Raw genomic sequence first — 57,671 nt, forward strand, 5'->3', positions numbered from 1 at the left:
CGGTGCCGTCGGCCAGGGTCATCGGCTGCGCGGCGTTGTGGGTGTCGAAGCAGTACTGCGGCTCGCCCCTGCGGCAGGCGCGGCACTGCCCGCACACCGCCCGCCAGTTGAGGACCACGAAGTCGCCGACCGCGACGTTGGTGACGCCCGCGCCGACCGCGGAGACCACGCCGGCGGCCTCGTGGCCGAGCAGGAACGGGAACTCGTCGTTGATGCCGCCCTCGCGGTAGTGCAGGTCGGTGTGGCACACCCCGCAGGCCTGCACGTCGACCACGGCCTCACCCGGGCCCGGGTCGGGGACGACGACCGTCTCGACGGTGACCGGCTGACCCTTCGCGCGGGCGACGACGCCCCGAACCTCGTAGGCCATGGCGGTGGATCTCCTCTCGTCACTTGACCCCGTGGAGGTGCCACCCTACGGTGTTACACGACTGGTATACCAGTCCTCGGCAGGATTCATGACAGAAGGGAACCCGGCATGGTCGTCCAGCTGGAAGAGACGCTGCTGGCCCCTGCTGCGCAGGACCGGGTGCTCGACCGGTCGCTGGCCGACACCGACCCCGACGTCTTCGACGCGATCACCGCCGAGCTGACCCGGCAGCAGACCACGTTGGAGATGATCGCCAGCGAGAACTTCGCGCCGCTCGCGGTCATGCAGGCGCAGGGCTCGGTGCTGACCAACAAGTACGCCGAGGGCTACCCGGGTCGCCGCTACTACGGCGGGTGCGAGCACGTCGACGTCGTCGAGCAGCTGGCCATCGACCGGCTGAAGGGGCTGTTCGGTGCCGAGTACGCCAACGTGCAGCCGCACTCGGGGGCGCAGGCCAACGCCGCGGCGATGTCCGCACTGCTGGCGCCCGGCGACACCATCCTCGGGCTCGACCTGGCGCACGGGGGCCACCTGACCCACGGGATGAAGCTGAACTTCTCCGGCAAGCTCTACGACGTCGCGGCCTACCACGTGCGGGCCGACGACCACCTCGTCGACATGGCCGAGGTCGAGCGGCTGGCGCGCGAGCGGCGGCCGAAGCTCGTCGTCGCGGGCTGGTCGGCCTACCCCCGCCACCTCGACTTCGCCGAGTTCCGGCGGATCGCCGACGAGGTCGGCGCCTACCTCATGGTCGACATGGCGCACTTCGCCGGCCTGGTGGCCGCCGGCCTGCACCCGTCCCCGGTGCCGCACGCGCACGTCGTCACGTCCACCACCCACAAGACGCTCGGTGGCCCGCGCGGCGGCGTCATCCTCGCCACCGGCGACCTGGCCAAGAAGTTCAACTCCTCGGTCTTCCCCGGCCAGCAGGGCGGGCCGCTGGAGCACGTCATCGCCGCCAAGGCCGTGGCCTTCAAGCTGGCCGCCGAACCGGCCTTCCGCGAGCGCCAGCAGCGGACCCTCGTCGGCGCCCGCATCCTGGCCGACCGGCTGCTGGCCGCGGACTCGCGCGCCGCGGGCGTCGACGTCGTCAGCGGGGGCACCGACGTCCACCTCGTCCTGGTGGACCTGCGCGGGTCGGAGCTGGATGGCCGCCAGGCCGAGGACCGCCTCCACTCCATCGGGATCACCGTCAACCGCAACGCGGTGCCCTTCGACCCCCGCCCGCCGATGGTCAGCTCCGGCGTCCGCATCGGCACGCCCGCGCTGGCCGCCCGCGGCTTCGGCCCGGACGACTTCGCCGAGGTCGCGGACGTGATCGCCGCCGCCCTGCGGCCCTCGACCGGCGCGGAGCAGCTCCCGGGGCTCCGCGCGCGGGTCACCCGGCTCGCCGACCGCCACCCGCTCTACCCCGACCTGACGGAGGCCGGCCGATGAGCCCCCGCACCCCCGGCGCCGACCTGCCGGACCACCCGGACTTCCTCTGGCGCGACCCGGAACCGAAGCGCTCCTACGACGTGGTGATCGTCGGTGGTGGTGGCCACGGCCTGGCCACCGCGCACTACCTCGCCAGGAACCACGGCATCACGAACGTCGCCGTCCTGGAGAAGGGGTGGCTGGCCGGCGGCAACATGGCCCGCAACACCACGATCATCCGGTCCAACTACCTGTGGGACGAGAGCTCGGCGATCTACGAGCACAGCCTCGAGCTCTGGGAAGGCCTCGAGGAGGACCTCGGCTACCCGATCCTGTTCAGCCAGCGCGGGGTGCTGAACCTCGCGCACACGCTGCAGGACGTCCGCGACAGCGTGCGCCGGGTCGAGGCGAACAAGCTCAACGGCGTCGACGCCGAGTGGGTCGAGCCGGACGAGGTCCGCAAGATCTGCCCGATCGTCAACACCTCGAGCGACATCCGCTACCCGGTGCTGGGCGCCACCTACCAACCGCGCGCCGGCATCGCCAAGCACGACTACGTCGCCTGGGGCTTCGCCCGCCGGGCCGACGAGGCCGGCATCGACCTGATCCAGAACTGCGAGGTCACCGGGTTCTCCACCGAGGGCGACCGGGTCACCGGGGTGCGGACCACCCGGGGCACGATCGCCGCGGGCACGGTCGCACTCTGCGCCGCCGGCCACACGTCGGTGCTCACCGATCTGCTCGGCATCCGGGTGCCGGTGCAGAGCCACCCGCTGCAGGCGCTGGTCTCCGAGCTGCTCGAACCGGTGCACCCCACGGTGGTCATGTCCAACGCCGTGCACGTCTACGTCTCCCAGGCGCACAAGGGCGAGCTGGTCATGGGCGCCGGCGTCGACTCCTACAACGGCTACGGCCAGCGCGGCGCCTTCCACGTCATCGAGCGCCAGATGGCCGCGGCCGTCGAGCTGTTCCCCGTGTTCGCACGGGCCCACCTGCTGCGCACCTGGGGCGGCATCGTCGACGTCAGCCCCGACGCCTCGCCCATCGTCGGGCGGACCCCGTACGCCAACCTCTACCTCAACTGCGGGTGGGGGACCGGCGGCTTCAAGGCCACCCCCGGCATCGGCTGGGCCCTGGCGCACACCATCGCCCACGACGAGCCCCACGCGACCGTGGCGCCGTTCGGCCTCGACCGCTTCGTCACCGGCGCGCTCGTCGACGAGCACGGCGCGGCCGCCGTGGCCCACTGATCCAGGGAGCCCCTCCGATGCAGCTCATCGAATGCCCGTGGTGCGGCCCCCGCGAGGAGGTCGAGTTCCGCTACGGCGGCCAGGCCCACGTCCCGTACCCGGAGAACCCCGCCGAGCTCTCCGACGAGCAGTGGGCGCACTACGTCTTCTTCCGGGACAACCCCAAGGGCCGCTTCGCGGAGCGCTGGAACCACAGCACCGGCTGCCGGCGCTGGTTCAACGCCGTCCGCGACACCGCCACCTACCGCTTCGAGCGCGTGTACCGCCTCGATGACCCGAAGCCGGTGACCCGATGACGAACCCGTTCCGCACCGCCGAGGGCGGCCGCGTCGACCGCGCCACCACCGTCGAGTTCACCTTCGACGGGCAGGCGTACACCGGTCACCCCGGCGACACGCTGGCCTCCGCGCTGCTCGCCGCGGGCCGGCACCGGATCGCCACGAGCGTCAAGCTCGGCCGCCCGCGGGGCATCGCCGCGGCCTGGGCCGAGGACCCGGGCGGCCTCGTGCAGGTCGAGGAGCCGTTCCCCGAGCCGATGCTGCTGGCCACCACCGTCGAGCTCCACGACGGGCTGGTCGCCCACGGACTGCCGGGCCAGGGCCGCCTCGCGGAGATCCCCGACTCGGCCCGCTACGACGCCGTCCACCACCACGTCGACGTGCTGGTCGTGGGCGCCGGGCCCGCCGGGCTGGCCGCCGCGCTCAGTGCCGCCCGGGCCGGGGCGCGGGTCGCGCTCGTCGACGAGCGGTCCGAGGCGGGCGGGTCGCTGCTGTCGGGCACCGACCGGCTCGACGACGGCCCGGCACCGGACTGGGTCGCCGCGGCGGTCGCCGAGCTCGCCGTGCTCCCGGAGGTGCTGCACCTGCAGCGCACCACGGCCTTCGGCAGCTACGACGACGGCTTCGTCCTCGCGCTCGAGCGGCGCACCGACCACCTCGGGCCGGCCGCCCCCAAGCACGTCTCCCGTCAGCGGGTCTGGCGCTTCCGGGCCCGCTCGGTCGTCGTCGCGACGGGCGCCCACGAGCGGCCGGTCGTGTTCGCCGACAACGACCGCCCGGGCATCATGCTCGCCGGCGCCGCCCGGACGTTCCTGCACCGCTACGGCGTGCTGCCCGGCCGCGAGGCCGTCGTCTTCACCACCAACGACAGCGCCTACGACGCCGCCCTCGACCTGCACCGCGCCGGCGTCCGGGTGCAGGCGGTGGTCGACCCACGGCCGGCCGGCTCGCCGCGACGGCGGGAGGAGTGCGGGCGCGCGGGGATCCCCGTCCTGGACGGATCCGTCGTCACGGGCACGCAGGGGGTGGACCGGCTCACCCACGCGCTGGTCGCGCCGTTCGTGGACGGCGAGGTCGGGGCCGGCCGGGCGATCGCCTGCGACCTGCTGCTGGTCAGCGGCGGCTGGAACCCCGCGGTGCACCTGTTCAGCCAGGCCCGCGGCCGGCTCCGCTTCGACGAGGCGCTCGGCGCGTTCGTCCCGGCAGAGGAGCTCGACGGCCTGTCCGTCACCGGGTCCGCCGCCGGCGTCCTCGACCTGCCCGGGTGCCTGGCCGACGGGCAGCGGGTGGCCCGCGCCGCGCTGGCCGCGCTGGCGATCGAGCCGGCGTCCGAGGACCGGCTGCCGGCCGCCCCGGAGCCCGTCGTCCCGGCCGCACCCCTCGTGCTCTGGCGGGTGCCGGACGTCTCCGGCGCGGGGGGCAGCACCTCGTTCGTCGACCTGCAGCGCGACGCGACGGTCGCCGACATCGCCCGGGCGGTCGGCGCCGGCCTGCGCTCCATCGAGCACGTCAAGCGCTACACGACCATCGGCACCGCGCACGACCAGGGCAAGACCTCCGGCGTCCTCACCTCGGGCATCACCGCCGAGCTGCTCGGGGTCCCCGTGCAGGCCACCGGGACCACCACGTTCCGGCCGCCCTACACCCCGGTGGCCTTCGCGGCGCTCGCCGGCCGCGACCGCGGCCGGCTGTTCGACCCCGAGCGGGTCACCGCGCTGCACGGGTGGCACGTCGCGAACGGGGCCGTCTTCGAGGACGTCGGCCAGTGGAAGCGGCCCCGCTACTACCCGCGGCCCGGTGAGGACATGGAGGCCGCGGTCCTGCGGGAGTGCGCCGCGGCCCGCACGGGCGTCGGGATCCTCGACGGCTCCACCCTCGGCAAGATCGACGTCCAGGGGCCCGACGCCGCCGTCCTGCTCGACCGGCTCTACACGAACCTGATGAGCAGCCTCGAGGTCGGCTCGGTCCGCTACGGCGTCATGTGCGGCGTCGACGGCATGGTCCTCGACGACGGCACGGTGCTGCGCCTGGCCGAGGACCGGTTCCTCGTCCTCACCACCACCGGCGGTGCGGCGAAGGTCCTCGACTGGATGGAGGAGTGGGTCCAGACCGAGTGGCCGGACCTGCGGGTGCACTGCACCTCGGTCACCGAGCAGTGGTGCACCTTCCCGGTCGTCGGGCCCCGCTCCCGCGACGTCGTCGGCGCCGTCTTCCCCGACGTGGACGTGTCCACCGAGGCGTTCCGGTTCATGACCTGGCGGGACACCGCGCTCGACGGGGTGCCGGTGCGACTGGCCCGGATCAGCTTCTCCGGCGAGCTCGCCTTCGAGGTCTACGTCAACCCCTGGTACGCGGTCGCGGTGTGGCAGCGGCTGCTCGAGGCCGGCCGCCCGTACGGCATCACGCCCTACGGCACCGAGACCATGCACGTCCTCCGCGCGGAGAAGGGCTACCCGATCATCGGGCAGGACACCGACGGCACCGTCACCCCGCAGGACCTGGGCATGACGTGGGTGGTGTCCAAGAAGAAGCCCGACTTCATCGGCAAGCGCTCCTTCGCCCGTGCGGCCAACCAGGACCCGCTGCGCAAGCAGCTGGTCGGGCTGCTGCCGGTCGACCGGCGGACGGTGCTGCCGGAGGGCTCGCAGATCGTGGAGTTCCTCCCCGACGGCGAGCTGCCGCCCCCGCCGGTGCCCATGCTCGGCCACGTCACCTCCAGCTACCGCAGCGCCGAACTGGCCCGGCCCTTCGCCCTGGCCCTGGTCAAGGGCGGTCGCGCGCGCGTCGGCGACACCCTGCACGTCCCCGTCAACGGCACCCTCGTCCCGGTCGAGGTCACCGGCTCGGTGCTGGTCGATCCCGAAGGAGCCCGGCGCGATGGCTGAGCTGCTGCGCACCCACCCGCTCGAGGCGTGGAGCACCGCCTTCGCGGGCCTGCCCGCCACCGTCCGGGTCACCGTCGAACCGTTCGTCGCGACGGTCGACGTCCGGTTGGGCACGGTGAGCGCCGAGGCCTCGACCGCGCTGGGCGTCGACCTCCCGACGGTGCCCAACACCTGGGTGCCGACCGGCGCCGGACGGGTCGTCTGGCTCGGTCCGGACGAGTGGCTGCTCAGCAGCACGACGGAGGAGCCGGAGGAGCTGGAGCGCCGCGTCCGCGCCGCCGTCCTCCCGCTCGGCGGATCGGCGACCGACGTCTCGGCCCAGCGGATCGGGCTGCGGCTGACCGGTGCCCGCGCCCGGGACGTCCTGGCCAAGGGCTGCGCGATCGACCTGCACCCGCGGGTGTTCGGCCGGGGCCGCAGCGCGCAGACGGCGCTCGGCCAGGCGGGCGTCGTGCTGCTGGCACTCTCCGACACCGGCGACGACTACGCCCTCCTCGTCCGGTCGTCCTTCGCCGGCTACCTCGCCGACTGGCTGCTCGACGCGGCCCTCGAGTTCACCGCCACCCCCAACAGCTGATCAAGGACCCCGATCCGCCGGCACGTCAGGAGCGAGAGCAATGCCCACCACCCCTCGAGTGGTCATCATCGGAGCGGGGATCGTCGGCGCCAACCTGGCCGACGAGCTGACCGTCCGCGGCTGGGACCGCGTCACCGTGCTCGACCAGGGCCCCCTCCCGCTCACCGGCGGGTCCACCTCGCACGCGCCCGGGCTGGTCTTCCAGACCAACGCGTCGAAGACGATGACGGCGTTCGCGAGCTACACGGTCGAGAAGCTGCTGAGCCTCGACGTGGACGGCGCGTGGTGCTTCAACCAGGTCGGCGGGCTCGAGGTCGCCACCACCCCGGAGCGGCTCGCGGACCTGCGGCGCAAGCAGGGCTGGGCCACGTCCTGGGGGGTCGACGCCGAGGTGATCGGTCCGGAGGAGTGCGTGCGGCTGCACCCGCTCGTGGACCGCGAGCGCGTGCTCGGTGGGCTGCACATCCCCACGGACGGCCTGGCCAAGGCCACCCGGACGGTCGTCGCGCTCGCCCGCCGCGCCCAGGCCCGGGGGGCCCGCTTCCAGGGTTCGACCCGGGTGACCGGCATCGAGCAGGCCGGTGGCCGGGTGACCGGCGTCCGCACGCCGGACGGCCTGATCCCGGCCGACCTCGTGGTGTCCTGCGCCGGCTTCTGGGGGGTGGAGCTCGGCGCGATGGCCGGGATGGACGTGCCGCTGCTGCCCCTGGCCCACCAGTTCGTCTGGACCGGCCAGGTGCCCGAGCTGGTCGGCCGCAACGACGAGCTCGGCGAGGCGAGCCTGCCGATCCTGCGCCACCAGGACCAGGACCTCTACTACCGCGAGCGGGTCGACCGCCTCGGCATCGGCTCCTACGCCCACCGGCCGATGCCGGTCGACCTGCGCGAGCTGCCCCAGGGCGACGGCGTGCAGGAGTCGGGCATGCCCTCGATGCTGCCCTTCACCGAGGAGGACTTCGCCCCGGCCTGGGAGCAGAGCAAGCTGCTGCTGCCCTCGCTGCGCTCGTCGAAGATCGACACCGGCTTCAACGGCGTCTTCTCCTTCACCCCCGACGGCGGCCCGCTGGTGGGGGAGTCCGCCGACGTCCAGGGCTTCTGGATCGCCGAGGCCGTCTGGGTCACCCACTCCGCCGGCGTCGCCCGGGCCGTGGCCCAGCTGCTGGTCGACGGGCACTCCGAGATCGACCTGCACGGCTGCGACGTCCACCGGTTCGAGGACGTCCAGCTCGCCCCCGAGTACGTCAGCGAGACCTCGCAGCAGAACTTCGTCGAGGTCTACGACGTCGTCCACCCGCTGCAGCCCCGGCTCTCGCCGCGCGAGCTGCGGGTCAGCCCCTTCCACGCCCGGCAGCAGGAGCTCGGCGCGGTCTTCCTCGAGGCCGGCGGCTGGGAGCGGCCGCACTGGTACGAGGCCAACGCCGCGCTGGTGGAGCAGCTGCCGGCGGCGTGGGTCCCGCCGGCGCGCGACCCGTGGAGCGCGCAGTTCCACTCGCCGATCGCGGCGGCCGAGGCGTGGAGAACCCGCACGGCGGTGGCGATGTACGACATGACCCCGCTCAAGCGGCTCGAGATCAGCGGCCACGGCGCGCTCGCCCTGCTGCAGCGCCTGACCACCGGCGAGATGGACAAGTCGGTCGGGTCGGTCACCTACACGCTCGCCCTCGACGCCGCCGGCGGCGTCCGCAGCGACCTCACTGTCGCCCGGCTGGGCGAGCAGCTGTTCCAGGTGGGCGCCAACGGCCCGCTCGACCTCGACCACTTCCGGCGTCAGGCACCGGCCGACGGCAGCGTGCAGGTGCGCGACATCACCGGCGGCACGTGCTGCATCGGCCTGTGGGGCCCGAAGGCGCGCGACCTGGTCCAGCGGCTCAGCGCCGACGACTTCTCCAACGACGGGCTGAAGTACTTCCGCGCCAAGCGGGCCCGGATCGGAGGGGTGCCGGTGACGGCGATGCGGTTGTCCTACGTCGGCGAGCTCGGCTGGGAGCTCTACACCAGCGCCGACCACGGCCGGCGGTTGTGGGACGTGCTGTGGGCCGCCGGCCAGGACCTCGGCGTGATCGCCGCGGGTCGCGCCGCCTTCAACAGCCTCCGGCTGGAGAAGGGCTACCGCGCCTGGGGCCACGACATGACCACCGAGCACAACCCCTACGAGGCGGGTCTCGGGTTCGCCGTCCGCCGGCAGAAGAAGGACGACTTCGTGGGGCGGCAGGCCCTCGAGGGGATCAGCGACGACACGGTGGACCGCCGGCTGACCTGCCTGACCGTCGACGACGGCCGCAGCGTCGTCCTCGGCAACGAGCCGGTGTTCCTCGACGGCCGGCCGGCCGGCTACGTGACCAGCGCCGCCTTCGGCCACACCGTCGGCCGCCCGATCGCCTACGCCTGGCTGCCGGCCTCGGCGACCGCCGGCACGGCCGTCGAGATCGAGTACTTCGGCACCCGCATACCGGCGACCGTGGCGGCCGAGCCGCTGGTCGACCCCGGTATGACCCGGATCCGGGCCTGACCGCGCCCGGTGACGGGAGGGAGCGGCCACTCTGCAGGGACCCGCGCCGAGCCCGGGAGGCCCGGGGAAGGGTGGTCCCCTCTCAGATGACGGCGCGGATCGCCTTCTCGAAGCCCAGGACGTGCTCACGGGCCAGGGCGTCGGCCCGATCGGCGTCGCCGGCAGCGATCGCGCGGAGCAGCGCCACGTGCTCCCCGACGTGCTCGTCCACCGTGGGCAGCCGGTCGAGGAACAGGCAGAAGATCCGCGTCGCCAGGTTGTCGTAGCGGATGAGCACATCCTCCAGGTGCGGATTGCCCGCCGCCCGGTAGATGGCCCGGTGCACGGCCAGATCCCACCGCATCAGCTCCGGGGCGTCGACCCGGGTGACGTCGAGCTGCTCGATCCGCTCGGCCAGCTCCTCGAGCTCCGCCTGCGGGTGGCGGGCGCTGCGCTCCGCGGCGCGGCGGGCGGCCAGCGGCTCGAGCTGGGCGCGGATCTCGGAGATGTGCGCCAGGTCGGAGATGTCCATGCCCGTCGCGAACGTGCCCCGCCGCGGGTAGGACACGACGAGCCGGTCGCCCTCGAGACGCTTGAGCGCCTCGCGGACCGGGGTCCGGCCCACGCCGAGGTCCTTGGCGAGGACGTCGTCGTCGATCGGGTCGCCCGGGCGGATGTCGAGCATGATCAGCCGGTCCCGGACCGCCACGTACGCCCTGTCCGCGAGGGACGTGGCGGCGGAGGCGTCGAGATCCAGGAAGGCAGCGGTCACGAGCGCATCGTAGGGGCTGACGGCCAGCGAGGCTTGCCTCGTCGGAGTGAGCGACATACTCTTACTGTACATCTGGTATATCAAAGATGTACCTGGAGAGGCACGCATGACCATCAGCGCCTTCGACCTGTTCAAGGTCGGCATCGGCCCGTCCAGCTCGCACACGGTGGGGCCGATGCGCGCGGCCTGCACCTTCGCCTCCCGGCTCCGCGACGAGGGCCTGCTGGGCGAGGTCGCCGGTGTGCGCTGTGAGCTGTTCGGGTCGCTGGGAGCGACCGGGCACGGGCACGGCAGCGTCAAGGCCGTCGTCCTCGGCCTCGAGGGGGAGCAGCCCGACCAGGTCGACCCGGTCGCGGCGCAGCCGCGGGTCGACGCCGTCCGGCGCGACGGCAAGCTCGCCCTGGCCGGCGAGCACGTCATCGCGTTCTCCGTGGACGACGACGTCGTGCTGCACCGGCGCCGGCGGCTGGAGTTCCACAGCAACGGCATGCTCTTCCGGGCGGTGGACGCGGACGGCGACGAGGTCAGCCGCCGCGAGTACTACTCGGTCGGGGGCGGGTTCGTCCTCGACCAGGACGACGCCGGCAACCCGGCCGTCGTCGAGGACCCGACGCCCGTCCGGTATCCGTTCCGCACCGGCGAGGAGCTGCTCGCCCGGGCGCGGGAGACGGGGCTGCGGATCAGCGACGTGGTGCTGGCCAACGAGCTGGCCTGGCGCAGCGAGGCGGAGGTGCGCGCCGGGCTGCTGCACGTCTGGTCGGTCATGCAGGAGTGCGTCGAACGCGGCACCCGGGCCAGCGGGGTGCTGCCCGGCGGGCTCAGGGTCCGCCGGCGCGCGGCCGCGCTGCGCGCCCAGCTCGAGGAGCACCCCGACGAGGCGGACCCGCTCCGCGCGATGGAGTGGGTGACCCTCTACGCCCTCGCGGTCAACGAGGAGAACGCGGCGGGTGGGCGGGTGGTCACCGCGCCGACCAACGGCGCTGCCGGCATCGTGCCCGCCGTCCTGCACTACTACCGCGACTTCGTGGGCTCGTTCTCCGAGGACGGGGTGGTCCGCTTCCTGCTCACCGCCGCGGCGATCGGGTTGCTGTTCAAGGAGAACGCCTCCATCTCCGGCGCGGAGGTGGGCTGCCAGGGAGAGGTCGGCTCGGCCTGCTCGATGGCCGCCGCCGGCCTCGCCGAGGTGCTCGGGGGGACCCCGGAGCAGGTGGAGAACGCCGCGGAGATCGGCATCGAGCACAACCTCGGGCTCACCTGCGACCCGGTCGGGGGGCTGGTGCAGATCCCCTGCATCGAGCGCAACGCCGTCGGCTCCGTCAAGGCCATCACCGCGGCGCGCATGGCCGTCCGTGGCGACGGCCGGCACCACGTCCCGCTGGACAAGGCCATCAAGACCATGCGCGAGACCGGCGCGGACATGAAGGACAAGTACAAGGAGACCGCCCGCGGCGGGCTGGCGCTCAACATCGTCGAGTGCTGAGGAGGCACCCGTGTCCCACCCGTTCACCCTCACGCTGAGCTGCCAGGAGCGGCCCGGCATCGTGCACGCGGTCAGCTCGTTCCTCTTCCGGCACGGCTGCGACATCGTCGAGCACCAGCAGTTCGACGACGCCCTCCGCGGCCAGCTGTTCCTCCGGACCGCGTTCGTCTCCGCCGAGGACACCGCCGTCGAGCACCTGGCGGCCGAGTTCGGCCCGGTCGCCGCCGAGTTCGGCATGACCTACCAGGTGACCGGGGACCAGCCGCACCGGGTCCTGGTCATGGTGTCCAAGCTCGGACACTGCCTCAACGACCTGATCTTCCGCTGGCGCGCCGGCAGCCTCGGCGCCGAGCTCGTCGCCGTGGTGTCCAACCACGAGGACCTGCGCCCGATGGCGGAGGCGGCCGGGCTGCCGTTCGTCCACGTGCCCGTGACCCCGGCCACCAGGCGCGACGCGGAGCAGCGGCTGCTCGACCTCGTCGACGAGCACCGAGCCGACCTCGTGGTCCTCGCCCGCTACATGCAGGTCCTCTCCGACGAGGCGTGCGCGGCCCTGCACGGCCGGGCGATCAACATCCACCACTCCTTCCTGCCGGGGTTCAAGGGGGCCAAGCCCTACCACCAGGCCTTCGACCGCGGGGTGAAGCTGGTCGGTGCGACGGCGCACTACGTGACCCCGGACCTGGACGAGGGGCCGATCATCGAGCAGGAGGTCATCCGGATCGACCACACCTTCGACCCCCGCGCACTGGCCACCGTCGGCCAGGACGCCGAGGCGCTCGCGCTCTCCCGCGCCGTGCGCTGGCACAGCGAACGGCGCGTGCTGCTCAACGGCCACAGCACCGTCGTCTTCCGCTGACGCAGGACCGGTGCCCGTGAGGTGGGCCTGCTCCGACGCCCCCGGCTCTCCTCGTTCCATCCGTGGCTTTCGCACGTCCGGCCGTCATCGCCGCTCGCGCAGCCTGGGTCCCAGGACGGCCTGCCCGGCGCCACGGGGCGGTGGGACGTCGGCGCTTCTCCGGCGCTCGACCGCCCACACCGCGGTCGCGGTCAGGAGGATGCCGATCCAGATGAGGCTCCACGTGCCGGCGTCCCGGGCCTGGGCTCCCGCCCAGCAGAGCAGCGCCGCCTCGGGGAGCGAGCCGGCCACGGTGGCGGCCGTGGCCCGCCGCCAGCCGAGAGCCGACATGCCGGCGAGGACGGCGACGCTCTCGCTCACGACCGGCACCGGGCGGCTGACGGCCAGGGCCACCGCCCCCCACCGGCGCAGCAGGCGGGCGGCCCGCGCGCTGCCCGGGGGCGGCTCGGAACCCGCGAGCCGACGCCCGATGGCGAAGCCGAGCAGCGTTCCGCCGACCCGCCCGATGAGCGCGAGGACCGTGCCGCCGGCGGTGCCGAAGGCGGCACCGAGGCCGAGCATGACGAGACTGGAGGGCACGGGTAGCACGGCGTCACCCAGGAGCAGCGCGACGCCGATCAGGGCGACACCCGGCTCGGCGGTCGGCACGGGTGACGAGGCGCCGGTCCACGGGACGTGCAGCGCTTGCGCGAGGGCGAAGCCGCCCAGGGAGACGACCGCGACCCCGGCACCGACGACGCCGTACCGGTTCACCTCGCGGCCAGCTGTGCCTCGACGACCGGCCGCGCCGCGGCGTCGATGGAGGCGATCTCGGCGAGCACGTCCCCCGTCTCGCCGGCGGCCGCCAGCGCTGCAGTCAGCTCCGCGGAAGTGTCCAGGAGGGCCAGGTGCAGGCGCCAGCGGCCGCGCTCGTCGTCGGGCAGCGCGAGCGTGTACGGCAGCTCGAACGGTGCGCCGCCGCACGCCGGGTCGCCCTCGACCGGGTGCGCCTTCGCCGGTCGGGTGACCAGCAGCCGCGCGATCCCGCGCAGGCCCGAGGTCGCCTCCCCGCGCATCTGGAGGAACGCCCAGTCCCTGAGGTGTCCCCGTGGCGTGGGCGAACCGTCGTCGCCGACGAGCGCGCCGGGGCGCACCAGGGCATGCGCGAGGTCGACCAGCAGCATGCGGTACCGGACGTCGAACAGCTGCGCCCACAGCCGGGTGACCGGATGCGTGATCCGGTTGCGCTCCACCGTCGGGTCGGGATCCGCCTGCGGGCCGGTCGTGGGATTCGTGGGGACCGATCGGACGGGCATCCAGGCCGGGGCCGCGGTCTCCTCGGTCTCCGGGAACGCCCGGTAGATCTCGAGGAGTTCGTCGAAGTGCGAGGGAGGCTCCCCCGGCGACGGCTGGGCGGCCCCCTCGCCCTGCTCGCCGATGGCCCGCAGGGCGGCGACCGCCTCGTCACGGGTGGCGACCGTGCGGACGATGAGCTGCCCGAACCCGAGCCAGTCCTCGGGGCGTGCCTGCAGATCCGTGGCCGTGTCAGAACGCAGGTCGCCGTCGGCCAGCTTCGCGGGGTCGGCGAAGACGTCGACGAGCGTGTCGAACAGGATGCCGACCCGGTTGGGGCGCATCCCCCCTGTCCCGGCGGTCGCGCGGGCGACGATCTCCTGGATGTCCGCCGCATCCGGAGCGGCGGGCATCTCCGCGCTGACGTACTTGGCCAGCGACGTCCTGGTCAGGGGCTCGAGGCTCAAGGGGAACGGGTACAGCGCCGACCGGAAGGGGAAGTCCTCGCGCTCGAGGTTCAACGGACCCCCGAGGAAGCGCAGCAGGTTCTGCTCGGTGAGCAGGTGCGCCATCTCCTCCCGGGCGATGGAGGTGATCGTGGCTCGCCAGGCCGCGGTCCGCTCGGCTGCATCCGGGGGGACCGCATCCCCGGTGAAGTCGTCGTCGGCGAGGGAGTAGGCCGCGTAGAGGTACTGGGTCATGAGGGCGTGCTCCACCTCCGCCACCGTGTGCAGGAGGAACACCGCCCAGTCCCACCAGGTCAGCTCGGGTGGCTTGGGCACCGTCGGCGCCGCCGTGGCCCCCGCTACCTCCGCGGCCTCGAACGCGCGGTCGAGGTCTGCGACGGGGAGGAACCGGTCGGCGCGGGCCCTCGTCACTGCTCGTCCAACGGGATCCGACGCAGGCCCTGCTGCCCGGTCCCGCGTAGATCCGGCGCCGCGGTCACCGCGACCGGCGCGGGTGCGGCCACGCCGGAGGACGCGGGTGCGTCGAGCGTCCCCGTCACCCGGCCGGTCTGGCAGTCGGTGTCGAACGCCAGGAAGTCGCAGGTGAAGCGGACGGCCGGCAGACCGGCGAGGAAGGCGAGCGCCCCGTGCGGCTGCGCGGCGACCGTGACGTCCCGGTCGATCAGGCCGGTGTAGCGCTCCATGAAGACCAGCGGGGTGGCGATCGCGTCGAGCCCGTGGCCGGGTCGGGTGTCGGTGTGCTCCCGGAGGCGGCGGTCGCGGATGCGGGTGGCGCGTTCGTCGGCCGGTTGCTGGGCGACGAGCCGGGACAGCTTGACGGCGATGGTGTTCCACGCGTTCTCCGCCCAGGTGGCGCTGGCGATGCCGAAGTCCGCGGGGCTGTCCGCGGTCGGATCGGCGTCGGGCACGGAGATCCCGTTCGCGTAGGGCGCGGTCGAGCCCGGGGGCTCGGCCGGGGAGGACCGCGGCACGGCGGGCGCCGACGCGCCGGAGTAGAGGGTGCCGAGCTCGAGCCGGAAGTCGGCGATCGGCTCGAAGCCGTCCGGGGCGAAGGTGCGGTTGCGGCCGTCGAACACGCAGCCCGGCCCCAGGCGGACCGGTAGCCCGATCACCGGGTCACCCACGTCGAACTGCACGGGAGTGCCGCCCACCCGGGCCTCGACCGCGGTCACCGTGACCCCGATGGGCTCGCAGAACGGCCGGAGAGCGACGGCGTCGTGGAACCGCACCACGCGGTCGAGCGGCGGCTCGTCGGGATGATCCGGGTCGGGGCCCTGCACCGCGTAGACCCCGAAGCTCGAGTTCTCCCCCCAGGGGTGGTCGAAGGGGTCGGGATCGGTCGCCAGCCGGCACTGGAAGGTCCCGCGGAACCGGACGGCCGGCCGGGCCACCGCGGTCAGGTCGACCGACGCCAGGACGGTGGTCCCCTGGAGCACCTCGATCGTCGTGTCGTTCAGCGCCGCGCTGGGGGAGGTCGCCGTCAGGGCGACGTCGGTGACGGTGGGGGACACGTGCAGGGAAGCGGGAGACACCTGGACGCCGGCCGCGCTGCCCGGCCGCACGCGGACCGTCACATCCCCCTGGGAGCCGTCGACCGTGCGCACGGAGAGCCGACTCGGAGCCTGTCCGGGACCCTCGGGGACGACCAGGAAGGCGCGACCCGACGGCGCCCCCTCGACGGACGCCTCGATGCCGCCGATCCCGGCCACGTCCTCCGGGCAGCCGTCGTCGATCCAGGCCACGACGACGTCGATCAGTTCGTCGGGGACCGGCGGGCGCCCGGCCGGCATGCGCCGGAAGGTGGCGCCCGGGGTGCCGATGTCCGAGCCGAACGGGGTCTGACCGCGCAGCGCCTTGACCAGGTTCGAACCGCCCCCGTCGCCGAGCGTGACGATCGGCAGGCCGAGGACCTTGAAGGCCACGAACTGGTCACGGGTCTGGGAGCGCCAGAACGCGCGGTGCGGGCCGGCGACGGGTGCCCCCGCCCCGCCGACCGAGTCGTCGAGGATCTGCTTGATCTGCAGGAAACGGTTCATGGGATCCGCCTCGTGGGCCGGTGGGGGGCTGATCGTCCGGGCGGGTTCCCGATCGCTCAGGAGAACTCGGGCGCGGGCGACGCCTGGTGATGGTCGAGTCCCCCATCGGTCCCTGTCAATGTCGCTCCGCACGCATCACGCGCATTACCCGAATACCGGCACCAGCGGTCGGAGGGCGGTGACGCCGCCGTGACATCCAGGTGACGGCCGCCATTTTCGATGGCCAGGAATGTGCGATTCCGCCGAGGCGAGGAGAGTGGGAACGGTGGGCGAATTCGTGGTGGAGCAGCTCGAGCTCGCGCAGCCGCGGGTGGTGCGGGTGTCCGTGCCCCCCAAGGTGCTGGGTGACCTGGACGCCATCCAACGGGTGCAGGCGGACGTCCTCGGTCAGCTGGGGTGCCAGGCCTGCTGCTCCGGGTTCGACATCCGCTTCGACCTCGTGCGGCAGTTCGTCGTGGACGAGCAGCTCAACGTCCGCGGCCCCATCTCGGGCTAGTGAGGGAACTGCCCGACCTCGGGGTGGGACTGATCTACCTGCCGGGCCTGGACCCGCTGGTGGAGGCCGCGCAGGGCCTGCTCGACGTCGTGGAGATCGAGCCGCAGACGGCCTGGTCCTCGGACGGGGCCGGGTACCGCCAGGACGAGGAGTTCCTGCGGCGGGTCGAGCAGATGCCCCAGCCCGCGCTCGTGCACGGGGTGGGATTCCCCGTCGGTGGCACCGTGCCGCCGGATCCGGGGGCGGTCCGCCTGGTGGCGGACACGGTCCGCAGGCTGGCCGCCCCGTGGGTCAGCGAGCACCTGAGCTTCAACCGGGTCGCGGACCGGGGCCGGACGTACGGGACGCTCTTCCTGCTGCCCCCGGTCCAGACGCCGGCCTCCGTCGCGGTGGCCGCGAGGAACATCGCGTCGATGAAGGCCGGGCTCCCGGCCCCCTTCGCCTTCGAGACGGGCGTGAACTACCTGCGCCCGCAGCCCGGGGAGATGTCCGACGGCGCCTTCTTCGCAGCCGTCGCGGAGGAGGCCGACTGCGGGATCCTGCTCGATCTGCACAATCTCTGGTGCAATGAGCGGAATGGTCGACAGCCGGTGCAGGACGCGCTTGCCGAGATGCCGCTGGACCGGGTTTGGGAAGTGCATCTGGCCGGTGGTCAGGAGGTGGACGGCTATTGGCTGGACGCGCATTCCGGACTTCTCCCGGAAGCGCTCGAGGATCTGGCTTCCGTGGTTCTCCCCGAGCTGCCCGGGCTCCATGCGCTGGTCTTCGAGATGATGCCCGCGTACCTGTCGGCCGGGCGGGTCTCGGTCACCGACGCGGTCGCGCAGCTCGAACGCCTCCACCATCTCTGGGACTCCCGCGGACGCGCGCGACGTCCCCCGGTGACGGGGAGACCGGGTCGTGCCGCGGACCCGGCCCGGCTGCCCGCGCCCCGCACGTGGGAGTCGGTGCTGGGACGAGCGGTGATCAGCCCTGGGGGTGCGACCGGCCGGGACGAGCCGGCAGCCGATGGTGACCGTGCGTCGGACGGGACGTCCGTCCTGGTGGACCCGGGGATCACCCTGATGCGCGAGGTGCTGGGCCGGGCGCGGGCCGGGATGGTCGCATGGGCGCTGCCGCACACGGTCCGCCACCTCCTGCGCACGGCAGGGGAGGACCAGCTGCGGGAGCTGCTCAGCGGCTTCTGGCGCAGCGCCGCGCCCGAGCAGTTCGCGGCCCTCGAAGCCGAGGCCTTCGGGCGACACCTGCAACGGGAGGCCGGCGACGTCCCGGAGCTCGTCGACGTCATGGCCGTCGAGCTGGCCGCTCTGCGGCCGCGGACGTCCGGTGACCCGTGACGTGACGCGGGCGTGACGGTCCGATGACGCCAGGGGGCCGACCCTCGGGCGGGGGAGCGAACGGCGTCCCGCCGCTCGTGCGGCGCACGCCGACCGGCCCTCGCCGTCCCACGCAGCTGCGACCTCCGTCGGAGACCCAGAGAGAGGCCCGGACCATGACCCTCCGCGACGTCGAGGACATCGAGCGCCCCGGCACCACCGCCCCGGCCTGGCGGCCCGTCCCTCCGCTGGCCGGGAGCGACGGCATGGTCGACATGCCGCAGCTGATCTCGTTCGCCACCGGGTCTTGACCCGCCGCCCCGTCCGGCCACGCCCCCGTGCCCGCCACCCCTCCCGGGTCGGCGGGGCGGGGATCAGCCGTCGCCGGCCATCGCCGGCGCCCGATGACCGTCGCCGGTCGCGAGGCGGGCAGCCGCCTCGTCCGTCAGGATCGTCCGCGTGGCGCCGTCGGCGGCCTGCATCGCCCGCAGCCCGCAGTCCTGCAGGGTGTGCGGTCGCAGGAGGAGCGAGGTGGGGACGGGGGAGATCTCCCGCCACGCGAAGCAGTCCCGGATGATCGACTGGTTCTCCCCGCCGGTCAGCTCCCGGTCCGCCCGGATCAGGCCGCGGAGCACGTCGTGGTAGGTGAGGAAGTCCGGGGAGAGGTTGCCCCAGGTGACCGCGAGCAGCCTGCCGAGGTGGTCCCGGGCCATGAGCAGCGCGTTCCGGAAATCCACCGCGTGCCCGGTGTACGCGGCGTCGAAGCGGCGCTGGATGTCCTCGAGGTCGACCGCGCTGCCCGGCAGGTTGTTCGAGTCGGCACGGAGCTGTGGGTCGATGAGGCCGCGCTCGACGAGCGCCTTCTGGAAGACCTCGACCATCGTGTCGAAGATCGCGCCGGTGAGCGGGAGCGAGCGCTCGTGTGGCTCGTCGCCGACGTCGGACATGCGCCGGGCGTTCAGCGCGACGCGGATCTCGCGGCTGTCGGAGAGCTCGCCCACGCGGTCGAGGCCGTTGACGGTCAGCAGGTTGCCGCGGGTGGTGTCGAGCAGGTAGTCGGTGAACGAGGTGAAGTGCAGCAGCGCCACGATGGCGGTCAGGTCGCCGCTGGACTCGTGCATGCCGCCGTAGTCGATCGCCTCGTCGAGCGGGCTGGAGGGGACGCCGACCTCGGTGAACACGATGCTGTGGCCGAGCTCGTGGGCCAGGACGTCGAAGTTCTCGCAATAGGGGAGATCGTGGTTGATCGTTCCCTGCGGGGTGCGGCCGAACCCGAACTCGAGGAAGCCGTACCCGGACTGCGCGTTGTCCCACTCGATGAGCGGGATGAGCTCGAGCCGGGCGAAGTCCGACTCGAAATGCCAGTCGATGCGGTGGCCGAAGTAGTCCTGCCAGATGTCGAGCACCCGCCGGACCGTGGCGTACATGGTCGCCGCGGAGAACTCCCGGCTGCCCGGCGTGAGGTGGGTGAAGTGTCCGTCGGTCCCCGGCGGGACGGGGTCGTGGCGTGGACCGAGGTACGGCGGCCGGTTGAACGGTCCGTAGCGGGTCTTGCCGATGGCGTCGACGACGAACATGCGGTCGTCCGCCGGTCCGGCCTGCATCTCCTCCGGCGGGATCGACACCGTGACGGTCTCCGGCTCCGGGAACAGCGGGGTCCCGTCGGCCTTGCGGAGGAAGCGCGGCTGGGGGAACAGCAGGAAACGGGTACCGGTCGCGGCGAGCCGCTTGTCGAGTTCCAGGGACATGACACCCTCCTCGAGGGTCGGCGGTGCCGAGGTCGCCGTCAGCCTGGTCCCGCGGCGTCACGACGGCGTCACCGCGGGCCGGTGCCCGCAGCTCGCGTGGAGCGGTCACCGGGCGCCAGGGCCCGTTGCGGGACCTGGCGCCGAGGAGGGGCTGTCGGCGTCGCGCGGCCGCCGCCGCGAACGAGAGGCGCCGCTGCAGCTGCCCCGGTGCGTCAGACCTTCCAGGAGAGAGCGCGACGGACCCAGCCGAGGTTCTCGTCGGCCCAGCCGAGGACGTCCAGGGTCGAGTCGAGCACCTGCGGCGGCCGGCGCACCAGGGTGTCCCGGCGCAGCAGACGGTCGAAGTCCACCAGGACCGGGCCGACCCGCGGCGAGCCGCTCCGGTCGGCGAAGACCACGCCCGCCGCCGACATGATGTTGATGACCTCCTGCGCGATGATCCCGTATCCGATGGTCGTCGGGTGCACGCCGTCGAGGGAGAACAGGCCTCCGGCGGCCCGGCCCTTCTTCCTGTCCCCGGCGAGGAACCGCGAGTCCGGCACCGGCCGCAGCGCGGCGAGCGCGGGAGGCAGGGGGTAGGGCGTCCACCAGGACGGACGCGCGTTGGGGTCGGAGATGTAGCGACGGGCGGCCAGCCGGTCCAGGATCCCTGCCACGTCGAGCAGGTACCAGTCGTCCGAGTTCTTCCGCGCCTCCCGGACGACCCCCTCGATGCGCTCGTTGTAGAGGTCGATGGCAGCGTCGACCGCTCGGGCCTCCTGCTCGGTGATGCAGGCGTCGCGCGACGGGTCGAACTGGTCGTCGTCGACCCATGGGCGGGCGTAGTAGGGGAAGTACCGCGATCCCGGCCGCACCTTGCGGCCGATGCCCCGGGCGATCGGGGCGATGGTCACGTGGGGGACGGTGCACCAGATGGTGTGCCGGGCTCCGATCCGACCGACCGCGGCGGCCAGCTCGCCGAGTTCGGCGGCGAAGTGCTCCGGCCGCCAGACCGTGTACCGGCCCTTGCGGCGCAGGTCCTGGAAGTCGTCGCCGCTCCAGCGGACGCGCAGCTCGGTCACCGCCTGGAGGGCGTTGTTGGCCCCGAGGAAGACCACGAGCGTCTCGATGCCGCAGTCGGTGTCCTCGTCGTGGTCCGCGCCCATGGCGGCCGCCGCGTCGAGGAGGGTCTGACGCCGCACCTCCTCGCTCCACCGCGGGTACACGCGGAGCGCGGCGCGTTCGCTGTTGTTCTCGACGATCTGGTCGAGCAAGGAGTCGCTCGGCCGGCCGACGGCCTTCTCCAGGGTGGCCGCCGTCCGTTCCAACGCGTCGCGCAGGTCCCACCCGTAGACCGACAGGTTGTGGTTGTAGCGCTGCACGTTGGGCAGGGATCGTCCCGGTCCCCGCTCCCAGTAGTCCTCGACCTCGTCCAGGAAGCCCCGCGCGGTGAAGAGGGCGAGCGGCACCTCCCAGAAGTCGAGGCCGGATCCGAAGCGCTCCTCGAAGCGACGCAGCAGGAGCTCGATGTTCAGCGGGAGCCCACCGGGACCGCCGTACAGGGGGTAGCGGAACTGGTCCAGCCAGCCCAGCTCGTGGGCGACGATCGCCGGCCACGAGATGTCGGTGTTGAAGACGGCTCCGCTCTGGAAGCCGTGACTCAAGGAGTCGCCGAGCACCACGAGCCGGTGCGCCGGGTGGCCCCGGCGAGGGCTGTCCGGCAGGCCGATCCCCAGCGTGGGGTCGAACTGGGGCACGCGGGGCTCGGTCTGCTCGGCCTGTTCCCGCACGTCGCCGGGGGCGTCACGGGGGACACGCTGGGTAGGGGATGACACCGGTCTCTCCCTCTTCCTCGGGTGGGTGCGGGCGCGGCCGAGGCGCGCCCCGCTGGACGGCGAGCCCATGAGACCCGGCGGCTGTCACCGCTGCGTCACAGGTGCGTCAAGCCGACCGGAAGCGGACGGAGTCGAAGATCCGGTCGGCCAGCCGGCACGTGCGCTCGTCGACGCAGGAGACCCGCACCGTGAGCACGTTGTCCCCGTCCGGGACGTCGAGCACCCGGACCACCTTCCACGGTCCTCCAGCGGCCACGCGGGGTGAGGTCTCCGTGGCCGTCCGGTCGCCGACCGCCCGGCTCCGGGCAGCCGGATCCCCTCCGCCCTCGCGTCCGCCGTAGCGGCCGTACTCGTAGAGGATCTCGTAGCCGTCGCCTTCGAGGATCCCGACGACCGAGTCGAGCGGCTGGACCTGCTGCTCGCGCGCGTCGCGGGGCGCGGTGATGCTGGCGACGTCGCCGATCCCGACGACCCGCCAGGCTTCGTCAGGCCTCGTCATCGGTCCCCTCGTCGCGTGTGTCGCGGGCCGGCCGGGCGGACATCGCTGTTCGGTACCTACCGCGCCCCCCAGCTGATCACCTTGAGGGAGTTCGTCGCCGTGCGGACGCAGGTGGTGATCGGGGGAGCGCCGACCAGCTCCTCGCACTGCGTGACCAACGATGCGGTACCGGCCCGAGCGCCGCTGTCACCCAGTCTCCTGAGGCTCCCGTCGGCGGCGACCGACCAGAGGATCACCTTCAGGTTGCCGTCGGCGGTCCGCACGCCCGTGACCAGGTTGCCGCCCGCGACGCTGATGTCGTGCCCCTGCGTCTCACCGGCCAGGCTTCCGCTGTCCCCACGCCGCCGGACGGTTCCAGCGGCATCCACCTGCCAGGTGATCAGCTTCAGGCTGCCGTCAGCGGCCCGCACCGCGGTCACCAGCTGGCCCGTCCGGTCGAGTGCTGCCCGGACGAGGGTGGCCTTCCCCGCCTGATCCCCGCTGTCGGCCAGCCGGGTGATCGCGCCGTCCCCCACGCTCCAGGAGATCACCTTGAGGTTCCCGGCGCCGTCGCGCACGGCGGTCAGCACGCGATCGTCGGCGACGCGGACCAGGGCCACGTCGCCGGTCTCGCCGGCCTGGGTTCCGCTGTCGGCGAGCCGGGTGAGCGACCCGTCGGCGCCGAGCCGCCAGCCGATGAGCTCGAGCCGGCCGTCACCGGCGCGGCAGGCGGTCACGAAGCGATCGGCTCTCGTCGCGACGACGCGGACCAGGGAGGCCTCGCCGGCGGCGTTCCCGCTGTCGGCCAAGCGGGTGAACGTGCTGCCGGCATCGTCGACGTCCCACGAGATGAGGAGCAGCCGCCCCCCGCCGTCGCGGCAGGCCGTGACGAAGCGAGAACCCGTGGTGCTGCGGGCGATGGCGAGGGAGGTCGCCGCGCCGGCCTGACTCCCGCTGTCCCCGGTGCGGGTGATCCCACCGTCCGCGGCGATGCTCCACCCGATCAGCTTGAGCGTGCCGTCCTGCGCCCGGACGGCGGTCACGACCTGCCTCCGCCGGTGGCGGGCAGCGGCGATCTCCGCGACGAAGCCGGCAGAGCTCGCGCTGTCGCCGCGGCGGCAGAGCACCGGGTAGAGGCGCCGGATGCCGTCGACGTCGTCCTGCGTGAGTCCGCGACGCACGCCGCCGTACGTGGGGAACATGACCGAGCCGGTGACCTGCGAGTGGTCCAGGCCCAGGAGGTGGCCGATCTCGTGCAGGGCGACCGTCTCGAGGTCGAAGGTGCCGGTGTTCCCGGTGAGGCTCCAGGTCTCGGCCTCGTCGAAGTGCATGTCGCCGGCGTTCGCGCCGCCGCAGGGCGGGGGGTAGAAGGCGTGCGCGAGCGTGTTCCCCACGCCGTCGAACGGCGACCCGTCGGCGTGGTCACCCGTGAACCAGCCGATCTCGAAGTGCACGGGCCCGGACGTCCGCTCGACGAACCGGACGCCGCAGAGCGCGGAGGACCACGTGTCGAAGGCTCTGCGGATCGCGGGCTGCTCGTCGGCGCCGCTGATGTCGCCCGTGGCGTTGATGAAGCGGTAGGTCAGGTCTGCGGTGGTGTAGCTGCAGCCCCGGAGGACGAAGTTGGCGACGGCGCCGGACTCCACCCGCTCCACGAGTCCCAGGTCCGGGGTGCCGCAGCGGGGCATCTCGAGCGCCTCCGCCGTCCCGGCGTCGAGCGTCCCGGTGGGCTGGATGCCCATCGCCTGCTGGAACGTCCTGAGCGCATCGGACGTGGGCTCGTCCAGCGTGTCGGGCGTGACGGTCGAGCGCAGGTAGCCGTAGCGGGTCAGGAAGCGCTGGACGTGGCCGATGACCGCATCCTGATCACCGGGTGATGCCGAGCGCAGGTCCAGGTGGAATCGCGGCCGTTGCATGAGGCTCATGTCGGTGCCCTCTCGGGAAGCCCGGCCGAGGCGGCCGGCGCGGATGCTTGCGCCGCGGGGAGCTCTCCGGGGTGGGTTCCTCTCGGTGGGCTCCGGCAGCGCTGAAGCGATGACGCACGCTACGAGGACCGCGTCACGAGCACGTCACCGCTTCGGCCGCTCCCGGCCGTGCCCCCCAGGCGCTCGCTCGTCGCGGCGTGGCCCAGCTGGTGCGCACAGGGTGACTTGCCGGTGACGCGAGTGGTGGTGGACTGCGCCGGTGCGGTGCGCCGCCGGAGTGTGGGGCCGAGCCGACCGGGAGGTGGTCGGCTGATGAGTGACCCACCGGGTTCGGACCAGGGGCCCGCGGACCGGATGCCGGCGTCCGCGGCGGGTGCCACGACGCCCGAGAGGTCTGCCGTGCACCACTTTCCCCTGCCCGAGCTGTCGAGCCGGGCCTGGCGCGAGGAGGCCATGGCCCGCGCCGCCGAGATCCAGACGCTGTCGAACTGGATCAGCGGGCTGCCGAGCAAGGCGGTTCCCGAACCGGCCGACAGCTGCCTCGCCGCGGCGATCAGCTACCACGTGACGGAAGCGCTGGGGGCAGCCGGGAGCAGGTGGCCGCCGAGGAGAGAAGGTGCCCGGCTCGCGAGGGCGGCCGGCAACCTCCACGCGGCGGAGGCCGACCTGCTCCGCCGCGCGCCCGGGACGTACCTCCGTGGCGAACTGCCGAACCTGGACGCGCACGTGCGCCGTCACCTCCCCATCGACGACCCCCGGCGCCTCCGGGTGGAGGACCTGGCGCGCCGAGAGCGGGACAGGGAGCTCGCCACCACCGACGGCGGTGCACGGACGGGTTCGCCGGTGGAGCGGAGCCTCACCCCGCTCGAGAAGGAGGGCCTGATCGCCGCGGTCCGGGTGGCCAGTTCGGCCGCGGCGCGGGAGCAGCAGCGGGTCCGCAGCTTTCGCACGATCGTGCTGTCGGCGACCGTCGTGCTGTTCGTCCTCGCCCTGCTGGTCGGCGTCGTGGGAGCGATCTGGCCCCGGGCCGTGGCCTTGTGCTTCCAGCCCCAGCAGGAGCAGGCCATCGTCTGCCCGACGAACCAGACGTCCCTTCCGGACCCGATCCCGCCGGCCACCGAGCCGGACGTCGACGTGGACGAGGTCATCGCGGAGACCGTCCGACCGGAGGACGTCCCGCTGATCGAGGGCATCGGGATGGTCTCGGCGGGGGTGACCGGGGCGCTCTCCCTTCGGCGCCTGCGGGGCTCGTCGACGCCTTTCGGGGTCCCGGTGGCCCTCACCGTCCTCAAGCTGCCCACCGGCGCGTTGACGGCCTTCCTCGGGCTGCTGTTGATACGGGGCGAGTTCATCCCCGGTTTGACCGCTCTGGACACCACGCCGCAGATCATCGCCTGGGCTGTGGTCTTCGGGGCCAGCCAGCAGCTGTTCACCGGCCTCGTGGACCGGCAGGCGCAGAGCGTCCTGGAATCGGTCGGCGGGAAGACCTACACAGCCACCGGAGGGTCGTGATGCGCGGCGCGGTCGCCGACGGTGGGGGGAGCGCCAGGACCACGAACGCCCCGCCGCTGAGGAGCCGGATCGGCTCGCGGCTCGGGGCCGCGAGCCGATCACCGCTCGTCCGCCCCGTCCTGGCAGGGGTCGTGTTCAGCGTGACCGCGTTGCTGTGGGCCCCTCGGGGTGCCGACGAGCAGCCTCTCCTGCCCTCGGTCCAGTGGTCGGGGCTGCTGCATCCCCTCGTGATCAGCGTGACCGGTGGCCTCGTGACGTTCGCCGTGGCTCGCCGGATCGAGACGCCGCGACGGCAGGGAGACCACGTGCGATGGGGGCGAGGGTTCCTCACCGTCATCACGCTCGTGGCAGCGGCCGCGTGCCTGTCGTGGGGTACCGCCGGGCTGACCGGCCGGCTCGCCACCGGCCAGTGGGCCGGCCTTGCCGCGGGCCTGGTGCTTGCGTCCCTCAGCGCTCACTCGTACTGGCGTCTGCGACGACGTCGGGAGTAGGACTGCCGGGGAACGACGCCCGCGGGACCGGACGATCAGTCGGCTTCGGTGACGGTCACGCCGATGGGGAAGTGGTCGGAGAAGCCGTCCCGGTCGACGGGCTTGCCCATGCCTCCGAACGGCCTCGGACGGCGGTAGGTACCCGTCGTGAACGTGCCCGGGAGCCGGACGACCTCGACGGAGTCGGGGTCCACGCACAGCGGCGCGTTGCTGCGCGCCATGTTCTCGTTGACCAGGAACTGATCGAGCACGTTGGGCTGGTTGTCGAAGTAGAAGGTGCCGTCGGGCTCGCCGGCGGTGGGCCACATGAGGTTCCACAGCCGGGGGGTGTCGGCGGCGACGACCTTCTGGCGCTGGCGCGTGCTCAGCGCGTGGACGACGAGCGAGGCGTCGAACGGCTCGTCGTTGAAGTCACCCATCGCCAGGACCGGGGTGTCGTCGCCGTGCACCTCGCGGGCCCGCTGGTGGAAGTAGGCGAGGGTCTCCCCGGCGATGTGCCGGTATCCGGCCGACTCGAACTGGCCGCCGCTGCGGGAGGGCCAGTGGTTGCCGAAGACCGTCCACGTGCGCCCGGTCCGGGTGCGGAAGTTGACCTGCAGGATGTCTCGCGTGGCGGTGCGCCGCACCACGACGTGGAAGAAGGTCTCCCCGTCCGGCACCTCGAATAGCTCTGGGTCGTAGAGGAAGGCGACGTCGATGCCGCGGGCATCACGGGCATCGGCATGCACCACGGTGTAGGAGCGGGCGGGCACCGACTGGTTGACGGCAGCCACGAGCAGGTCGAGGACGAAGCGGTTCTCCACCTCGCACACGCCGATCAGGTCCGGTGCACCGCCGGCGTTCATCTGCGCGATCACCGATGCGAGCTGCGCGACCTTGCGATCCCGCAGCTGCGGCGTCCAGCCGACGATGTCATCGCCGAGGGCCCGACGGACCTTGTCGCTGCGCCGGTCGGCGGGGGCGTTCTCCTCGTCGAAGAGGTTCTCCACGTTCCACCAGGCGACGTAGTAGGTCGACGACACGATGATCCCTTCCGTGGCGCGGGTCCCCGCGGGTGGGCGGGGGCGCGCTCCTGTCAGCTCAGTGCAGTTCGAAGACCCGGACCTCGAAGGGCCGCAGCGGTACGTCAGCGGATCCGCCGCCCCGGGGCCGGAGGGGTGGGGCGCCCTGCCGCGAACCTCGCTCCGTCCAGGGGACCCGCCACGGCCACGGCAGGACGCAGCTCGGGTGGTCGTCGGGGCCTCCGTTGGCCACGACGACGATCTGCCCGCCCGTGCCGAGCGGGCGCCCCGCGGTGCGGCAGTACGCGAAGACCCGCCGGCCGTCGTCCTGATCGATGGTCGGGTGGAAGTGGAAGAAGTCGACCTCGTTGCGGTGCAGGGCGGGATGGCCGTGCCGCATCCAGATCAGGTCGCTCACCGCGGCCGCCACCTCGCGGTGCCCGACGTGCCGACCCCGGTCCCAGTCCACCGGATCCGACACCTCCTTGCGCGGGACCACAGCCGCCTCGGCCTGGCGACGATCCCGCCGATCCCTCGCCGCGTCCGGCCCACCGGCGACGGTCGTCGGCGCCCTCGCCTGTCCGAGGGCGCCCGCGCATCGTGCCCGCGCGCCCGTCACGGCCGCGTCACGGCACGGAGGTCCGGCAGGCTGCGGTGTGCCGGGCGGACGACGCCTGCGGCCTCCGTCAGCGTTGAGCCGCTCGGGGTGATTCCTCCATTCCGGTGAGTGCATCACGCAGCGTCACCGTGCACGCTGTCGTGCGCAGGCCGATCACGGGACGGCAGGTGCGACTGGGCGCCAGTGCTACTACCGTGCGCTATTCCTCGACGGGCGGTGAGTGTGACCCAGGAGCGGAGTGCTGCCCTGCTCATCCGTGTGTGGCTGGAAGGCGACGATGGCTTCCGCGCGCGGGTGCTGTCGATCGACCCCGCGGCGGACGGGCGCGAACGCACGGTGGCGGTGGCATCGACGCACGGAGAGGTCGTCGATGCCGTGCGTCACTGGCTGGAAGAATTCTCGGGCCGGGGCGCACAACCGGATTGACACCGTCGAGCCGCGGACACGACCCTCTTCCTGCCCTAGCGGTACCCGCATCCGCGGCTGCGGTCGGCCTTGGGGGTGCTCGTCGTGGAGCTAGCAACGGCTGCGCGCGTGTCACTGCTCGACGGGTTCACGCTGCAGGTGGGTGACTGCGTGCAGGGACCTCCGGAGGAACTGCCGCGAGGAGCGCAGCGCCTCGTGGCACACCTGAGCCTCGGTCGTCGTGCCACCAGGACCGCCGTGGCCGGGCACCTGTGGCCGAACGTGCCGGAGAACCACGCCCACGCCAGCCTGCGTTCGGCACTGTGGCGGGTGCACAAGATCGTCCCCGGCCTGATCCAGTCCTCGGGGAACAGCCTCTCCCTCGCGGCCGGCGTCCGGGTCGACGTCCGGGAACTGGCGATGTGGGCGAAGCGGGTGGTCGATCCCCACACCTGCATCGACGAGATCTCGTCGGCCGCGGTGTCGCTGCGGGGTGAGTTGCTGCCCGGCTGGTACGAGGACTGGGTCCTGCTGGAGCGGGAACGGCTGCGTCAGCTGCGCATGCACGCGCTCGAGACGATGGCCGAGCGGCTCGCGGCCGCGGGTCGTTGCGGCGAGGCGATCGAGGTGGCCTACGCCGCGGTCCAGGCGGATCCCCTGCGGGAGAGCGCCCACCGGACCGTCGTCCGCGTACATCTGGCGGAGGGCAACCTCGTGGAGGCGCTCCGCGCGTACGAATCGTTCCGGGACAGGCTCGCCGAGGAGTTGGGCGTCGTCCCCACCCGGCAGATGAGCGATCTCGTGTGCGACCTGCCCGGACACCGGTCCTGCGCGCCGGCCTCGCGGTCGAGGAGCGCAGTCGTGATCAGCCGCGCGGAGGACGTCCGCCTGATGGCCCGACCGTAGGAGCTCGCTCCACCGACCGCGACCGCCGTGACGATCGGGTGACGGCCACGTCGGCACGATCAGCCGACGCCGCTCCAGACCCGGCGCGGCCGCATCCGAGGGGGCGAGCATGCCGCGCAGCTGTGGCACCGTGCAGAACTTCTTCCGCCAGGTCGACTTCTACCCGGAACTGCGTCGCAACCAGGCGATGCTCCAGGGCATGAGTTCGGCCTCGGCCCGGGCGGGGCTGGCCGCCGCCCGGAGGTTCCCGGACCGGATCCCGGTCGTCGTCCACATCCTGCACGCCTCCCCGGACGACGACCTCTCCGACGAGCAGGTCGCCTCCCAGATCGAGGTGCTCAACGAGGACTACTCCGCCACCAACTCCGACGCGGGCAACGTGCCGGCGTCCTTCCAGGACGAGGTCGGCAACCCGGGACTCACGTTCTTCCTCGCGGAGGAGGACCCGGCGGGCAACCCGACGAACGGCATCACGCGACGGCGGACGAGCGTGGGCGCGTTCCCGATCGACGACAGCATGAAGGCCGACGCCACAGGAGGGGTCGACCCGTGGGACACGACGCGGTACCTCAACATCTGGGTGTGCCGGTTGAGCCGTGACGTGCTCGGCTACGCGCAGTTCCCGGGTGGCCCGCCGGACACCGACGGCGTGGTGGTCCACACGCCGGCTTTCGGCCGCAAGGGGAGTGCTCGCCCCCCGTTCCACCTGGGCCGGACGACGACCCACGAGGTGGGCCACTACCTGAACCTGTCCCACATCTGGGGCGAGGCACGGGTGCCGACCTGCACCGACTCCGACTTCGTCGACGACACCCCGAACCAGTGGGGACCGAACTTCGGCAAGCCGACGTTCCCGTCGTCCTCCTGCGGGAACACGCCGAGCGACATGTTCATGAACTACATGGACTATGTCGACGACGACACCATGTGCATGTTCACGGAGCAGCAGGTGATCCGCATGCACGCGGCCCTGGAGTTCTCCCGGTCGGGCCTCGGCAGCGTGCCCGTCCTGCCGCCCCTCGCCATGGCCTGAGGCGTGGTGGAGCACCTCACCGGCCGGGGCTGGATCCGCTCCCAGGAGGAGGAGACCGGCCCCGTCCGGGTCTACCGGCCCGAGGGTCACGACTTCCCGCCGGCCCGCGGCAGGGAGGAACTGCTGTTCCACGAGGACGGCCGGCTCGACTACGTGCACCCCGGCCGCGGGGACCGGCCCTCGGCCGTCACGGGCAGCTGGCGAACGGTTCCCGGGGAGGACGACCGCCTCCTCGCGCACCTTGCCGGGCAGGCGATCGAACTGGACATCACGGAGGCCGCGCCGGATCTGCTGCGCCTGCGATGGCTGCCGACCTGAGGAGGCTGGACGCGTGAAGATGGTGCTCTTCGACCTCGGCGGAACGCTCGAGGAGGGGGATGTCCTCCGCCCGGGGGCGGTCGAGACGCTGCAGGCGATCGCCGACCTCCGGATCGGCGGGCGTCGGGCGGTCCTGCTCGCGTTGCTGTCGGACTTCACGATGTCGGACGACCCGGACGAGGTCCCCGCGATCGAGCGGGAGTACTACGCGATCCTGGACGGGCTCGGGATCCGTTCCTTCTTCGAGCCCGTGGACCGGCGGGTGACGTTGTCCACGCGAGTTGGCGTGCCGAAGCCTGCGCCGGCGATGTTCCGCGCCGCCGTCGCGAAGGCCGAACCGGCCCTCGGGTTCCGCGACGTGCTGTTCGTGACCGAGAACGCCGAGCACGTCCGCGCCGCCCGTCGACTCGGGCTGCACGCGGCGCGGGTGAGCTCGCCGGGCCACCCGGACGGCGACGTGTCGGCCCTGCCCGACCTGCTCCCGCTCGTGGACGAGCTGCTCGGGCCCGACGCCGACCAGGACGCGGGCCCCGCTCCGACCGAGGGATGGGAACGGCTCGGTGCCGAGGTGGGGCTCGCTGGACCCGATGGGGAGCGACTCCACCTGGTCACCCAGAACGGCCGCCTGTTCCAGGCCGACCACCCTGACGTGCCTGTCCTGGAGGACCACGGCCGTCACCTCGTCGTGGACCTCGCTCCTGAGCGGGCAGCGCAGCTCGGTGCGGACGGTGGGGCGTGCTGGGCGCTGCGCCCGTTGCCGGCCGGGGCCGTCGTCCTGAGCGACACCGTCCAGCTGGCGCGGTGGGAGGTACGGGAGCCGGTTCCCCACCTCGCCGGGCTGTCGGCCGACGAGTTCGCGGCCGACCTGGCGACTCTCGCCGGGCACCGCACCCGCCACTCGGCGAGCCAGGAGTTCGACGAGGCGGCGAGCTGGGCGGCACAACGGCTCGCCGCCAGCGGGTGCGCGGTGGCGGTGGAGCCGGTGCCCGAGGGCGGACCAGGGTGCCGCAACGTCGTCGGGGATCGGCGGGGCGTCGGACCCGAGCCGAGAGAGGTCGTCCTGGTCACGGCCCATCTCGACTCCGTCAACCGACGGGGCGCCGGGGCCCCGGCACCGGGCGCCGACGACAACGCCTCGGGGAGCGCCGGTGTGCTGGCGCTCGCGCGCGCGGTGGCCGGGCTCCCACTGGGCCTGGACCTCCGTTTCGTCCTGTTCGGCGGTGAGGAGCAGGGCCTGCTCGGCAGTCGGCGGCACGTGGCGCGGCTCTCCGGACCAGAGCGGGCCCGCGTCCGGGCCGTGGTGAACATGGACATGATCGGGGTGCGCAACGGGGTGGCCCCGGGCGTGCTGCTGGAGGGGGCGGCGGTGTCGGCGGAGGTGATCGACGCGCTCGCCGCAGCCGCGGCCGAGCACACTGGCCTGGCCGTGACGAAGAGCTTCAGCCCGTTCAACAGCGACCACGTGTCCTTCATCGACGCCGGGATCCCGGCCGTGCTCACGATCGAGGCCGGTGACGAGGTCAACACCGCGGTGCACACCGAGGGCGACCGGGTGGAGACGATCGACCACGAGCTCGCGCTCGAGATCCTGCGGATGAACCTCGCCTTCGTGGTAGCGACGACGGGCCTCGAGGAATCGACGCCCATCGGCGCCGTGCCGTCCCCGCACCCGCTCCGGTGATCGGGGAGCCCGAGGATGCTGTGCGGCCTCTGGGGCAGCCGGCCAGGCCGTCCCCGGCCGGGGGTGTCGTCCTGGCGGTTCCCGACGCCGAGGTGGACGATGAGCGCCAGCCCGTCGGCACGGCCAGGGAGGTGAGCCCGGCGATGACGGCACCCGGCACCGACCCGGACGGCCGGCTCGTGGACGACCTCCGCGCCGCGCTGCGAGGGGCGGGCACGCCGACGCCGACGATGGTCGCCGCCGCGGAGGCGGCCTTCGCCTGGCGGACGGTGGATGCCGAACTCGTCGCGCTCACCCACGACTCGGTGGCGGAGGAGCGGGCTCTCGTCCGCGGCACCGTCTCCGGACCGCGCTCACTGGTGTTCGAGGGCGCGCGGCTGTCGGTCGAGCTCGAGCACACCGACGAGGGGCTCATCGGCCAGATCATCCCCGCGGTCGTCGGTGACGTGACTGCACTCGCACCCGACGGCGAGCTCGGACGCGACGAGGTCGACGAGCTCGGCTGCTTCCGCTTCGACGGCCGCTTCGCCGGGCTCGTCCGGCTGCGCTGCCGGACGCAGAACGGGACGGTCGTCACCGACTGGGTCCGGCTCTGAGCAGCAGGGGTCTCCCGGTCGCCTCAGAGTCCCTCCAGCGCGAGGAACGGCGGGTCGTCGCCGTTCGAGGGAACGGCCCGCTCGGCCAGCGCCCTCCAGGCGTGCGGCGCTGACTCCTGCGTCCAGGACATCTCGGCGGCGATGGCGCCGCTCAGGAGGGCTGCGGCGAACGAGGTGCCGTCCCACCGGGCGAACCCCTTGAACTTCTCGAGTCGCCTCTTCCGGGCGGTCAGGTCCACGTCGACCTCGCCGGTGAGGAAGGTGCTCACCAGCTCGGTCCCCGTGGTCAGGATGTCGATCCACGGGGCACCCTGCGGTGTCAGCGCCGCCCGGGTGCCGTTCCGATCGGCCGCCCCGACCGCGACGACGTCGTCCAGCGCCGCCGGCCAGGCCGCCGCGCGTCGGTCCGCCTCGGACTTCAGGTCGCCGTGGTTCCCTGCAGCGGCCACCACCACGGTGTCGGGGTCGAGCCGGTCGATGGCGGTCGCCAGGGCGAGCGGTGGCTGCCCGTCCTCGGTGTAGCAGACCATCGAGAGGTTGAGGACGTCGACGCCGCTGCGCCCGAGCTCGACGATGCGCGTGGCCACGGTCCACGAGTCCGCCTCACCGTCGTCGTCCGACAGGACTCGGCGCACCTGCACGGTGCAGCCCGGCGCCTGCGCGAGCACCAGTCCGCTGACGAACGTGGCGTGCCCGGCCACGGCGTGGAACCTGTCCCGATTGCGGAGGACGTCCTCGGTGCGGCCGGTCCAGCCCCCGGACAGCCAGTCGTGCGCCGCCAGAGACGTGTCGAGGACGCCGACCCGAACACCCTCACCCGGCCCGGCGGCACGCCGCGGCGCGGAGGGGCTCGCCAACTGCGGGCCCGGCCCACCCCCGTGGGAGACCTTTCCGCCGCCGACGACGTTGCCGAGCAGCCGGTTCTTGCCGATGGTCGGCGTCCACCGCTCGTGCTCGGCGGCGAAGTGGGCCCGCAACGCCCACAGGAAGCGATCGAGGTCGGTGGTGAACCGCTTCGGGCCGGACTCGAGCGATCGCCGGGCCGATGCCGCCTCGAGGCCCTTGCCGCGGGAGAGGTCCCCGAGGGCCTTCTCCACGGTGTGCGCTGCCTGCGCCTCTTCGGCCAGCCGCACCTGGGCCAGCCCGAGGGCCCGGCTGCGCGCGCCCTCCTCGAACGCCACGCCGAGCTGGGAGAGCTTGCCGCAGACGCGCTGGACGTGTTCCAGTGCGACGAGGACCTCTGGTCCGTAGAAGGCGTTGCTGCCGCCGGCGATCTCGCGCATGGCCCTCTCCTCGCGGCGCGTTCCTGCCTGGGTCCGGGCAGTGTGGCGGGTGCAGGTCGCAGGCGAGAAGAGCTCGTATCGCAAAGAGTGTTGACGCGCCACGGTCGGCAGCCGACCGTCGTGCCGTGGCCTCCGTGGGTGAGCACCGGGCGGTCGGTGTGTACGCCGGGTCCCCCGACCTCGCGGCGTCGGCCGATCGGGCACTGCGGCTGGCCGCGCTGCGCCCCGAGGAGGCCCGCGTCCTCGGCGCAGCGGTGCTCGGCCCCGCCCGGCGGTCGAGGGCCTGGGAGGTGGTCAGCACCGCGGAGCGGGCCGTCGGCGTGGCCGACATGAACCTCAACCGCCTCGACGACGCGATCGGTCATCTGCGAGCTGCCGTGACGGCCGGTAACCGGGCAGGGAGCCGCCGGCGCGTCGGGGAGGCGCGCATGAGCCTGGCTTCCGCACTGGTCCTGCGGGGCAGGCCTGCGCAGGCGTCCCGGACGATCGCGTCCGCCGTCGAGGACCTCGAGGGTCTGCAGGCCGCCCGGGCCGGTGTGCAGCGCGCGGCCATCCTGCAGGAACTAGGGCGCGACGACGCCGCCCTCGATCAGGTGCGCCGCGTCCTGCCCGTGCTGCGGCGGGCCGGCGACGCGGAGTGGGCCGTCCGGGCGCTGTCCAACCGGAGCCTTCTCCACGCGGCCCGGCGGTCCTTCCGTGCGGCGGAGGCGGATCTGCTCGAGGCCCGCCGACTGTGCCTGGAGCACGACCTCGAGCTGCCCGCCGCCATCGCCGAGCAGAACCTCGGCTGCGTCCGCGCGCAGCGCGGCGACGTGCCAGCCGCGCTGCGCTCGTTCGACGCTGCCGAGGAGCGCTATCGCACGTTCGGGCTGGTCGAGCCCTCGCTGCTGGTCGACCGGGCACAGGTGCTGCTCTCGGTCCGCCTGCTCGACGAGGCGAGGGCCGCCGCGGAGGGGGCAGTTGCCGCCTACCGCGAGCAGCACCGCGGCGTCCACCTGCCCGAGGCGCAGCTCCTGGTGTCGACGGTGGCACTGGTGCAGGGGGACACCGGCACTGCTCGGGAGATCGCGGCGGAGGCCCTGCGCGGGTTCCGCAGGCTCGGGCGGCCCGGGTCGGCGGCCCTCGCCCGGTACGCCGGCATCCAGGCCCTGGTCGCCGAGGCCCCGGAGGCCGTGCCGCCGGCCCGGCTCGCCCGGGTGGCCGCAGAGCTGGAGGAAGCCGGCTGGCAGGTGCCCGCCCTGGAGGCTCGCGTCGCGGCCGGCCGGCTGGCGCTGGACGCCGGGAAGACCGCGGCAGCCCGTCGACACCTGGCCGTCGCCAGCGACGCCCGCCGTTCTGGACCCGCGGACGCCCGGTCCCGCGCATGGCTCGCCGAGGCACTCCTGCGCCGGGCCGACGGGCGCCGGGCTGCCGCGCGGGCCGCGCTGCGGGCGGGCCTGCGGATCGTCGAGGACCACCAGGCGACCCTCGGCACCACCGAGCTGCGGGCCCATGTGAGCGTGCACCGTGGGGCGCTCGCCCGCTGCGGGCTCCGCATGGCGCTCGAGGACCGCGACCCACACCGGGCGCTGTGGTGGGCCGAGCGCGGGCGCGCCAGCGCGCTGCAGATCCGGCCCGTCCGCCCGCCGGAGGACCCCGTGCTGGCCCGCGATCTGGCCGACCTGCGCACCACGATGGCCGAGATCGACGAAGCCCGCGCCGAGGGGCAGCCGGACCAGGCGCTGGTCGCCCGCCAGGTCCAGCTCGAGCGCCGCATCCGCGACCGCTGCCGGACGCTCGAGGCCCGCAGCGGTCGACGGCCGCGACCCGGGCGCTCGGTCGAGGAGGTGGTCGACCGGCTCGGAGACGGGGCCCTCGTCGAGTACGTCGAGATCGACGGCGACCTCCATGCCGTGACGGCGGCCGGTGGGCGGGTCCGGCTGCACGGTCTCGGTTCGGCGCGTCCGGTCCGGGAAGCGCTGGCGCACGTCGCGTTCGCGCTGCGCAGACTGGCGGCGCCTCGACCCGGCCCGGACGACGGCCGGTCCGACGCCGCCGCCGCCGTCCTGCGGCGGGCGGCCGGTGGCGTCGACGACCTGCTGCTCCGCCCGCTGCGCGGGGAAGTGGGGGATCGGCCGCTCGTCGTCGTCCCGCCCGGGGCGCTCCAGTCCCTGCCCTGGTCGGCCCTGCCGTCGTGCCAGGGACGCCCGGTCGTGGTCAGCCCGTCCGCGGCGCTGTGGCACCAGGCGGTCTCGCGGCCCTCGCCGCCGGCGGGGTCGCCGGTGGTCGTGGTCGCCGGGCCGGGCTTGCCGGGGGCGACCGCGGAGGCCGCCGCCGTGGCCCGGCTGCATGCCGGGTCCCTCCTCCTGACCGGAGCCGCGGCGACGACGGCGGCAGTGGCCGCGCACCTGGACGGGGCGGGGCTGGTGCACCTCGCCGCGCACGGGAGGCTGCGGTCCGACAACCCCTCGTTCTCCTCACTGGTGCTCGCGGACGGTCCGCTCACCGTCTACGACGTCGAGCGTCTGGCGTCCGCCCCGCACTCCGTCGTGCTGGCCGCGTGCGACACCGGCCGGCCGCACGTCGTCGCCGGTGAGGAGATCCTCGGTTTCGGTGCTGCGCTGCTCGGCGGCGGGACGGCGACCCTGGTGGCCCCGGTGGTGCCGGTGCCCGACGCGGCGACGGCGGCGCTGATGCGCGACTACCACGAGGGTCTCGCCGCCGGGCGCCGGCCGGCCGAGGCGCTGGCCGCCGTCCAGGCGCGGTTCGGGTCCGGGGACCTCCACGGCTGGGCGACCGCCGTCGCATTCGTCTGCCTCGGTGCCGGCTGAGGCGCCGACCGGGCGTCGCGGATCTGGATCGGCGCGCGGCTCGCTGCGCCTCGGCGCGGGTCCGAGCACGCGGCTCGGGCGGCACCTCAGCCCGTCGCCGCGAGAGCTACGCCCGTGGGCCGGACCGTCTGCAGGAACATGTCGAGCACGACGTCGATGACGGATGTCCACTCCGCGACCGCGGCCCGGTGCGCAGTCGTGTCCTCCAGCCGCAGCTGCTGGTGTGCGTGCTCGAGTTCGGCGCACGCGTGCGCGAAGTCGACCGCCAGCTGGTCGACGAGGGTGTCTCGGACGATCGGCACGGCTCCTCCTCCCGTGGTCGGGGTCGACGCAGCGGCACCGTCCCGGGGGCGCACGGCGACGAAGGGGAGAGGCACCGGAACGCCCCCTGATACCGAGCACCGAGGGGGGCGACGACCTGATGGGGACGCCGATGGACCGGTATCTCGGTGGGGACCTGCGGCCTCCGTCCGTCGTCGGCGTCGGATGCGGGAGGCCCCATGACCGCGCAGCAGAGCCAGAACGGGCAGCGCCGGAGTGAAGCCCTACCGAGCGCGGACCTCCTGGTGCGCCGGTGGCAGGCCGACGCCATGGCCGCCTTCCTCGACCCTGCCCTCACCGCTCTCAGGGGCCCGGCGCCGGTGGACGTCGGTACCCTGAGGTCACGGCTGCGCACGCTCGCGCAGGACCGTCCGGCGGAGTGGCCCGACCTCTACGACCGCTATGCGAGAGGTCGGGACGCCCCCGCCCACAGGAACGACCAGGACGCCGGCGGGTGGTACCGCATGGGGCGCTGGCTCAGGCGGCACGTGTGGAACGCGCCCTGGGTGGTCTTCCTGCTGGTGACGGGTCTGGCCATCTGGGCGTACGTGGTCTTCAGGATGAACCCCGGCTGGCAGGAGCCCGTTGCGCTGGCCTTCCTCGTGCTGCTCCTGGCGCTGCTGCCCGGTTTCCTCTACCTGCGGTTCATCCGGTTCCGGATCGGCCCGCTCTGCGACGAGTTCGTCTACAACCTCCACCGGCTCGGGGTGGACGAGACGCGCTTCCTGCCGGAGCCCGCGCGTGCGTCGGCCGTCTGGAGCCGATGGCACGACACCGGCGGACCGTGCTACCGGATCTGGTCGAACATCTACGCCCGGAAGTTCGAGAGCCAGTACGGCCGGTGGCCGAAGTCCGACGGCGACGAGTACCAGGACACCCTCGGCCGGCTGATGTCGGTGTACCTGTGCCTGACCACCCTGGGGCTCGGGTGGGCTTTCGTCGTGTGGACGGCGCCGTTTGCCGACACCCTGCCCCGGCTGGTCGACGCGTTGCGCTACGGCTTCCTCGGGGCGTACTTCTTCCTCCTGTCGCTGCTGATCCGGCGGTACTTCCAGAACGACCTGCGTCCAGGCGCCTATCTGGGCGGCGTCGTCCGGATCGTGACGGTGCTCGTGCTCGTCTCCGGGGTCGACCAGGTCTTCGGCATGGCGGAGGTCCCGGCCGACCGTCCGCATCCGGCGGAGAACGTCACGGCCTTCCTGATCGGCATCTTCCCGACGGTCGGGGTGCAGCTCGTCCGGCGCGCGGTCGGGAAGATCACCGGGCGCTTCCGCGGCGGTCTCGAACCGCCCTTCCCGCTGTCGCAGCTCGACGGCATGGACATCTGGAGCGAGACGCGGCTCGCGGAGATCGGCATCGAGGACGTCCAGCACCTGGCGACCGCGAACCTCGTCGACGTCATCATCGGTTCCAGGCTCCCCACCCAGCGGATCGTCGACTGGGTCGACCAGGCGCTCCTGCTGCTGCGCACCGGGCTGCCGCGCCTCGACAACCTGGCCGCGCGGACCACGTATGCCCAGCTGCGGGCGAACGGGGTCCGGAGCAGCACCGACCTGCTCGAGCTCGTCGCACGCCTGCAGTTGGACCTCCGGCCGGGAGGGGCGTGGCCTCGGGCCGGCTCACCCGCCGGGCGCCTGGACGCCATCCCGTGGTCGGCGTCGGCCGTCCCACGGCAGGTCGACGGCCCGCCGCCGAACCTGGCGTGGCTGGAATCGGTCCCGTTCCTCACCCGGATCGCGATCGCCGCGACGACGCTGCGCCACGAGGCGAACCTGGGACTGATCGAGCACTGGCACCGCACGGCGCCGGAGGCCAGGGCCAGAGCAGGTTGACCGCGAAGCGGTGACGGTCCGCCGTGGTGACCAGCTCCGCGGCGCCGCCTGCTTCCGGCGCCGGCCGCTTCAGGCGTCGAGCAGTGCCCGCACCGCCTGGTGCTCCCGGATCCGGGCGAGCGCCCGCGCCCTCGTCGGGCCGATGCTGCCCACCGGTATGGCCAGCAGGCGGCTGATGTCCTCGTAGGAACGCGGCGGGTCCTCGATGAGCAGCAGGAGGAGGGCCCGCTGCCGCTCGGGGAGCTCGGCGAGGGCGCTGAGGAGGGCCTCGTGCCGCTCCGCCTCGACCAGGTCGCCGGCGATGTCCGGCGCGCCGTCCCCGACCGGCTCCTTCCTCCCCTGGAGGTCGGTGGGGGAGACCAGGCGGTGCTGTCGGAGCACCCGCAGGCACTCGTGCCGACCGGTGGTGATGATCCAGCCCGGCAGCGCCCGCGGGTCCCGGATCTCGCCCAGGTGCTCGACCAGGCGCAGCCACACGGTCTGGACCACGTCCTCGGCGTCACTGCCCTGGAGGCGGTGGCGGCGGACGATCGACAGCACCAGGGGGGTGTACCGGTCGACGAGCCGGTCCCAGGACGACCGATCGCCGTCGAGGGCCCGGGCGACCAACTCGGGGACGCCGTCCTCGTCCGCCTCCAGGTCCACCACCATCCCCTTTCCGGGGAGCGCCACAGCACGGGTCAGCGTAGTGGCCGCCCCGCGGACTTCGAGGCGCATTCGTGTCGCAACTCGGGGCACGGCTCGGCGGACGCCCGGCGAGCCGTATCAACCCGTGCCGTCCTGCCCTCTGGCCCGGTGGAGCTGAGTGTCCGTAGCCGCCCGACGCCCGGAGGAACCGCCATGGAAGCCCCCGTACCAGCCCGCGTGGCCCTGCTCGGCGGGTTCCGGTTGACCGTTGCGGGACAGCGGGTGCCCGACCTGCCCCGGGGCGTGCAGCGGCTGATCGCCTACGTGGGCCTGGCGAACCGGCCCGCGCGCTCGGCCGTCGCCGGGGAGCTGTGGCCCGAGGTGCCGGAGGCGCAGGCCACCGGGAGTCTGCGGTCCGCCCTGTGGCGGGTGCACCGGGTGGCACCACGCCTCATCGAGACGTCCGGCGGCGCGCTGGCCCTCGCCCCGGAGGTGCGGGTCGACGTCCGGGAGACCGTTCGGTGGGCCCGGCTCGCCGTCGATTTGCGAGCGGACGTCCCCGACTCCTGGCCCGCGGACGAGGAGCTCTGCGGCGACCTGCTGCCCGGGTGGTACGACGACTGGGTGCTGGTCGAACGGGAGCGCGTCCGGCAGCTGCACGTGTACGCCCTGGAGGCCGTGGGGGAGAAGCTGGCCGGCGCCGGCCGGTACGGCGAAGCCGTCAACGCGGCCTACACCGCGATCCGCATGGATCCGTTGCGGGAGAGCGCTCACCGCACCCTCGTGCGGATCCACCGCGCGGAAGGCAACCTCGTCGAGGCCTCCCACGCCTACGAGTCGTTCCGCGCACTGCTCCGGGCGGAGATCGGTGCGTCCCCGTCGGCCCGGATGCAGGCTCTGGGGGCGGGGCTGCGCCCGTGCCCGACCCGGTCGACCGTGGTGCCGCTCCGCCCGCCACGGCCCGGAGCCGTGGCTTCCACCGGCCGCGCCGCCCGGATGCGGTGACACCGCTCCGGGGCACCGGCCAGGCGTATCAGCGACGCCAGCCACGCCTCCGCCAGGCATGCAACCACCAGCCCGATCCCGGCCGGCGCCCGGCGAGACGCGTGCACCGCGTCCGGTCGCGGAGGGCCCGGCTGATCCGCGGCGTCCGCGGTCCTACCGCGCCGCGCTGGAAGCCGCCTACTCGCTCGGCCGCGCCGACGGCCGTCTGAGCGCCGATCTGGGACTGCTCGGCACGCCGTCGCCCCTGGATCCGACGTGCCGCGGACGCGATCCGGAGGACTTCGCCCGCTTCCTGTGGGCGCCAGGCCCGGGCGCGCCACCCTCCGGACTCGAGATCAACGCCCCGCTCTGGTACGCACACGGCTTCCGCGACGCCGTCGCAGAGCAGCGGGGGCCGAGTGCGTCGAGGACGGAGATCGGAGATCCCTCCTGCTCCGCCTGACCGAGGGTCCACGGGCACCGACCGCCGTGTCCACGAACACCTCGCTCGTTGAGAAACGGTCCCTCTCAAGGACGAACTGGCCGGCTCAGTGGAATCGGAGGTGGGTGGCATGTCGACCGGGACGACGACTCCTCCCAGCACGCAGGCGAGCTCGCGCTTCCCACTGACCCTTGCCGTGCTGCTGCAGTTGACGTTCGACCTGGACGCCCCCGCCGACCTGCACGTTGCCCACGACTACGCAGGCCCGCTCCCCGAGGACATCACGATCACGGTCGACGCGACCGATCAGGTCGCCGAGTCGAACGAGGAGGACAACGCCGACACGTGCTCAGTGCTCGGTTGAGCTCCCCGCCCGCGTCCTTGAGGTCGTGGACCGCCTGCGCCCCGCCGGCCGACCTCCGTCCCTCGCGGGTCGTCGGTTGGGGCCCCCGAGCGTCGGCACTCCGCCTACGGTGGGTCCGGGCGCACGTCGTGCTGGTCAGCGGCCCGATGCCGATGCCGACGCCGACGCCGACGCCGCCCGGGCGGTGCTCGACGCCGGCGCCACGGTCGCGGTCGCCACCGACTGCGACCCGGGAAGCTGCTTCACCTCGTCCATGCCGTTCTGCATCGCCCTCGCGGTCCGCGAGACGGGCATGACGCCGGCCGAGGCGGTGCACGCGGCGACCGCCGGGGGAGCGGCCGCCCTGCGGCGCGCCGACGTCGGTCGCCGGATCATGTCCGGGGGTGCGAGCGGACCTCGTGCTGCTGGACGCGCCGTCCCACCCCAACGGGCCGCGCTGAGCCGCCGGACCGCAGTGGCAGACCCCTCGCCCAGGAGGGTGATCAGCACTTCTGCGGTCACGGCACCGCACGCACCTGCCCGCACCATGAGCAGTGCGTCGACGGGGGGACGGCATGCGCGGGAGCAGGAACCGGCAGGGGACAGCTGACCGAGCCGCAGCAGTGAACAAGGTGTCGGGATGACCGGCACGCCGGACCTCCCCGCCGCGACGGAGGAGGCAGACCGGGGGACGGGTTCCCCCCGCGTGACGTGGATCTGGCGGGGGGAGCACCTCACCCGCACCGGGCGGCTCCTGATCGCCCTGACGCTGCTGCCCGTGGTCATCCCCGTGCTGTACTCCGCGCTGCGGTGGCTCGACGTCGAGGGACCGTGGGGCCCCTTCACGATCGCCGTGATCCTCCTCGGCATCCCGGCGGGCATCGAGACGTGGCGCTGGACCAGGAGCCCGGAGCGGCGGTAGGAGGAGGCACGTGGCCGGCCCCCTGCTCAGGACGGAGCTCCACGTCCCGCGACGCCGGCCCGCCGCGCTCCCGTCCGCGCGGCGGGACGCCGTCCCGGCCTGACCGCCGCACCGCTCCCGGCCCGGCCGCCTCATCCCGAGGCGGCCGGGCCCTCGCGCGCCGGTCCGGCTAGCCCGGCCAAACGAAGTCCTGCAGGCCGACCAGCTCGAGGACGGGGCGGGCCGCCCCGCCGTGCGGGGCGACGACGGTCAGCCCCTCCGGGGTGATCCCGCAGCCGTCGACGAACTGGTGCAGCGCGCGCACGCCGGCACTGGCCAGGTGGGTGACGTCGGTGAGGTCGAGCTCCAGGGGGAGCGCGCCGGCCCGCGAGGCGCTGCGCAGCGTCGCGGCGAAGCGGTCCGCGGTGGTGATGTCCACGGCGCCGCGCACGGCGACCCGGACGGGGGAGCCGTCGGTGGTCTCCGCCGCGTACTCCGGCTCGACGGGGACGGACGCCGCCGGGCGGCCGGTGCCGGAGGCGAGGACGGCGCGGTGGTGCAGGTCGCGTTCGAGCACGGTCACGGTGCCCTCGTTGCCCCGCTCGATGGTGTGCCGGTCGGTCTGCGTGCTGATGATGGCCAGGCCGCGGCCCCGGTAGCCCGGATCGGGGTCCGGGTCCCGCCACCGCCCCTGGTCGCGCACGGTGCAGCGGAGCCGTCCGGTCCCGCCCAGCTCCGCGTCGACCGAGACCGTGCCGCCGCGGCCGCGGTAGCCGTGCTCGATGCTGTTGCTGACCGCCTCGGTCACCGCCAGCTGCAACCCGCCGACGTCGTCGGCGTCCACGCCCAGCGCGCCCAGCCACCGGCCGACCGCGGTCCGCAGCTCGCGCAGCTCGGCGCCGCTGCGGACCTCCCGGTGCAGCGGTGACGGCGGAGCGGCGCGCAGCTGCGCGGCGAGCACGGTGACGTCGTCGGTGTAGCCGGTCCGGGTGAGCAGCTCCACGCACTGCTGGCAGACCCGGTCGACGGCCGTCTCGGGCGCACCGGCGGGCAGCACCCGGTTCGCGAGCGCCGCGGTGGCGAACCGGCGCAGGTCCTCCAGGCCCGAGGTCGTGCTGCGTCCCGGCCGCTCGACCAGCCCGTCGCTGAACAGCAGGAGCAGTTCTCCCGGCGCGAGGCGGTCGGTGCGCACCACCGGCGCCGCCGCGGCGGTGCCGAGCGGCCCGGAGCCGGTCGGCGGCAGGTAGCGGCCACCCCCGGGCCCGCCCGCGACCAGCGGCGGCGGATGCCCCATCGTGGCGTAGCGCAGTCCTCCGGTGGGCTGGTCGAGCAGCACCAGGCAGACGGTCGCCGCCCGGGCGGCCGGGGACCCGGCGGCGAAGGCGTCGAGGCGGGACAGTGCGGCGTCGAGGTCGGTCGAGGCGTGCAGCAGCTCCCGCAGCACCGCGCGCAGCTGGCCCATCGCGGCCGAGGCCTCGATGCCGTGCCCGACGACGTCGCCGACGACGAGGGCCAACCGGCCGTCGGGCAGCTGCAGCGCGTCGAACCAGTCGCCGCCGGCGGCGTGGTCGGCGGCCGCCACCAGGTAGTGGGCGGCCAGCGAGGTCCGCGGCAGGACCGGCACGTGCGAGGGGAGCAGGGTGCGCTGGAGGGTGACGACGTCGGCCTGCGCGCGCAGGTAGCGCTGCTCGCTCTCCTCCGCCTCGGCCCGGGCCGCCAGCCGGGCCTGCACCATGTCGGTGACCAGGTTCCCGGTGGTGATGACCCCCCGCAGGCTGCCGTCCGCCGCCCGCCACGGCGAGGCGTCGAAGGTGGCGTACACCTCGACCGGCTCCGCGGTCCCCGGCGGCATCATCTGCACCCGCCACTCGCGGGCCTGCGCCGGCGCACCCGAGGCGTACACCCCTTCGACGAGGTCGGCGATGCCCTGCTCGACGAACTCCGGGAGGGCCTCGCGCAGCGGCAGCCCCACGAACTCCCGGCCCGCCACGATCGCCTCGGCGGCCTCGTTGGCGAACACGCAGCACAGCTCGGGGCCCTCGTAGACCGCGATGAACGAGGGGAACTGCCCCAGGACCTCGGCCATCCCGGCGGGATCCAGCTGTCCCGCCGACCAGCCCGCATCCGCGTCCACGCACCGACGGTATTGCGTGCGCCCGACCCGACGTCGCCCTGCCCCGCGCCGGAACCGCAGTCGATCGGCCGATGCGGGGGGCAGCGCACGCCGGTCACCATGCAGGGATCGGTCCACCTGAGGAGGCCTGACCGTGGCCATCGATCCCGCGCCCGCGCCCACGTCGCCGTCCGAGGAGTTCGGAGGGAGGCTCAGGCGCACGGAGGTGCAGCGCGGCCCCTTCTCGTTGCCCGGTCGCGAGATCGTGCAGGTGCTCACCGAGATCCCCGTCGGCGTGGAGTCCGGGTGGCACACCCATCCCGGTGAGGAGGTCGGCTACATCGCGGCGGGCACGGTGGAGATGCAGGTCCGCGGTCGACCCCCGCGGACGCTGCACGCCGGCGAGGGCTTCCTGATCCCTCCCGGGACACCGCACAACGCTCGCGACCTCGGCCCGGGGACGGGTCGGATGCTGTCCACGTACGTCGTCGACCCCGGACAGCCGTTGGTGAGCGCGACGGACTGACGTACCGACGCGAGGAGGCGACAGGTGCCCGACGAGCTGCGCGTGTCGGAGGTCGGCGGAGACGTCCCGTCCGTCGTGGACGCGCTGACCGCGAGCCTGCGTGCCCGCGGGGCGACGCTGTTCGCGACCGTCGACCACGCGGCCGGGGCACGCGCCGCCGGGCTCGAGCTGCCCGACGAGGTGCTCCTGGTGTTCGGCAGCCCCGTGGTCGGGACGGCGCTCATGCAGGCCGATCCCCGGTCCGGTCTGGACCTGCCGCTGCGGATGCTGGTGTGGTCCCAGGACGGCACCACGCGGCTGGCCTACCAGGACCCGGCCGTGCTCGCCGAGCGGTACGCGGTGGGCGCGGAGCATGCCACCCTGGTGCAGCTGCGAAGCCTGCTCGAGCAACTGGTCGACGAGGCCGGCCGGACGCGGTGACCGGACCGCTGGGCCACCAGGTGTCGACCGGGTGACCAGGCGTGCTGGAAGCGGATCCGACGTCTCGAGGAGCTCGATGCCGGTGGACACGATCGACCACGGGAACGGTGGCACGTCCGGGCGGTCGACCGTGCGCTCCTTCACCTACCAGGCGCTGCCCATGCGCGTGGTCTTCGGGCCCGGTTCGGTCTCCCGGCTCGGCCAGGAGGTCGAGGCCCTCGGGCTGACCCGGGTGCTGGTGCTCTGCTCGCCCGAGCAGGAGGACACCGGCCGGGCGGTCGCCGCGGCGCTGGGGGAGCGGGCCGCCGGCGTGCTGCCCGAGGCGCGGATGCACGTGCCGGTCGAGGTGGCCCACCGCGCCCGCGACCTGGCGGCGTCGCTGGGCGCGGACGGGTGCGTGGCCGTCGGCGGCGGCTCGGCGGTCGGGCTGGGCAAGGCGATCGCCCTGGAGCACGGCCTGCCGGTGATCGCCGTCCCGACGACCTACGCCGGCTCGGAGATGACGCCGGTCTGGGGGCTGACCGAGGGCGGGGCCAAGCGCACCGGCCGTGACCTGCGGGTGCTGCCGGTCAGCGTGCTCTATGACCCGGAGCTGACCGTGTCGCTCCCAGCGGCGCTGTCGGCCACGAGCGGGGTCAACGCGATCGCGCACGCGGTCGAGGGGCTGTACGCGCCCGACGCGACGCCGATCGTCTCGCTGATGGCGGAGGAGGGGACCCGCGCGCTGGTCACCGCCCTGCCCCGGGTGGTCGCCGACGGCGCCGACCTCGACGCCCGCGGCGAGGCGCAGTACGGGGCGTGGCTGTGCGGGGCGGTGCTGGCCGCGACCACCATGTCGCTGCACCACAAGCTGTGCCACACCCTGGGCGGCACGCTGGACCTGCCGCACGCGCAGACGCACACCGTCGTCCTGCCGCACGCCCTCGCCTACAACCAGCCGGCCGCCCCCGACGCCGTGGCCGCGCTGTCCCGCGCGCTCGGCGGGGCACCGGACCCGGCCCGGGCGCTGTGGGACCTCGCCGGCCGGCTCGGCGCGCCCCGGTCGCTGGCCGAGCTGGGGATGCAGGAGCGCGACATCCCGCGCATCGCCGACCTCGCCGTCGCGAACCCGTACGCCAACCCGCGCCCGGTGACCCGGGACGGCGTCGAGGCGCTGCTGCGGGCGGCGTGGGCGGGCGAGCCCCCGCCGCCCCTCCCGCGGTAGGCCTCCCCGGCGACATCGGCGGTCTCGCACGCTTTCGGGCGCCAAAGCGTGCGAGACCGCCGATGTCGACGGGAGACGCCCGCCGTCAGGCGGCCAGCACCCCCGTGCGGCGGGCGTCGGCTGAGCCGCCCTCCGGCCCGCCGGACCGGTCGGGGAGGATCGGGGGCAACGCGCTTCCTCCGAGGGGACCTCCCACCATGCCCAAGGCTCTGCTGCTCGAGAACGTCGACCCGGTGGCCGTCGAGCTGCTGTCCGCGGCCGGCTACCAGGTCGAGGCGGTGCGGGGGGCGCTGGACGAGGACGACCTCGTCGCGGCACTCGACGGCATCGAGCTCCTCGGGATCCGGTCGAAGACGCAGGTGACCGCCGAGGTGGTCAAGGCGCGCCCGGAGCTGGCGGCGATCGGGGCGTTCTGCATCGGCACCAACCAGATCGACCTGGTCGCCGCGGCGCAGGCCGGGGTGGCGGTGTTCAACGCGCCGTACTCCAACACCCGCAGCGTGGTGGAGCTGGCGATCGCCGAGATCATCAGCCTGGCCCGGCGGCTGAGCGACCGGGACCGCGCGCTGCACGCCGGCATCTGGGACAAGTCGGCGACCGGCAGCCACGAGATCCGGGGCCGGACGCTGGGCATCGTCGGCTACGGCAACATCGGCAGCCAGCTGTCGGTGCTGGCCGAGGCGCTGGGCATGCGCGTGCTGTTCTACGACCTGGAGGACAAGCTCGCGCTCGGCAACGCCGAGGCGTGCGGCAGCCTCGAGGAGCTGCTCGAGCGCGCGGAGACGGTGACGCTGCACGTCGACGGCCGCGCCGGCAACGCGGGCCTGTTCGGCGCCGAGCAGTTCGCGCGCATGCGGCCGCGCAGCCTGTTCCTCAACCTCTCCCGCGGATTCGTCGTCGACCACGAGGCGCTGCGCGAGCACATCCGCAGCGGCCACCTCGCCGGTGCCGCCGTCGACGTCTTCCCCGACGAGCCCAAGGAGCAGGGCGACCCGTTCGACTCGGTGCTGCGCGGGCTGGACAACGTCATCCTGACCCCGCACGTCGGCGGGTCGACCCAGGAGGCCCAGTACGACATCGGGCGGTTCGTCGCCGGCAAGCTGCTCGACCACAGCCGCACCGGGACGACGACTCTGAGCGTCAACCTGCCCGCGGTGGCGCTGCACGGGGGATCGGCCGCCCGGTTCGCGCTGCTGCACCACAACGTGCCGGGCGTGCTGGCCCGCGCCGATGCGCTGGTGGGCGAGCACGGGCTCAACGTCGACGGGCAGGTCCTCGCCACCCGGGGTCAGCTCGGCTACGTCGTCACCGACGTCAACGGGCCGTTGCCCGACGCCCTGCTCGCCGCGCTCCGGGCGATGCCCGAGACCGTCCGCCTGACGACGTTCCCGGCGCAGGCGCGCTCCCCGGTCGTCTACGGACCCCCGGCGACGTGAGCCACCCGCTCACCCACCAGGCCCCGCCAGTGCGGGTCGTCATCGCCCCGTAGACGAGGTCCTCGGCCGTCGGCTCGGTCACCGGCGATCGCGCTGGCCGTCCTTGCCACGGGGGCTCGCCGGGTGTCCTCTGTTCCCGGGATCCGCCGGACGGGCGGTGCTGCGGCGCCGAAGGCCGTAGGGGGTGGAGGTTGGCACAGCCGGTGCGGGCGCTGATCGCGACCCCGGATCGCCGCGTGCGCGTGTTCGTCTCCTCGACCCTGGAGGAGTTGGCCTCCGAACGAGGGACAGCGCGGGAAGCGATCGAGAGCATCCGGCTCACGCCGGTGATGTTCGAACTCGGCGCGCGGCCGCACCCACCTCGGGAGCTCTACCGGGCCTACCTCGACCAGAGCGACGTGTTCGTCGGGATCTACTGGCAGCGGTACGGCTGGGTCGCGCCGGGGGAGACCGTGTCGGGGCTGGAGGACGAGTACACCCTGTCCGGCAACCGGCCGAAGCTCATCTACGTGAAGGTCCCGGCACCGGACCGGGAGCCTCGCCTGGCCGAGCTGCTGCGCCGCATCCAGGCGGACGACCAGGTCTCGTACAAGAGCTTCGCCGGCGCGGCCGAGCTGGCGGATCTGCTCGCCGACGACCTCGCCGTGCTGCTCACCGAGCGGTTCACCAACGACCGCGCCCCCGTGCCACACGGCCTGCGGCGGGCCGTGCTCCCGTCGCCGCTCACGCCCATGATCGGCCGCGACGCCGACCGAGAGGCGGTGCTGAGCCGCTTCCGCGACGGGGCGCGACTGGTGACCATCACCGGTCCCGGCGGGATCGGCAAGACGAGGCTGGCCCTCGACGTCGCCGCCGCGCTCCGGCCGGCGTTCACCGGCGGGGTGTGGTTCGTGGACCTGGCGTCGGAGAACGACGCGTCGCGCGTGCCCGGGACTCTGGCCGCGGCGCTCGGCATCCGCGCGCCCGGACGTCGACAGGTGCTCGACGTGCTCGCCGACCAGCTGACGGGCCACCGTGTCCTGCTGGTGCTCGACAACTTCGAGCACGTGCTGCCCGCCGCCGCCGACATCGGCCGGCTGCTCAGCTCCGTCCCGGATCTCGCGGTGCTCACGACCAGCCGCACGGTGCTCCGCCTGCGCGGCGAGCAGGAGTGGTTGCTGGCGCCCTTGGCCGTGCCGACGTCCGACGACCCCTCCGGTCCGTCGGGTGCGGCGAGCTCCCCCGCGGTCCAGCTGTTCGCGGCCCGTGCCGCCGAGGCGCACCCGGGGTTCGCGCTGACCCCGGACAACGCAGCCGACGTCGCCGAGATCTGCCGCCGGCTGGACGGCATCCCGCTCGCCATCGAGATCGCCGCCGCCCGGGTGCGCATGCTCCCCCCGTCGGCCCTGGCGGACCGGCTCGGACGCCGGCTGGACCTGGACAGCGGGCTGGTGGACCTGCCGGAGCGGCAGCGCACCCTGCGCTCGACGCTGGACTGGAGCTACCGCCTGCTCGACCCGCCGGCACGGGCGATGCTGGCCCGCCTGTCGGTCTTCGCCGGGGGGTGGACGCTGCCGGCCGCCGAGGCGGTCGGTGCCGGGGACGGCGGGACGCCGTCCCCGGACGTGCTCGCCGTGCTGTCCTCCCTGGTGGACAACAGCCTGGTGACGGTGGACGAGACCGCCTCGTCGGGACCCCGGTTCCGGATGCTGGGGGTGGTCCGCCAGTACGCAGCGGAGCGACTGGACGAGCGGGGAGAGCGCGACGCCGCGTCGGACCGGATGGTCGCCGTCGTCGCGAGCTTCGTCGAGCAGGCGGGCGTCGGGCTGCGGACGGGCTTCCGGCGGTGGGCGTCGCTGGTCGACGACGAGCTGGACAACGTCCGGGTGGTCTGCCAGCGGGCGCTCGCCGCCGGCGACGCCGGCACGCCCTACCGGATCGGCATCCGCCTGGCGTACTGGTTCTGGGCGCGCAGCCTCATGCGTGAGGTGCTGACCCTCGTGGACGCGGTGACGGCTCTGCCCTCGGCGTCCCGGCTCGACGCTCCTGCCCGCGGCCGGCTCCTGTGGGGTCGTGCGACCACCCGCCTCTCCATGGGGCAGCCGGAGGGGGTCGAGGGGCAGCTGGCGGAGGCCCTGCGCATCGCCGAGCGGGCCGGGGACGAGGATCTCGCCATCCGCGCCAGGGTCAGCCTGAGCTACGTCGTCGAGGCCGGCGGGTGGCCGCGCTCGCGCGCCGCGTTGGAGGAGGGCGCCGAGTGGTTCCGGCAGCGCGGCGAGCTGATGAGCGCCGCCTACACCCTCGCCGCTCTCGGGCAGCTCGTCATGCGGTTCGGGGACCTGGCCGCCGTCGCCGGGGCCTACGAGGAGTGCCTCCGGCTCGCCGAGCGGATCGACAACGACCACCTGCAGACGCTGGCCCTCCACCAGCTCGGCTTCGACGCCCTGCTGCACCAGCAGCCGGACCGGGCACGGGCGATGTTCGAGGCGAGCCTGGCGGCGAACACCGAGCTGCTCGACCAGGAGGGGGTCTCCTACTGCCTGGACGGGTTCGCCGCCATCGCGCGGGCGGAGGGCCGGCCGGGAACGGCAGCGCAGCTGTACGCGGCGGCGGAACGGCTGCGCGGCGGCCTCGGCATCAGCGCCTGGCCCGTGCTGCGGCCGCTGCACGCCGAGGGGGTCGAGGCCGTGCGGGCGGCGCTCGGCGCCGATCGGTTCGATCACGAGTGGGCCGCCGGGCTGCAGCTGCGGCCGACGGAAGCGCTGGCGCACGCGCGGGAGGACCGTCCCGACGTCGTCGCGGTCCGGTGAGCCCGGTGGTCCCGCCCGTCCGTTCTCGAGGGAGGCCGCTCCACGCCCCCCGGGCCGGAGGTGGCGGCGCGTGAAGTTCAGGATCCTCGGACCGCTCGAGATCGAGCACGAGGGCCGGCCCCTGGACCTCGGCCGGCCCAAACAGCGTGCGGTGCTCGGCATCCTGCTGCTCCATGCCGACCGGGTGGTCCCCGTCGACCGGCTGATCGAGGACCTGTGGGACGGGCGGCCGCCGCCGCACGCCGGCGCGTCGCTGCAGGCCTACGTGTACAACCTGCGGCGACTCCTGGAACCGGGCCGCGCGCCACGAGCCCCGGCACGGGTCCTGCGCAGCCAGCCGCCCGGGTACCGGCTCGCCGTCGCGGACCAGGACCTGGACGCGGCCCGGTTCCAGGCGCTGGCGGGCGAGGGACACCGGCTGCTGCAGTCGGGGCAGCACGCGCGAGCGGCCGACGTCCTGGCGGAGGGGCTGGGGTTGTGGCGCGGCCCCGTGCTCGCCGACCTGGCTGACGAGCGCTTCGTCGAGGGGGAGCGGAACCGGCTGGAGGACCTGCGGCTCACGGCGCAGGAGGAGCGGATCACCGCCGATCTGGAGCTCGGCCGCCACGCTGCGGTCGCGGCCGAGCTCGAGGCGTTGGTCGCCGCCCACCCGTTCCGGGAGCGACTGCACGGTCTGCGCATGATCGGGTTGTACCGGGCCGGGCGGCAGGCCGAGGCGCTGGGCGCCTACCAGACGGTCTGCCGGCTCCTGCGCGACGAGCTCGGGGTCGATCCCAGCCCGTGGCTCCGGCAGCTGGAGGCCGAGATCCTGCGCCAGGCCCCGGAACTGACCTCGCCGCTCCGGGTCGGCGACACCGACGGCCCGGGTGGCGCCGGGGCGGCCGTGCTCGCCGCGCCGCCGGAGCCGCCTGCCGGGGGACTGGTGGGCCGCGGTGAGGAGCTCGCCGTCATCGGCAGGCTCCTGGCCGGAACCGCGGCCGGCCACGGCCGGGTGCTGCTGGTCGCGGGCGAGCCGGGTGTCGGCAAGACGCGCCTGGCCGAGGAGGCGGCCCGCCTCGCCGCCGCGAGCGGGACGAGGGTCAGCTGGGGACGCTGCTGGGAGGGAGAGGGGGCGCCCGCGCTGTGGCCGTGGGTGCAGGTCCTCCGCGCGCTGCTCGGCGAGCCACCCGGGGACCGGCCGGACGACGGGCCGGCAGCAGCACGGTCGGAGCTCGCGCGCCTCCTCCCGGAACTGGCGGAGGCCCCTCCCGCGTCAGCGGTTCCCGCGGGCTCCGTGGAGGCCACCCGGTTCCGGCTGTACGACGCCGTCACCGGCCTGCTCGAGCGGACCGCCGCCGGACGTCCCCTCCTCGTCGTCCTGGACGACCTCCACTGGTCGGACGTCCCCTCCCTGCAGCTGCTGGTCCTGCTCGCCGGCCGGGTCGCGGGTGCACGGCTCATGGTCCTGGCGACCCACCGCCTCGGCGAGGCGGGCCCGGATGGGTCGTTGGCCGAGGCGCTGGCGGGCCTGGCGCGCCACGGCGCGGAGAGGATGGTCCTGGGCGGACTGGCGGAGTCCGAGGTCGCCGAGTTGATGGCCACCGAGACGGGCGCAGCGCCGGACCGACGGCTGGCGCGCCTGGTGCACGACCGCACGGACGGCAACCCCTTCTTCGTGGTGGAACTGCTGCGGCTGCTCGCCAGCGAGGCGGGGCCGGCCGCCGCAGGGTCCCGGGGCGGCGAGGCGGCGGTCGTCTCGAGCATCCCGGACGGCGTGCGTGACGTCCTCCGCCGCCGCCTGGCCCTCCTGCCGGAGCAGACCAACGCGGTCCTGGTCATCGCCGCCGTCGTCGGCCGCAGCTTCGACCTCGACACCGTCAAGGCGGCCACCGGCCTCGCGGACGAGGAGGCGCTGGAGGCCGTCGAGGCCGCACTGCTCAGCGGGCTCGTGGTGGAGGACCCCGAGACGGTGGACCGCTACCGGTTCGTCCACGCGCTGGTGCGCGAGGCGATCTACGACGACGTCAGCCGGGCTCGGCGTGCGCGGTTGCACGCCCGGGTCGGCGACGCCCTGCTGGCGCGGTTCCGCTCCGACGACCCCGAGCACGCCCTCGAGATCGCGCACCACCGGTGGCTGGCGGCACCGGTCACCGGTCCGCAGGCCGCCCTGCCGTACCTGGTCACCGCCGCGGACGCGGCCGTGCGCGGCCTGGGCCACGAGGAGGCGGAGGTGCAGCTCCGCCGGGCACTGGAGCTCCTCGGCACGACGCCGCCCACCCGCGAACGGGACCGGGCGGAGCTGGACCTGCTGCTCCGGCTGGGCGCCGTGCTCGGCCAGCTCCGCGGCCCGGCAGCGGCCGAGACCGCGACCACCTTCGCCCGGGCGCTCGCGCTCGCCGAGACCATCGCCGACGACGCTGCGGAGTTCGCGGCGCTGCGCGGTCTGCACGAGGCGGTCACCTCCCGGGCGGAGCACGACCGCGCACGGCAGCTGGCCGAGCGGCTGCTGGCGGTGGCCGGGCGCCTGGGACGCCGGGGCTTCCGGGCCGCCGCGCACATGACCCTGGGCCGGACCCTCTACATCCAGGGTGAGTACCACCGGGCCAGGCCACACCTGGAGCGCAGCCTGGAGCTCGCCGAGAGCGACCCCGTCCCGTGGCCGGTGCCCCTCGACGTGACCACGGGGGTCCTGCTCGGGGCGGTGCTGGAGCTGCTGGGACTGGAGGAGGAGTCGGCGGACGCCGTCGACGCCGCGATCCGGCGCAGCCGGTCCCATCCGCCGTTCGTGCAGGGGACCGCGCTGTCGATGGGCTCCCACGTCGCGGTCCTGCACCGCGACGTCGCCCTGGCGAAGGAGCGGGCGACCGAGGCCCTGGAGCTCGCCCGCCGGTGGCACTTCGGGAGCATCGCCGGCTACGCCCGGACCGTGCTGGCCTGGGTGCAGGCGATGGAGGGGGACCCCGCAGGAGCCCTGGTCCCGCTGCGCCAGGGGCTGGAGGACATCGAGGCACGGGGTGCGCAGCTGATGATCCCGATGATGCTCGGCCTGACGGCCGAGGCGGAGCTGCTGGCCGGCCGGCCGCAGGAGGCGCTGCGGCTGGTCGACGACGCGCTGGCACGGGTCGGCCGGACCGGGGAGCGGTTCACCGAGCCGGAGCTGCACCGGTTGCGCGCCCAGGCGCTGCTGGCCCACTCCCCGCCGGCGTCGGCACAGGCAGCCGCCGCCTACCGCACGGCGGTGGAGGTGGCCAGGCGGCACGCGGCGGCGCCGGCCGAGCGCCGCGCCGGCGAGGGGCTGCGTCGGCTGGCCGCCACGGCCGCTCACAGCTCGAGCTCCAGCCGAGCGGGAGGAGCGGCCGGCTGCTGAGCGGAACCCGTGGCGACGAACCCGGCGCTGCTCAGCAGCGCCCTCCCGTCGTTGCCCGCGGGCAGCCGCACGACCACCCGCTGCGCCCCGTCGGCCCGGGCACGGTTGACCAGTTCGTGGAGCAGCCGGTGCCCGTGTCCCCGTCGCCGGACCGCTTCGGCGACCACGAGCGCGTCCAGCTCGACCACTCCGCGACGGACGGGGTGGCACGCCGCCACCGCGAGCAGGTCGGCGTCCTCCGCCGCGCTCAGGTCCCACAGCCCGAACCAGGCCGTGGCGCGGTGTCCCGGCACCGGCGCGCCCGCGGACCCCAGCAGCCGGCGGGCCCGGCCGCGCTCGACCTCCGCCGTCATGCGGCGGAACAGGATCCCGGCCATGCCCACGACCCTGGCGGCACGAACTGGACCTCCTCTGGTCGCCCGTCCCGCCCCGGCGCCGAGTGGCCGTTCAGCGAACGCCGAGACGCTGCCCCCACGGTCGGCCCACCGAAGGAGAGCGAAGGGAGACCGACATGCGGAACACCATGACGGCGACGCTGCTCGGGCGGCTGCGGCGGCGGGCGGCGGACCCGCGGCTGAAGCGGCGCCTCTACTTCCGGAGCGCCAGCCTGGACCTGTACCTGCAGATGGCGCTGAGCTACGGCGCGTTCGGCGGCTCCTCGGTCGGGGAGGCGCTCTACGCGTCCTCCCGGGTCGAGGAGCGCGACCTCGACACCTGGATCCGGGCCTGGCAGGAGCTCGGCGAGTCGGCCTACGAGTACGCGAGGGAAGCCGCCGACCGGGGCCACACGGACAGCGCCCGCCAGGGATGGCTCCGGGCGTACACCTACCTGCGCACCGCCACCCACGCCGTCCGTCCCGGCGACGCCCGCTTCCGGCCGCTGTGGGAGCGGGCGGCCGACGCGTTCGGCCGCGCCGCGGGCCTGCTCGACCCGCCGCTCGAGCGGATCTCGGTGCCTGTCGAGGGAGGCGTCCTGCCCGGCTACGTCATGCGTCCGCCCGGCGCCGCGGGCCCGCGGCCCACGCTGCTGCTGTTCGGCGGCGGTGAGACCTACGCCCAGGACATGTACTTCTGGGGCGGCGCCACCGGGACGGCACGCGGCTGGAACGTGGTCGCGGTGGAGGTGCCCGGTCAGGGCTCGACCGCGTTCGACGGCCTGCGCTTCCGTGCCGACGTCGAGGTCGCGGTGTCCCGGATCGTCGACGACGTCCTGGCGCGGCCGGACGTCGACCCCGAGCGGCTGGCCGCGTACGGGCTCAGCCTCGGCGGGTACATCGTGATGCGGGCCGCCGAGCACGACGAGCGGATCCGGGCGGTCGCCGCGAGCACACCCATCGTGGACTGGCACCGGTTGCTGGTGGAGGCGACCCCGCCGGTGCTGCGCCGGTTCCCGGGCCTGCTGGAGCGCGCCACGAGCCGCTTGGGCCGGTTCTTCGACCCCACCCAGCTGGTCGTGTTCGAGAAGTTCTTCCAGTGGCAGGTCGGCGCGGCGACCCTCGGCGAGGCCCTGCGGTCGTTCGAGTCGTGGAAGGTGGACGTCTCCCGCATCCGGGTCCCGGTGCTCGCGATGGTGGGCGAGGGGGAAGGTGCGCCGTTCCGGCGTCAGGCCCGAGAGGTGCACCAGCTGCTGCCCGGTCCCACGGCCCTGCGCAGCTTCCCGGCGTCCACCGGTGCCGATGCCCACTCCCAGGCCAACCACCTCCTGCTGGCGCAGGAGGTCGTGTTCGACTGGCTCGACGAGGCCTTCGGGGTCCCCCGGGCGACGCTGACGACGCTCGTGCCGCGGCCGGCCGTCGCCGAGCCCGCTGCGGCGGACCGGCGGATGAGCCCGAGCGGTCGCAGGTGAGCCCGCACGGGCCTCTGGGAGAAGGAGAAGTGATGCTGGAAGCGCTCGAACGCTGGGTCCGCGCGCGGGTGGCCGGCCTCCCAGGACTGCGGTCCCTGGTGCCCGGAGACGGACCGGACGGGAAGGGGCGGGAGTCACTGTGGTCGCGCCGCAAGACGAAGGTGTTCTTCGACGACCAGGACCTCGACGTCTACCTCTCCTTCGTCCTGGGCCGGGCCGCGTCCCGCGGTGCATCGCTCGGCGAGTGCATCGTGGCCGCCTCGCAGGTGAGACCCCGGGATCCGGCGTCCTGGGCGCGAGCGTGGGCAGCGGTCGCCACCGCCGCTCAGCAGCACGCCGAGTCGCTGGCGGAGCTGGACCCGGTCGGAGCCGGGGACGCGTACCTGCGGGCCGCCGGCTATCACCGCGCGGCGATCTTCGGCCAGGGTGTCGAGGACGCCCGGCAGAGCTACTCGGCGACCGTCCTGGCCTTCCGTCGGTTCGCCTCGCTCGCGGACGCCTCCGTCGAGCCGGTGACGGTCCGGTGGGACTCGTGGGAGTCGCCGGGCTACTTCATCCGGGCCCGCGGGTCGGGCGAGCCCGCTCCGACGATCCTGCTCTTCCTCGGTGGTGAGACGATCGCCGAGGACGCGTGGGCCTGGATCGGGGAGGCCGCGGCCCGACGGGGGTGGAACACGTTCGTCGCCGAACCGCCCAGCTTCCTCGGGTTCCGCGTCTCCAACCCCTCCTACCCGGCCGTCACCTGGCAGACGATCGAGCCGTTCGTGACCCCGTACGTGGACGCGGCCCTGGCGCAACCCGGGGTGGATCCGTCCCGACTGGTCGCCGCCGGCTTCAGCGGCGGGGGCTTCCTGGCCCTCCGGGCGGCCGGGCAGGACCGGCGGATCCGCGCTCTCGTGGCCGACGCTCCCATCGTGGACTTCGACCGGCTGGCGACCGCCGAGTTCCCCGCGGTGCTGCTCTCGGCGCCGAAGGCGGTGGTCGACTCGGTGATCGCCGCTGCCGCCCGACGGGATCCCTTCCTGGCGCTCACGCTCGAGAAGTTCACGTGGCAGTTCGGCGCCGGCGACGTGACCGACTTCTTCGCCGCCTTCGCCGGCACGTCCAACACCGACCTCCTCGCCGGGCTCGACATCCCGGTGCTGGCGCTCACCGGGGAGGGCGAGTCCGCGGAGCAGCGGCAGCAGGCCGACGAGGCGTTCGCGGCGCTGCGGGGACCCAAGCGGCTGCGCGTCTTCACCGCGGCCGAGGGGGCCGAGGCGCACACCCAGGTGAACCACCCCGCACTGATGCAGGAGACCGTCTTCGGGTGGCTGGCGGAGCTGTGGCCGGAGGAAGCGGGCGAGCGGGTGGAGCCGACGGCGCCCGGGACGTAGGCAGGCCGGCGGGGAGCGGAGGGCCGCTTCCGTGCGACGGCCTGCCACGTGGCGCCTACGTGGCCTCGGGGTGCTCACCCAGGAGGTCGTGCAGGAGGGTCTGACGAGCGGCGGGATCGACCACGGCCTCCACCGAGAACGCCAGGGCACCGAGGGCCCCGAGGAACGCCGCGACCTGGACGAGGGCACGCGTGACCACGACCGGCGCGCCGTGGAGGCCGAAGAGGACGTCGGCAGGAGCACTCGTCCACTCCTCCACCAACTGCTCGTCCACCGTGAGCGCTCCGAAGGCGGTGAACCCCGCGAAGAGCGCCGCGCCGAAGCCGACGACCTCGGTGGCGACCCGGGCGGTGGACCGCCTGGTGGTCGACCGGTCGAGCGAGGTGGGGAGGCTCCGCCGCAGTCCGACGGTCGCGACGCCGAGGGCGCCGCCGACGACGACGGTCACCACGAGGAGGAGCCGCGCCGGACCCAGCCGGCCGACGTAGCGCCACGTCTCCGAGGTGACGAACAGGACGAGGAGCAACCCGAGCAGCAGCCGGAGCTCGCGCACCGTGACCAGGACGACGTCGGCCCCCCGGGT

50 protein-coding genes (1 of these 50 running past the window's edge) are annotated in these 57,671 nt (G+C 73.9%); 33 read left to right on the forward strand and 17 right to left on the reverse strand.

The features are described 5' to 3' along the window. On the reverse strand, window positions 1-370 hold a 370-nt coding region (locus ACI797_RS11585), incomplete at its 3' end, for an alcohol dehydrogenase catalytic domain-containing protein (RefSeq protein WP_456858749.1). Window positions 371-478: 108 nt separating this feature from the next. Between ACI797_RS11585 and glyA the strand changes: the two genes are divergently transcribed. The 6 genes from glyA to ACI797_RS11615 are packed head-to-tail and all read left to right on the forward strand — an operon-like array spanning window position 479 to window position 9,285. Continuing rightward, a complete protein-coding gene (gene glyA / locus ACI797_RS11590) occupies window positions 479-1,807 on the forward strand; it encodes a serine hydroxymethyltransferase (protein ID WP_456858750.1) in 1,329 nt (442 codons plus the stop codon). Beyond that, window positions 1,804-3,036 (forward strand): sarcosine oxidase subunit beta family protein, encoded by a 1,233-nt coding sequence (locus tag ACI797_RS11595; protein ID WP_456858751.1) that lies wholly within the window; start codon window positions 1,804-1,806, stop codon window positions 3,034-3,036. Before glyA ends, ACI797_RS11595 begins: the two co-directional genes overlap by 4 nt. 17 nt (window positions 3,037-3,053) lie before the next feature. Then, on the forward strand, window positions 3,054-3,332 hold the full coding sequence (locus ACI797_RS11600; protein WP_456858752.1) for a sarcosine oxidase subunit delta: 279 nt from the start codon (window positions 3,054-3,056) through the stop codon (window positions 3,330-3,332). Further along, on the forward strand, window positions 3,329-6,199 hold the full coding sequence (locus ACI797_RS11605; RefSeq protein WP_456858753.1) for a 2Fe-2S iron-sulfur cluster-binding protein: 2,871 nt from the start codon (window positions 3,329-3,331) through the stop codon (window positions 6,197-6,199). The genes ACI797_RS11600 and ACI797_RS11605 overlap by 4 nt, the downstream gene beginning before the upstream one ends. Beyond that, window positions 6,192-6,776 (forward strand): sarcosine oxidase subunit gamma, encoded by a 585-nt coding sequence (locus ACI797_RS11610; RefSeq protein WP_456858754.1) that lies wholly within the window; start codon window positions 6,192-6,194, stop codon window positions 6,774-6,776. The genes ACI797_RS11605 and ACI797_RS11610 overlap by 8 nt, the downstream gene beginning before the upstream one ends. 40 nt (window positions 6,777-6,816) lie before the next feature. Beyond that, on the forward strand, window positions 6,817-9,285 hold the full coding sequence (locus tag ACI797_RS11615; protein WP_456858755.1) for a GcvT family protein: 2,469 nt from the start codon (window positions 6,817-6,819) through the stop codon (window positions 9,283-9,285). Window positions 9,286-9,367: 82 nt separating this feature from the next. Here ACI797_RS11615 and ACI797_RS11620 read toward each other — a convergent pair whose 3' ends face one another. Beyond that, window positions 9,368-10,036: a GntR family transcriptional regulator gene (locus ACI797_RS11620; protein ID WP_456858756.1), complete on the reverse strand. Its 669-nt coding sequence runs from the start codon at window positions 10,034-10,036 to the stop codon at window positions 9,368-9,370. 106 nt (window positions 10,037-10,142) lie between these two features. Between ACI797_RS11620 and ACI797_RS11625 the strand changes: the two genes are divergently transcribed. Continuing rightward, window positions 10,143-11,516 (forward strand): L-serine ammonia-lyase, encoded by a 1,374-nt coding sequence (locus tag ACI797_RS11625; protein WP_456858757.1) that lies wholly within the window; start codon window positions 10,143-10,145, stop codon window positions 11,514-11,516. A 10-nt stretch (window positions 11,517-11,526) separates the two neighbouring features. Further along, on the forward strand, window positions 11,527-12,375 hold the full coding sequence (gene purU / locus ACI797_RS11630) for a formyltetrahydrofolate deformylase (protein ID WP_456858758.1): 849 nt from the start codon (window positions 11,527-11,529) through the stop codon (window positions 12,373-12,375). Window positions 12,376-12,459: 84 nt separating this feature from the next. Here purU and ACI797_RS11635 read toward each other — a convergent pair whose 3' ends face one another. From ACI797_RS11635 to ACI797_RS11645, 3 genes are read right to left on the reverse strand one after another with little or no spacing between them, the layout of a single operon-like run. Beyond that, entirely contained in the window at window positions 12,460-13,128 is a 669-nt protein-coding gene (locus tag ACI797_RS11635; protein WP_456858759.1) for a TVP38/TMEM64 family protein, read from the reverse strand. Next, the gene (locus tag ACI797_RS11640) at window positions 13,125-14,525 is read right to left on the reverse strand and encodes a ferritin-like domain-containing protein (RefSeq protein WP_456858760.1); all 1,401 of its coding nucleotides are present in this window, start codon (window positions 14,523-14,525) and stop codon (window positions 13,125-13,127) included. The genes ACI797_RS11635 and ACI797_RS11640 overlap by 4 nt, the downstream gene beginning before the upstream one ends. Continuing rightward, window positions 14,522-16,150: a hypothetical protein gene (locus tag ACI797_RS11645; protein ID WP_456858761.1), complete on the reverse strand. Its 1,629-nt coding sequence runs from the start codon at window positions 16,148-16,150 to the stop codon at window positions 14,522-14,524. Before ACI797_RS11645 ends, ACI797_RS11640 begins: the two co-directional genes overlap by 4 nt. A 265-nt stretch (window positions 16,151-16,415) precedes the next feature. Here ACI797_RS11645 and ACI797_RS11650 point away from each other — a divergent pair, with 265 nt between their 5' ends. From ACI797_RS11650 to ACI797_RS11660, 3 genes are all read left to right on the forward strand, one after another. Further along, a complete protein-coding gene (locus ACI797_RS11650) occupies window positions 16,416-16,646 on the forward strand; it encodes a hypothetical protein (protein WP_456858762.1) in 231 nt (76 codons plus the stop codon). A gap of 59 nt (window positions 16,647-16,705) precedes the next feature. Continuing rightward, a complete protein-coding gene (locus tag ACI797_RS11655; protein ID WP_456858867.1) occupies window positions 16,706-17,983 on the forward strand; it encodes a multinuclear nonheme iron-dependent oxidase in 1,278 nt (425 codons plus the stop codon). Window positions 17,984-18,138: 155 nt separating this feature from the next. After that, on the forward strand, window positions 18,139-18,273 hold the full coding sequence (locus ACI797_RS11660) for a hypothetical protein (protein WP_456858763.1): 135 nt from the start codon (window positions 18,139-18,141) through the stop codon (window positions 18,271-18,273). A gap of 63 nt (window positions 18,274-18,336) precedes the next feature. Here ACI797_RS11660 and ACI797_RS11665 read toward each other — a convergent pair whose 3' ends face one another. The 4 genes from ACI797_RS11665 to ACI797_RS11680 form a co-directional block, all read right to left on the reverse strand. Then, window positions 18,337-19,710 (reverse strand): hypothetical protein, encoded by a 1,374-nt coding sequence (locus ACI797_RS11665; protein WP_456858764.1) that lies wholly within the window; start codon window positions 19,708-19,710, stop codon window positions 18,337-18,339. A 212-nt stretch (window positions 19,711-19,922) separates the two neighbouring features. After that, window positions 19,923-21,524, reverse strand: coding sequence for a hypothetical protein (locus ACI797_RS11670; protein WP_456858765.1), 1,602 nt, complete (start codon window positions 21,522-21,524; stop codon window positions 19,923-19,925). Between the two features lie 106 nt (window positions 21,525-21,630). Continuing rightward, window positions 21,631-22,023 carry a hypothetical protein gene (locus tag ACI797_RS11675; protein ID WP_456858766.1) on the reverse strand — a complete coding sequence of 131 codons (393 nt, stop codon included), beginning with the start codon at window positions 22,021-22,023 and terminating at the stop codon, window positions 21,631-21,633. 56 nt (window positions 22,024-22,079) lie between these two features. Then, window positions 22,080-23,927, reverse strand: a complete 1,848-nt coding sequence (locus tag ACI797_RS11680; RefSeq protein WP_456858767.1) for a matrixin family metalloprotease — start codon at window positions 23,925-23,927, stop codon at window positions 22,080-22,082. Window positions 23,928-24,326: 399 nt separating this feature from the next. Here ACI797_RS11680 and ACI797_RS11685 point away from each other — a divergent pair, with 399 nt between their 5' ends. Together ACI797_RS11685 and ACI797_RS11690 are read left to right on the forward strand one after the other, a co-directional pair. Further along, complete coding sequence (locus ACI797_RS11685; RefSeq protein WP_456858768.1) at window positions 24,327-25,439, forward strand: hypothetical protein; 1,113 nt, start codon at window positions 24,327-24,329, stop codon at window positions 25,437-25,439. A 131-nt stretch (window positions 25,440-25,570) separates the two neighbouring features. Beyond that, window positions 25,571-25,930 carry a hypothetical protein gene (locus tag ACI797_RS11690; RefSeq protein ID WP_456858769.1) on the forward strand — a complete coding sequence of 120 codons (360 nt, stop codon included), beginning with the start codon at window positions 25,571-25,573 and terminating at the stop codon, window positions 25,928-25,930. Between the two features lie 35 nt (window positions 25,931-25,965). On the opposite strand, the gene ACI797_RS11695 is transcribed toward ACI797_RS11690, so the two are convergent. Both ACI797_RS11695 and ACI797_RS11700 read right to left on the reverse strand, forming a co-directional pair. Beyond that, window positions 25,966-26,952: an endonuclease/exonuclease/phosphatase family protein gene (locus ACI797_RS11695; RefSeq protein WP_456858770.1), complete on the reverse strand. Its 987-nt coding sequence runs from the start codon at window positions 26,950-26,952 to the stop codon at window positions 25,966-25,968. Between the two features lie 58 nt (window positions 26,953-27,010). After that, the gene (locus tag ACI797_RS11700) at window positions 27,011-27,400 is read right to left on the reverse strand and encodes a hypothetical protein (protein ID WP_456858771.1); all 390 of its coding nucleotides are present in this window, start codon (window positions 27,398-27,400) and stop codon (window positions 27,011-27,013) included. A 372-nt stretch (window positions 27,401-27,772) separates the two neighbouring features. Between ACI797_RS11700 and ACI797_RS11705 the strand changes: the two genes are divergently transcribed. The 6 genes from ACI797_RS11705 to ACI797_RS11730 all read left to right on the forward strand — a co-directional run bounded on the left by ACI797_RS11705 (window position 27,773) and on the right by ACI797_RS11730 (window position 32,489). Further along, on the forward strand, window positions 27,773-27,976 hold the full coding sequence (locus ACI797_RS11705; RefSeq protein ID WP_456858772.1) for a hypothetical protein: 204 nt from the start codon (window positions 27,773-27,775) through the stop codon (window positions 27,974-27,976). Between the two features lie 195 nt (window positions 27,977-28,171). After that, window positions 28,172-28,861: an AfsR/SARP family transcriptional regulator gene (locus ACI797_RS11710; RefSeq protein ID WP_456858773.1), complete on the forward strand. Its 690-nt coding sequence runs from the start codon at window positions 28,172-28,174 to the stop codon at window positions 28,859-28,861. Window positions 28,862-28,970: 109 nt separating this feature from the next. After that, window positions 28,971-29,894 carry a zinc metalloprotease gene (locus ACI797_RS11715; RefSeq protein WP_456858774.1) on the forward strand — a complete coding sequence of 308 codons (924 nt, stop codon included), beginning with the start codon at window positions 28,971-28,973 and terminating at the stop codon, window positions 29,892-29,894. A 3-nt stretch (window positions 29,895-29,897) separates the two neighbouring features. Further along, entirely contained in the window at window positions 29,898-30,212 is a 315-nt protein-coding gene (locus tag ACI797_RS11720; protein WP_456858775.1) for a hypothetical protein, read from the forward strand. 19 nt (window positions 30,213-30,231) lie between these two features. Continuing rightward, window positions 30,232-31,893 carry a M20/M25/M40 family metallo-hydrolase gene (locus tag ACI797_RS11725; RefSeq protein WP_456858868.1) on the forward strand — a complete coding sequence of 554 codons (1,662 nt, stop codon included), beginning with the start codon at window positions 30,232-30,234 and terminating at the stop codon, window positions 31,891-31,893. Window positions 31,894-32,036: 143 nt separating this feature from the next. Then, entirely contained in the window at window positions 32,037-32,489 is a 453-nt protein-coding gene (locus tag ACI797_RS11730) for a hypothetical protein (protein ID WP_456858776.1), read from the forward strand. A 23-nt stretch (window positions 32,490-32,512) separates the two neighbouring features. Here ACI797_RS11730 and ACI797_RS11735 read toward each other — a convergent pair whose 3' ends face one another. Next, the gene (locus ACI797_RS11735; protein WP_456858778.1) at window positions 32,513-33,772 is read right to left on the reverse strand and encodes a S8 family peptidase; all 1,260 of its coding nucleotides are present in this window, start codon (window positions 33,770-33,772) and stop codon (window positions 32,513-32,515) included. A gap of 125 nt (window positions 33,773-33,897) precedes the next feature. Here ACI797_RS11735 and ACI797_RS11740 point away from each other — a divergent pair, with 125 nt between their 5' ends. Continuing rightward, entirely contained in the window at window positions 33,898-36,582 is a 2,685-nt protein-coding gene (locus ACI797_RS11740; protein ID WP_456858779.1) for a CHAT domain-containing protein, read from the forward strand. Window positions 36,583-36,668: 86 nt separating this feature from the next. On the opposite strand, the gene ACI797_RS11745 is transcribed toward ACI797_RS11740, so the two are convergent. Next, on the reverse strand, window positions 36,669-36,884 hold the full coding sequence (locus ACI797_RS11745) for a hypothetical protein (RefSeq protein WP_456858780.1): 216 nt from the start codon (window positions 36,882-36,884) through the stop codon (window positions 36,669-36,671). Between the two features lie 198 nt (window positions 36,885-37,082). On the opposite strand from ACI797_RS11745, the gene ACI797_RS11750 reads away from it, so the two are divergent. Beyond that, window positions 37,083-38,735 carry a hypothetical protein gene (locus ACI797_RS11750; RefSeq protein WP_456858781.1) on the forward strand — a complete coding sequence of 551 codons (1,653 nt, stop codon included), beginning with the start codon at window positions 37,083-37,085 and terminating at the stop codon, window positions 38,733-38,735. A gap of 69 nt (window positions 38,736-38,804) precedes the next feature. Here ACI797_RS11750 and ACI797_RS11755 read toward each other — a convergent pair whose 3' ends face one another. After that, window positions 38,805-39,407 carry an RNA polymerase sigma factor gene (locus ACI797_RS11755; RefSeq protein ID WP_456858782.1) on the reverse strand — a complete coding sequence of 201 codons (603 nt, stop codon included), beginning with the start codon at window positions 39,405-39,407 and terminating at the stop codon, window positions 38,805-38,807. Between the two features lie 168 nt (window positions 39,408-39,575). On the opposite strand from ACI797_RS11755, the gene ACI797_RS11760 reads away from it, so the two are divergent. The 4 genes from ACI797_RS11760 to ACI797_RS11775 all read left to right on the forward strand — a co-directional run bounded on the left by ACI797_RS11760 (window position 39,576) and on the right by ACI797_RS11775 (window position 42,053). Beyond that, window positions 39,576-40,367, forward strand: a complete 792-nt coding sequence (locus tag ACI797_RS11760) for an AfsR/SARP family transcriptional regulator (RefSeq protein ID WP_456858784.1) — start codon at window positions 39,576-39,578, stop codon at window positions 40,365-40,367. A gap of 551 nt (window positions 40,368-40,918) precedes the next feature. Then, the gene (locus tag ACI797_RS11765) at window positions 40,919-41,152 is read left to right on the forward strand and encodes a hypothetical protein (protein ID WP_456858785.1); all 234 of its coding nucleotides are present in this window, start codon (window positions 40,919-40,921) and stop codon (window positions 41,150-41,152) included. 184 nt (window positions 41,153-41,336) lie between these two features. After that, window positions 41,337-41,741, forward strand: coding sequence for a hypothetical protein (locus tag ACI797_RS11770; protein WP_456858786.1), 405 nt, complete (start codon window positions 41,337-41,339; stop codon window positions 41,739-41,741). Between the two features lie 30 nt (window positions 41,742-41,771). Then, a complete protein-coding gene (locus ACI797_RS11775) occupies window positions 41,772-42,053 on the forward strand; it encodes a hypothetical protein (RefSeq protein WP_456858787.1) in 282 nt (93 codons plus the stop codon). 169 nt (window positions 42,054-42,222) lie between these two features. Here ACI797_RS11775 and ACI797_RS11780 read toward each other — a convergent pair whose 3' ends face one another. Beyond that, a complete protein-coding gene (locus ACI797_RS11780) occupies window positions 42,223-44,166 on the reverse strand; it encodes a SpoIIE family protein phosphatase (RefSeq protein WP_456858788.1) in 1,944 nt (647 codons plus the stop codon). A 133-nt stretch (window positions 44,167-44,299) separates the two neighbouring features. On the opposite strand from ACI797_RS11780, the gene ACI797_RS11785 reads away from it, so the two are divergent. The 6 genes from ACI797_RS11785 (at window position 44,300) to ACI797_RS11810 (ending at window position 53,866) form a co-directional block, all read left to right on the forward strand. After that, the gene (locus ACI797_RS11785; RefSeq protein ID WP_456858789.1) at window positions 44,300-44,671 is read left to right on the forward strand and encodes a cupin domain-containing protein; all 372 of its coding nucleotides are present in this window, start codon (window positions 44,300-44,302) and stop codon (window positions 44,669-44,671) included. A 24-nt stretch (window positions 44,672-44,695) separates the two neighbouring features. Next, the gene (locus tag ACI797_RS11790; RefSeq protein ID WP_456858791.1) at window positions 44,696-45,091 is read left to right on the forward strand and encodes a DUF302 domain-containing protein; all 396 of its coding nucleotides are present in this window, start codon (window positions 44,696-44,698) and stop codon (window positions 45,089-45,091) included. A gap of 82 nt (window positions 45,092-45,173) precedes the next feature. After that, window positions 45,174-46,295, forward strand: a complete 1,122-nt coding sequence (locus ACI797_RS11795) for a maleylacetate reductase (protein ID WP_456858792.1) — start codon at window positions 45,174-45,176, stop codon at window positions 46,293-46,295. Between the two features lie 197 nt (window positions 46,296-46,492). Then, window positions 46,493-47,731, forward strand: a complete 1,239-nt coding sequence (gene serA, locus ACI797_RS11800; protein WP_456858793.1) for a phosphoglycerate dehydrogenase — start codon at window positions 46,493-46,495, stop codon at window positions 47,729-47,731. Window positions 47,732-47,967: 236 nt separating this feature from the next. After that, on the forward strand, window positions 47,968-50,520 hold the full coding sequence (locus tag ACI797_RS11805) for a DUF4062 domain-containing protein (RefSeq protein ID WP_456858795.1): 2,553 nt from the start codon (window positions 47,968-47,970) through the stop codon (window positions 50,518-50,520). 70 nt (window positions 50,521-50,590) lie between these two features. Beyond that, complete coding sequence (locus ACI797_RS11810) at window positions 50,591-53,866, forward strand: BTAD domain-containing putative transcriptional regulator (RefSeq protein ID WP_456858796.1); 3,276 nt, start codon at window positions 50,591-50,593, stop codon at window positions 53,864-53,866. Here ACI797_RS11810 and ACI797_RS11815 read toward each other — a convergent pair. After that, window positions 53,821-54,243, reverse strand: coding sequence for a GNAT family N-acetyltransferase (locus tag ACI797_RS11815; protein ID WP_456858797.1), 423 nt, complete (start codon window positions 54,241-54,243; stop codon window positions 53,821-53,823). The genes ACI797_RS11810 and ACI797_RS11815 overlap by 46 nt on opposite strands. A gap of 134 nt (window positions 54,244-54,377) precedes the next feature. Between ACI797_RS11815 and ACI797_RS11820 the strand changes: the two genes are divergently transcribed. Then, window positions 54,378-55,712, forward strand: a complete 1,335-nt coding sequence (locus ACI797_RS11820; RefSeq protein ID WP_456858798.1) for an alpha/beta hydrolase family protein — start codon at window positions 54,378-54,380, stop codon at window positions 55,710-55,712. 32 nt (window positions 55,713-55,744) lie between these two features. Next, on the forward strand, window positions 55,745-57,088 hold the full coding sequence (locus ACI797_RS11825) for an alpha/beta hydrolase family protein (RefSeq protein WP_456858799.1): 1,344 nt from the start codon (window positions 55,745-55,747) through the stop codon (window positions 57,086-57,088). Between the two features lie 55 nt (window positions 57,089-57,143). Here the strand turns inward: ACI797_RS11825 and ACI797_RS11830 are convergent, their stop codons facing one another. Then, window positions 57,144-57,671: the 3' portion of a hypothetical protein gene (locus ACI797_RS11830; protein WP_456858801.1), read on the reverse strand. Its footprint extends 42 nt past the window's final position; only the last 528 of its 570 coding nucleotides appear in the window; the start codon falls outside the window, past its right edge — the gene reads right to left on this strand; it ends in the stop codon at window positions 57,144-57,146.

Source organism: Geodermatophilus sp. SYSU D00691, assembly GCF_054050275.1.

Bases quoted from the DNA above. Each gene is read 5' to 3' on its own strand.
- ACI797_RS11615 (WP_456858755.1), top strand. From the start codon at position 6,817: ATGCCCACCACCCCTCGAGTGGTCATCATCGGAGCGGGGATCGTCGGC.
- ACI797_RS11825 (WP_456858799.1), top strand. From the start codon at position 55,745: ATGCTGGAAGCGCTCGAACGCTGGGTCCGCGCGCGGGTGGCCGGCCTC.
- ACI797_RS11680 (WP_456858767.1), bottom strand. From the start codon at position 23,927: ATGAGCCTCATGCAACGGCCGCGATTCCACCTGGACCTGCGCTCGGCA.
- ACI797_RS11815 (WP_456858797.1), bottom strand. From the start codon at position 54,243: ATGGCCGGGATCCTGTTCCGCCGCATGACGGCGGAGGTCGAGCGCGGC.
- ACI797_RS11725 (WP_456858868.1), top strand. From the start codon at position 30,232: ATGGTGCTCTTCGACCTCGGCGGAACGCTCGAGGAGGGGGATGTCCTC.
- ACI797_RS11775 (WP_456858787.1), top strand. From the start codon at position 41,772: ATGACCGGCACGCCGGACCTCCCCGCCGCGACGGAGGAGGCAGACCGG.
- ACI797_RS11605 (WP_456858753.1), top strand. From the start codon at position 3,329: ATGACGAACCCGTTCCGCACCGCCGAGGGCGGCCGCGTCGACCGCGCC.
- ACI797_RS11715 (WP_456858774.1), top strand. From the start codon at position 28,971: ATGCCGCGCAGCTGTGGCACCGTGCAGAACTTCTTCCGCCAGGTCGAC.
- ACI797_RS11610 (WP_456858754.1), top strand. From the start codon at position 6,192: ATGGCTGAGCTGCTGCGCACCCACCCGCTCGAGGCGTGGAGCACCGCC.
- ACI797_RS11665 (WP_456858764.1), bottom strand. From the start codon at position 19,710: ATGTCCCTGGAACTCGACAAGCGGCTCGCCGCGACCGGTACCCGTTTC.
- ACI797_RS11765 (WP_456858785.1), top strand. From the start codon at position 40,919: ATGTCGACCGGGACGACGACTCCTCCCAGCACGCAGGCGAGCTCGCGC.
- ACI797_RS11750 (WP_456858781.1), top strand. From the start codon at position 37,083: ATGACCGCGCAGCAGAGCCAGAACGGGCAGCGCCGGAGTGAAGCCCTA.
- ACI797_RS11820 (WP_456858798.1), top strand. From the start codon at position 54,378: ATGCGGAACACCATGACGGCGACGCTGCTCGGGCGGCTGCGGCGGCGG.
- ACI797_RS11595 (WP_456858751.1), top strand. From the start codon at position 1,804: ATGAGCCCCCGCACCCCCGGCGCCGACCTGCCGGACCACCCGGACTTC.
- ACI797_RS11735 (WP_456858778.1), bottom strand. From the start codon at position 33,772: ATGCGCGAGATCGCCGGCGGCAGCAACGCCTTCTACGGACCAGAGGTC.
- ACI797_RS11660 (WP_456858763.1), top strand. From the start codon at position 18,139: ATGACCCTCCGCGACGTCGAGGACATCGAGCGCCCCGGCACCACCGCC.
- glyA (WP_456858750.1), top strand. From the start codon at position 479: ATGGTCGTCCAGCTGGAAGAGACGCTGCTGGCCCCTGCTGCGCAGGAC.
- serA (WP_456858793.1), top strand. From the start codon at position 46,493: ATGCCCAAGGCTCTGCTGCTCGAGAACGTCGACCCGGTGGCCGTCGAG.
- ACI797_RS11730 (WP_456858776.1), top strand. From the start codon at position 32,037: ATGACGGCACCCGGCACCGACCCGGACGGCCGGCTCGTGGACGACCTC.
- ACI797_RS11675 (WP_456858766.1), bottom strand. From the start codon at position 22,023: ATGACGAGGCCTGACGAAGCCTGGCGGGTCGTCGGGATCGGCGACGTC.
- ACI797_RS11645 (WP_456858761.1), bottom strand. From the start codon at position 16,150: ATGAACCGTTTCCTGCAGATCAAGCAGATCCTCGACGACTCGGTCGGC.
- ACI797_RS11600 (WP_456858752.1), top strand. From the start codon at position 3,054: ATGCAGCTCATCGAATGCCCGTGGTGCGGCCCCCGCGAGGAGGTCGAG.
- ACI797_RS11625 (WP_456858757.1), top strand. From the start codon at position 10,143: ATGACCATCAGCGCCTTCGACCTGTTCAAGGTCGGCATCGGCCCGTCC.
- ACI797_RS11760 (WP_456858784.1), top strand. From the start codon at position 39,576: ATGGAAGCCCCCGTACCAGCCCGCGTGGCCCTGCTCGGCGGGTTCCGG.